This is a genomic window from Mycobacterium sp. SA01, assembly GCF_041287105.1.
GTDB lineage: Bacteria > Actinomycetota > Actinomycetes > Mycobacteriales > Mycobacteriaceae > Mycobacterium.
In genome coordinates this window covers 1-55,752 of sequence record NZ_JBGGNO010000018.1, presented here as the reverse complement: position 1 = coordinate 55,752, position 55,752 = coordinate 1, and the positions used below count along the sequence as shown (strand labels likewise).

General features: G+C 67.3%; 56 protein-coding genes and 1 pseudogene (1 of these 57 only partly in view). 29 read left to right on the top strand and 28 right to left on the bottom strand.

All coding sequences use genetic code 11. The annotated features are described in order from the left end of the window. Window positions 1-595, bottom strand: partial view of a thiolase family protein gene (locus tag AB4879_RS13255; protein WP_102806768.1) — the start only. 611 nt of this gene lie to the left of the window's left edge; 595 of the gene's 1,206 nt are visible here — the first part of the coding sequence; its start codon is at window positions 593-595; its stop codon lies off the left edge, out of view. A gap of 93 nt (window positions 596-688) precedes the next feature. On the opposite strand from AB4879_RS13255, the gene AB4879_RS13250 reads away from it, so the two are divergent. The 4 genes from AB4879_RS13250 to AB4879_RS13235 all read left to right on the top strand — a co-directional run bounded on the left by AB4879_RS13250 (window position 689) and on the right by AB4879_RS13235 (window position 4,818). Next, entirely contained in the window at window positions 689-1,555 is an 867-nt protein-coding gene (locus AB4879_RS13250; RefSeq protein ID WP_370507941.1) for an SDR family NAD(P)-dependent oxidoreductase, read from the top strand. Then, window positions 1,552-2,619: a dihydrodipicolinate reductase gene (locus tag AB4879_RS13245; protein WP_370507940.1), complete on the top strand. Its 1,068-nt coding sequence runs from the start codon at window positions 1,552-1,554 to the stop codon at window positions 2,617-2,619. The genes AB4879_RS13250 and AB4879_RS13245 overlap by 4 nt, the downstream gene beginning before the upstream one ends. A 2-nt stretch (window positions 2,620-2,621) precedes the next feature. Next, window positions 2,622-3,251, top strand: coding sequence for a TetR/AcrR family transcriptional regulator (locus AB4879_RS13240; protein ID WP_370507939.1), 630 nt, complete (start codon window positions 2,622-2,624; stop codon window positions 3,249-3,251). 91 nt (window positions 3,252-3,342) lie between these two features. Then, window positions 3,343-4,818 (top strand): hypothetical protein, encoded by a 1,476-nt coding sequence (locus AB4879_RS13235; protein ID WP_370507938.1) that lies wholly within the window; start codon window positions 3,343-3,345, stop codon window positions 4,816-4,818. 6 nt (window positions 4,819-4,824) lie between these two features. Here the strand turns inward: AB4879_RS13235 and AB4879_RS13230 are convergent, their stop codons facing one another. From AB4879_RS13230 to AB4879_RS13205, 6 genes are read right to left on the bottom strand one after another with little or no spacing between them, the layout of a single operon-like run. Beyond that, entirely contained in the window at window positions 4,825-5,457 is a 633-nt protein-coding gene (locus AB4879_RS13230) for an SAM-dependent methyltransferase (protein WP_370507937.1), read from the bottom strand. After that, a complete protein-coding gene (locus AB4879_RS13225) occupies window positions 5,454-6,218 on the bottom strand; it encodes a PIG-L deacetylase family protein (RefSeq protein WP_370507936.1) in 765 nt (254 codons plus the stop codon). Before AB4879_RS13225 ends, AB4879_RS13230 begins: the two co-directional genes overlap by 4 nt. Continuing rightward, window positions 6,215-7,144: an acyl-CoA dehydrogenase gene (locus AB4879_RS13220; RefSeq protein WP_370507935.1), complete on the bottom strand. Its 930-nt coding sequence runs from the start codon at window positions 7,142-7,144 to the stop codon at window positions 6,215-6,217. Before AB4879_RS13220 ends, AB4879_RS13225 begins: the two co-directional genes overlap by 4 nt. Beyond that, window positions 7,141-7,857, bottom strand: coding sequence for a glycosyltransferase family 2 protein (locus AB4879_RS13215; protein ID WP_233209237.1), 717 nt, complete (start codon window positions 7,855-7,857; stop codon window positions 7,141-7,143). The genes AB4879_RS13220 and AB4879_RS13215 overlap by 4 nt, the downstream gene beginning before the upstream one ends. Before the next feature lie 52 nt (window positions 7,858-7,909). Beyond that, window positions 7,910-8,656: an SDR family NAD(P)-dependent oxidoreductase gene (locus AB4879_RS13210; protein ID WP_370507934.1), complete on the bottom strand. Its 747-nt coding sequence runs from the start codon at window positions 8,654-8,656 to the stop codon at window positions 7,910-7,912. Between the two features lie 30 nt (window positions 8,657-8,686). Next, window positions 8,687-9,406 carry an SDR family NAD(P)-dependent oxidoreductase gene (locus AB4879_RS13205; RefSeq protein ID WP_370507933.1) on the bottom strand — a complete coding sequence of 240 codons (720 nt, stop codon included), beginning with the start codon at window positions 9,404-9,406 and terminating at the stop codon, window positions 8,687-8,689. Between the two features lie 160 nt (window positions 9,407-9,566). Here AB4879_RS13205 and AB4879_RS13200 point away from each other — a divergent pair, with 160 nt between their 5' ends. Further along, a complete protein-coding gene (locus AB4879_RS13200) occupies window positions 9,567-10,562 on the top strand; it encodes a sigma-70 family RNA polymerase sigma factor (RefSeq protein ID WP_370507932.1) in 996 nt (331 codons plus the stop codon). A 6-nt stretch (window positions 10,563-10,568) separates the two neighbouring features. On the opposite strand, the gene AB4879_RS13195 is transcribed toward AB4879_RS13200, so the two are convergent. After that, window positions 10,569-11,291: a GAF and ANTAR domain-containing protein gene (locus AB4879_RS13195; RefSeq protein ID WP_370507931.1), complete on the bottom strand. Its 723-nt coding sequence runs from the start codon at window positions 11,289-11,291 to the stop codon at window positions 10,569-10,571. Window positions 11,292-11,335: 44 nt separating this feature from the next. Between AB4879_RS13195 and AB4879_RS13190 the strand changes: the two genes are divergently transcribed. Then, window positions 11,336-12,412, top strand: coding sequence for a hypothetical protein (locus AB4879_RS13190; RefSeq protein ID WP_370507930.1), 1,077 nt, complete (start codon window positions 11,336-11,338; stop codon window positions 12,410-12,412). Here AB4879_RS13190 and AB4879_RS13185 read toward each other — a convergent pair. Then, on the bottom strand, window positions 12,384-12,881 hold the full coding sequence (locus AB4879_RS13185; protein ID WP_370507929.1) for a DUF1990 domain-containing protein: 498 nt from the start codon (window positions 12,879-12,881) through the stop codon (window positions 12,384-12,386). The genes AB4879_RS13190 and AB4879_RS13185 overlap by 29 nt on opposite strands. Window positions 12,882-12,963: 82 nt before the next feature. On the opposite strand from AB4879_RS13185, the gene AB4879_RS13180 reads away from it, so the two are divergent. The 11 genes from AB4879_RS13180 to pdxT all read left to right on the top strand — a co-directional run bounded on the left by AB4879_RS13180 (window position 12,964) and on the right by pdxT (window position 22,978). Continuing rightward, window positions 12,964-13,581 (top strand): PaaI family thioesterase, encoded by a 618-nt coding sequence (locus AB4879_RS13180; RefSeq protein ID WP_370508311.1) that lies wholly within the window; start codon window positions 12,964-12,966, stop codon window positions 13,579-13,581. Next, complete coding sequence (locus AB4879_RS13175) at window positions 13,578-13,991, top strand: TIGR02611 family protein (protein ID WP_102806699.1); 414 nt, start codon at window positions 13,578-13,580, stop codon at window positions 13,989-13,991. Before AB4879_RS13180 ends, AB4879_RS13175 begins: the two co-directional genes overlap by 4 nt. Window positions 13,992-14,076: 85 nt before the next feature. Beyond that, window positions 14,077-16,128, top strand: coding sequence for a threonine--tRNA ligase (thrS, locus tag AB4879_RS13170; RefSeq protein ID WP_370507928.1), 2,052 nt, complete (start codon window positions 14,077-14,079; stop codon window positions 16,126-16,128). Then, window positions 16,121-16,702, top strand: a complete 582-nt coding sequence (locus tag AB4879_RS13165) for an HIT domain-containing protein (protein ID WP_233209239.1) — start codon at window positions 16,121-16,123, stop codon at window positions 16,700-16,702. The genes thrS and AB4879_RS13165 overlap by 8 nt, the downstream gene beginning before the upstream one ends. After that, window positions 16,699-17,379 carry a phosphatidylinositol phosphate synthase gene (pgsA, locus tag AB4879_RS13160; RefSeq protein WP_370507927.1) on the top strand — a complete coding sequence of 227 codons (681 nt, stop codon included), beginning with the start codon at window positions 16,699-16,701 and terminating at the stop codon, window positions 17,377-17,379. The genes AB4879_RS13165 and pgsA overlap by 4 nt, the downstream gene beginning before the upstream one ends. A gap of 41 nt (window positions 17,380-17,420) precedes the next feature. Continuing rightward, a complete protein-coding gene (locus AB4879_RS13155; RefSeq protein WP_370508310.1) occupies window positions 17,421-18,350 on the top strand; it encodes a phosphatidylinositol mannoside acyltransferase in 930 nt (309 codons plus the stop codon). Then, window positions 18,350-19,510 (top strand): glycosyltransferase family 4 protein, encoded by a 1,161-nt coding sequence (locus AB4879_RS13150; RefSeq protein ID WP_370507926.1) that lies wholly within the window; start codon window positions 18,350-18,352, stop codon window positions 19,508-19,510. Before AB4879_RS13155 ends, AB4879_RS13150 begins: the two co-directional genes overlap by 1 nt. A gap of 63 nt (window positions 19,511-19,573) precedes the next feature. Continuing rightward, the gene (locus AB4879_RS13145; RefSeq protein WP_199189838.1) at window positions 19,574-20,548 is read left to right on the top strand and encodes an NUDIX domain-containing protein; all 975 of its coding nucleotides are present in this window, start codon (window positions 19,574-19,576) and stop codon (window positions 20,546-20,548) included. A gap of 65 nt (window positions 20,549-20,613) precedes the next feature. After that, a complete protein-coding gene (pdxS, locus tag AB4879_RS13140; RefSeq protein ID WP_036338325.1) occupies window positions 20,614-21,540 on the top strand; it encodes a pyridoxal 5'-phosphate synthase lyase subunit PdxS in 927 nt (308 codons plus the stop codon). A gap of 5 nt (window positions 21,541-21,545) precedes the next feature. After that, complete coding sequence (gene tesB / locus AB4879_RS13135; RefSeq protein ID WP_036338322.1) at window positions 21,546-22,388, top strand: acyl-CoA thioesterase II; 843 nt, start codon at window positions 21,546-21,548, stop codon at window positions 22,386-22,388. Further along, on the top strand, window positions 22,385-22,978 hold the full coding sequence (gene pdxT, locus AB4879_RS13130) for a pyridoxal 5'-phosphate synthase glutaminase subunit PdxT (protein ID WP_370507925.1): 594 nt from the start codon (window positions 22,385-22,387) through the stop codon (window positions 22,976-22,978). The genes tesB and pdxT overlap by 4 nt, the downstream gene beginning before the upstream one ends. A gap of 272 nt (window positions 22,979-23,250) precedes the next feature. On the opposite strand, the gene AB4879_RS13125 is transcribed toward pdxT, so the two are convergent. Genes AB4879_RS13125 through AB4879_RS13115 form a run of 3 tightly spaced genes read right to left on the bottom strand, consistent with a single transcriptional unit; the run spans window position 23,251 to window position 26,312 of the window. Continuing rightward, window positions 23,251-24,147 carry an NAD(P)-dependent oxidoreductase gene (locus AB4879_RS13125; protein WP_370508309.1) on the bottom strand — a complete coding sequence of 299 codons (897 nt, stop codon included), beginning with the start codon at window positions 24,145-24,147 and terminating at the stop codon, window positions 23,251-23,253. Window positions 24,148-24,155: 8 nt separating this feature from the next. After that, entirely contained in the window at window positions 24,156-24,536 is a 381-nt protein-coding gene (locus tag AB4879_RS13120; protein ID WP_036345540.1) for a carboxymuconolactone decarboxylase family protein, read from the bottom strand. 21 nt (window positions 24,537-24,557) lie between these two features. Next, window positions 24,558-26,312, bottom strand: coding sequence for a CocE/NonD family hydrolase (locus AB4879_RS13115; protein WP_370507924.1), 1,755 nt, complete (start codon window positions 26,310-26,312; stop codon window positions 24,558-24,560). An 88-nt stretch (window positions 26,313-26,400) separates the two neighbouring features. On the opposite strand from AB4879_RS13115, the gene AB4879_RS13110 reads away from it, so the two are divergent. Continuing rightward, a complete protein-coding gene (locus tag AB4879_RS13110) occupies window positions 26,401-27,003 on the top strand; it encodes a TetR family transcriptional regulator (RefSeq protein WP_370507923.1) in 603 nt (200 codons plus the stop codon). A 55-nt stretch (window positions 27,004-27,058) separates the two neighbouring features. On the opposite strand, the gene AB4879_RS13105 is transcribed toward AB4879_RS13110, so the two are convergent. From AB4879_RS13105 to AB4879_RS13065, 9 genes are all read right to left on the bottom strand, one after another. Next, window positions 27,059-28,810 carry a dihydroxy-acid dehydratase gene (locus AB4879_RS13105; protein WP_370507922.1) on the bottom strand — a complete coding sequence of 584 codons (1,752 nt, stop codon included), beginning with the start codon at window positions 28,808-28,810 and terminating at the stop codon, window positions 27,059-27,061. Window positions 28,811-28,818: 8 nt separating this feature from the next. Then, window positions 28,819-30,540: a phytoene desaturase family protein gene (locus tag AB4879_RS13100; protein ID WP_370507921.1), complete on the bottom strand. Its 1,722-nt coding sequence runs from the start codon at window positions 30,538-30,540 to the stop codon at window positions 28,819-28,821. A 1-nt stretch (window position 30,541) separates the two neighbouring features. Next, a complete protein-coding gene (locus AB4879_RS13095; protein ID WP_370507920.1) occupies window positions 30,542-30,868 on the bottom strand; it encodes a hypothetical protein in 327 nt (108 codons plus the stop codon). A 1-nt stretch (window position 30,869) separates the two neighbouring features. Beyond that, the gene (locus tag AB4879_RS13090) at window positions 30,870-32,306 is read right to left on the bottom strand and encodes an aminobutyraldehyde dehydrogenase (RefSeq protein WP_370507919.1); all 1,437 of its coding nucleotides are present in this window, start codon (window positions 32,304-32,306) and stop codon (window positions 30,870-30,872) included. Continuing rightward, the gene (locus tag AB4879_RS13085) at window positions 32,303-32,950 is read right to left on the bottom strand and encodes a TetR/AcrR family transcriptional regulator (protein WP_370507918.1); all 648 of its coding nucleotides are present in this window, start codon (window positions 32,948-32,950) and stop codon (window positions 32,303-32,305) included. The genes AB4879_RS13090 and AB4879_RS13085 overlap by 4 nt, the downstream gene beginning before the upstream one ends. Window positions 32,951-33,030: 80 nt before the next feature. Further along, a complete protein-coding gene (locus AB4879_RS13080) occupies window positions 33,031-34,575 on the bottom strand; it encodes an APC family permease (RefSeq protein WP_370507917.1) in 1,545 nt (514 codons plus the stop codon). Window positions 34,576-34,676: 101 nt separating this feature from the next. Continuing rightward, window positions 34,677-35,681: a 4-hydroxy-2-oxovalerate aldolase gene (gene dmpG / locus AB4879_RS13075; protein WP_370507916.1), complete on the bottom strand. Its 1,005-nt coding sequence runs from the start codon at window positions 35,679-35,681 to the stop codon at window positions 34,677-34,679. After that, entirely contained in the window at window positions 35,678-36,625 is a 948-nt protein-coding gene (locus AB4879_RS13070; RefSeq protein WP_370507915.1) for an acetaldehyde dehydrogenase (acetylating), read from the bottom strand. Before AB4879_RS13070 ends, dmpG begins: the two co-directional genes overlap by 4 nt. Window positions 36,626-36,633: 8 nt before the next feature. Continuing rightward, window positions 36,634-37,593, bottom strand: a complete 960-nt coding sequence (locus AB4879_RS13065) for a hypothetical protein (protein ID WP_370507914.1) — start codon at window positions 37,591-37,593, stop codon at window positions 36,634-36,636. A gap of 164 nt (window positions 37,594-37,757) precedes the next feature. On the opposite strand from AB4879_RS13065, the gene AB4879_RS13060 reads away from it, so the two are divergent. Together AB4879_RS13060 and AB4879_RS13055 are read left to right on the top strand one after the other, a co-directional pair. Beyond that, window positions 37,758-38,531 carry an IclR family transcriptional regulator gene (locus AB4879_RS13060; RefSeq protein ID WP_370507913.1) on the top strand — a complete coding sequence of 258 codons (774 nt, stop codon included), beginning with the start codon at window positions 37,758-37,760 and terminating at the stop codon, window positions 38,529-38,531. A 97-nt stretch (window positions 38,532-38,628) separates the two neighbouring features. Beyond that, window positions 38,629-39,384 carry a YebC/PmpR family DNA-binding transcriptional regulator gene (locus AB4879_RS13055; protein ID WP_102806707.1) on the top strand — a complete coding sequence of 252 codons (756 nt, stop codon included), beginning with the start codon at window positions 38,629-38,631 and terminating at the stop codon, window positions 39,382-39,384. A gap of 1 nt (window position 39,385) precedes the next feature. Here the strand turns inward: AB4879_RS13055 and AB4879_RS13050 are convergent, their stop codons facing one another. Further along, window positions 39,386-41,374, bottom strand: a complete 1,989-nt coding sequence (locus tag AB4879_RS13050) for a molybdopterin-dependent oxidoreductase (RefSeq protein ID WP_370507912.1) — start codon at window positions 41,372-41,374, stop codon at window positions 39,386-39,388. Window positions 41,375-41,415: 41 nt separating this feature from the next. Here AB4879_RS13050 and AB4879_RS13045 point away from each other — a divergent pair, with 41 nt between their 5' ends. After that, window positions 41,416-41,754 (top strand): hypothetical protein, encoded by a 339-nt coding sequence (locus AB4879_RS13045; protein ID WP_370507911.1) that lies wholly within the window; start codon window positions 41,416-41,418, stop codon window positions 41,752-41,754. On the opposite strand, the gene AB4879_RS13040 is transcribed toward AB4879_RS13045, so the two are convergent. Then, entirely contained in the window at window positions 41,723-42,175 is a 453-nt protein-coding gene (locus AB4879_RS13040) for a cupin domain-containing protein (protein WP_370507910.1), read from the bottom strand. The two genes, AB4879_RS13045 and AB4879_RS13040, sit on opposite strands and share 32 nt — an antisense overlap. 103 nt (window positions 42,176-42,278) lie before the next feature. Between AB4879_RS13040 and ruvC the strand changes: the two genes are divergently transcribed. The 4 genes from ruvC to AB4879_RS13020 are packed head-to-tail and all read left to right on the top strand — an operon-like array spanning window position 42,279 to window position 44,900. Next, window positions 42,279-42,851 (top strand): crossover junction endodeoxyribonuclease RuvC, encoded by a 573-nt coding sequence (gene ruvC, locus AB4879_RS13035; protein ID WP_102806777.1) that lies wholly within the window; start codon window positions 42,279-42,281, stop codon window positions 42,849-42,851. Next, window positions 42,848-43,441 (top strand): Holliday junction branch migration protein RuvA, encoded by a 594-nt coding sequence (gene ruvA / locus AB4879_RS13030; RefSeq protein WP_102806710.1) that lies wholly within the window; start codon window positions 42,848-42,850, stop codon window positions 43,439-43,441. The genes ruvC and ruvA overlap by 4 nt, the downstream gene beginning before the upstream one ends. Continuing rightward, window positions 43,438-44,505, top strand: coding sequence for a Holliday junction branch migration DNA helicase RuvB (gene ruvB / locus AB4879_RS13025; protein WP_036338304.1), 1,068 nt, complete (start codon window positions 43,438-43,440; stop codon window positions 44,503-44,505). Before ruvA ends, ruvB begins: the two co-directional genes overlap by 4 nt. An 11-nt stretch (window positions 44,506-44,516) precedes the next feature. After that, window positions 44,517-44,900: a DUF1304 domain-containing protein gene (locus AB4879_RS13020; RefSeq protein ID WP_370507909.1), complete on the top strand. Its 384-nt coding sequence runs from the start codon at window positions 44,517-44,519 to the stop codon at window positions 44,898-44,900. Between the two features lie 25 nt (window positions 44,901-44,925). Here the strand turns inward: AB4879_RS13020 and AB4879_RS13015 are convergent, their stop codons facing one another. Beyond that, the gene (locus AB4879_RS13015) at window positions 44,926-46,008 is read right to left on the bottom strand and encodes a diguanylate cyclase domain-containing protein (protein ID WP_370507908.1); all 1,083 of its coding nucleotides are present in this window, start codon (window positions 46,006-46,008) and stop codon (window positions 44,926-44,928) included. A 179-nt stretch (window positions 46,009-46,187) separates the two neighbouring features. Next, window positions 46,188-49,682, bottom strand: coding sequence for a carboxylic acid reductase (gene car / locus AB4879_RS13010; RefSeq protein WP_370507907.1), 3,495 nt, complete (start codon window positions 49,680-49,682; stop codon window positions 46,188-46,190). Between the two features lie 227 nt (window positions 49,683-49,909). Here car and AB4879_RS13005 point away from each other — a divergent pair, with 227 nt between their 5' ends. Both AB4879_RS13005 and AB4879_RS13000 read left to right on the top strand, forming a co-directional pair. After that, the gene (locus tag AB4879_RS13005) at window positions 49,910-50,587 is read left to right on the top strand and encodes a hypothetical protein (RefSeq protein WP_370507906.1); all 678 of its coding nucleotides are present in this window, start codon (window positions 49,910-49,912) and stop codon (window positions 50,585-50,587) included. Window positions 50,588-50,724: 137 nt separating this feature from the next. After that, window positions 50,725-51,036 (top strand): hypothetical protein, encoded by a 312-nt coding sequence (locus tag AB4879_RS13000; RefSeq protein ID WP_102806716.1) that lies wholly within the window; start codon window positions 50,725-50,727, stop codon window positions 51,034-51,036. Here AB4879_RS13000 and AB4879_RS12995 read toward each other — a convergent pair. The 3 genes from AB4879_RS12995 to AB4879_RS12985 all read right to left on the bottom strand — a co-directional run bounded on the left by AB4879_RS12995 (window position 51,008) and on the right by AB4879_RS12985 (window position 54,611). Next, window positions 51,008-52,435, bottom strand: a complete 1,428-nt coding sequence (locus tag AB4879_RS12995; RefSeq protein ID WP_370507905.1) for a gamma-aminobutyraldehyde dehydrogenase — start codon at window positions 52,433-52,435, stop codon at window positions 51,008-51,010. The two genes, AB4879_RS13000 and AB4879_RS12995, sit on opposite strands and share 29 nt — an antisense overlap. Further along, window positions 52,432-53,775, bottom strand: a complete 1,344-nt coding sequence (gene gabT, locus AB4879_RS12990; protein ID WP_370507904.1) for a 4-aminobutyrate--2-oxoglutarate transaminase — start codon at window positions 53,773-53,775, stop codon at window positions 52,432-52,434. Before gabT ends, AB4879_RS12995 begins: the two co-directional genes overlap by 4 nt. Window positions 53,776-53,915: 140 nt before the next feature. Then, a complete protein-coding gene (locus AB4879_RS12985) occupies window positions 53,916-54,611 on the bottom strand; it encodes a nitroreductase family protein (protein ID WP_370507903.1) in 696 nt (231 codons plus the stop codon). Window positions 54,612-54,743: 132 nt separating this feature from the next. On the opposite strand from AB4879_RS12985, the gene yajC reads away from it, so the two are divergent. Continuing rightward, the gene (gene yajC, locus AB4879_RS12980; RefSeq protein ID WP_102806720.1) at window positions 54,744-55,079 is read left to right on the top strand and encodes a preprotein translocase subunit YajC; all 336 of its coding nucleotides are present in this window, start codon (window positions 54,744-54,746) and stop codon (window positions 55,077-55,079) included. Window positions 55,080-55,199: 120 nt separating this feature from the next. Next, a pseudogene (locus AB4879_RS12975) lies at window positions 55,200-55,752 on the top strand (hypothetical protein); the annotation flags it as partial.

The window sequence follows — 55,752 nt, the reverse complement described above, 5'->3', positions numbered from 1 at the left end:
AGATCGCGCCCGGCGTGTGGTTGGCGTTGACCCGTTGGTCGACGCTGATCTTGGCCATCACCCGTTCGTCATAGCCGTAGGTGGCGCCGTAGAGCGTCGCGACCTGACCATAGGGACCGTTCTGGCCGAGATTGCCGTAGGGGATCTCGAATTCGGCTTGCGGCGAGCCGTACCTGTTGCTCGACGCCCCGAAGTACATCAGCTCACTGACGTCGAGCGGCTTCTGCGCACTGACCGGTGTCATCGGTGTCGCGGGGATCACGCACAGCACCGCGTTGCACAGGCCCAGCTCGATGGCCGCCGCCGCCCGCCACACCATCGCCGCCGCGCTGGCCCCGCCGAGGTCGACCATCTCGGCGAAATTGGCTTTGATGCCCAAATATTCGATGACCGTCGACGGTACGAAGATCTGGGACTCCTGCAGATGCGTGGTGCAGATCCCGTCCACGTCGGAGGCCGACAAGCCGGCGTCGTCGAGGGCGGCCTTCGCCAGCCGTGCCCACTGCTCGAGGGTGAACTCGAGCGGGCCGGTCGGTCGCTTCGTGGAGGGAAGTTCGGTGTAGCCGACGATCGCGGCCTCTCCGCGCAGACCCATGCCGTCGTCCTCCAAGTCATTGCCCAATAACATTGAGCATGTAATCATATTGAGCGCTTAATGAGAATTGGATCCGGCGAGAGGTAGCTCACAGTGGCATCACCCCTGGACGGCAAGGTCGCTGTCGTCACCGGCACCAGCCGCGGCGTGGGCCTGGGCATCGCGCACGAATTACTGCGCGCCGGAGCCACTGTCATCGGCTGCTCACGCCGACCCCTCGATGCCATGCCCGGGGTGGCCGACAATCCGGCGTGGCTGGACCGTTCCTCGCAGCGGGTGTGCGACCAGGGCGACTACCGGGCCATCGACGAATTCGTCGACCAGGTGGTGGCCGACTACGGCCGCATCGACATCTTGGTCAACAACGCCGGGGGCACCGTGCCCGCGCCGAATGTCGAGAGCATCCCGAGCCTCGTCTCCCACATCCAGGGCGCGCCGACCTCCGACGACGAGTACGAACGCACAGTCTTGTTCCACGCCTTCGCGATCCAGATGAACCTGATCAGCCCGATGTGGTTCGCCATCCGGGTGTTCCGGCAGATGCGCGAACAGGACGGGGTCGGTTCGATCGTCAACATCTCCAGCGGCGCAGGACATCCCGCCGGCTCGCCGACGCTGGTGTCCTACGGTGCGGCGAAATCCGGCCTCAACCATCTGACCCGATCGCTGGCCGAGGAATGGGGACCGAAAGTGCGGGTGAACTGTTTGGCGCTGGGGCCGACGATGACCGACAACTTCAAGTCGTTCGTATTGCCCAAGGACGACCCGAACGGCGAGAAGTACTTCCACGCCGTGCCCATGCATCGCGCCGGAGAGCCTGATGAGGTGGGCCGCGCCGTGGTGTTCCTGTGCGGTGGCACAGCCGATTTCATCAACGGCACCACCATTGAGATCGACGGCGGCATGATGCCCGGTGTGCTCTACGAAGCCGGCCTCAAGACGATCACGGATCTGCTGTGAAGCGCGTCATCCAATTCGCCACCGGCAACGTCGGCAAGCATGCGCTGCCGCTGATCATCGAGCGGCCCGACCTCGAGTTGATCGGGCTGCACGCCCACGGCCCCGACAAGGTCGGCCGCGACGCCGCCGACATCTGCGGCCGCTCCGAACCCACCGGGGTCATCGCCACCAATGACATCGATGCGCTGGTGGGTCTCGGCGCCGACTGCGTCGTCTATACCTCCCAGGCCGAAATGCGCCCACAGCAGGCGATCGAGGAGATCTGCCGATTTCTGCGGGCCGGCACCAACGTGGTCGGCACATCGATGGTGTGGCTGGTCGCCCCCCATCATGCTGACGCCTGGATCAGTGAACCGCTGGCCGCGGCGTGTGCCGAGGGCGGCACCTCGCTGTACATCAATGGCGTCGACCCCGGCTACTCCGGGGACAGTCTGGTCTACACCGCGCTGACGCTGGCCGGGCGTGCCACCGGCATCACGGTCTCGGAGATCTGTGACTACGGCAGTTATGACGACGCCGAATTCACCGGTGTCAGTTTCGGTTTCGGCACCACACCAGACCACACGCCGATCATGTTCACCCCGGGTGTGCTGTCCTCGCTGTGGGGCGGCCAGGTCCGCTCACTGGCTGATGTCCTGGGGGTCACGCTCGACGAGGTGCGGGAGTCGCACGAAAGCTGGGTGACACCCGAACCGATCGACTGCACGATGATGAGCGTTGCACCCGGTCACGTCGCCGCCGTCCGGTTCGCGGTGCAGGGGATCCGTGACGGGCAGCCGGTGATCACCATGGAACACGTCAACCGGCTCACCCCGATCACCGCGCCGGACTGGCCCTATCCGCCGGACGGGCGCCTCGGCGTGCACCGCGTGGTCGTGCACGGCAACCCCGGGGTGGAGATCAACACCCACCTGGGCCTGGACGGCGTCGACCACAACGACGGCGGTGTCATCTCGACCGCGGCGCGCGCCGTCAACGCGATCGACGCGGTATGCGCCGCACCCGTGGGCCTGGTGTCGGTCAAGGACCTACCTGCCGCGCATGCCGACCGCGTGATGTGGTGACGATGACACCCAAGATCGCGCCACGGCGCCCGCCCGGCGGGAGTCAGGAACGTGCCGAACGCACCCGTGAGTCGGTGCTCGACGAGACGGTGCGCTGCGTCGTCGAAGAGGGGTTCGCCGCCGCCAGCGCCAAGCACATCGCCGAACGCGCCGGCGTCACCTGGGGCGTGGTGCAGTACCACTTCGGCGACCGCGACGGCCTGCTGATGGCTGTTGTCGACCGGGGTTTCACCGAACTGCTGGAACTGCTGCGCAGCCTGCCGCCGCCGTCGCCCACGCAGAGCCGCCGCAAGCGGGTTGAACTGGTGGTTCACGCCGCGTGGGCGGCGTTCTCCAGCCCCACCTCACGCGCCTCGCTGGAGATCCTCATCGGCACCCGGGCCATGCGCGACAAACGGGGGACCCGTCACCTCGTCGAATTGCAGAAGGCCATCTCAGATTTGAGCCGTGACATCGCCGAGGGGCTGGACAATCCACACGCGGCGGCCATCGGCGACCTGATCTGGGCCACCATGCGCGGGCTGGTGATCACCGAGTTGGTCATGGCCGGCGCTGCGCGCAGCAATCGGGAGCTGACTGCGCTGGTCGACGTGATCTGTTCCTACCTCGATTGCCACGGGCAAAGGCAATGAGCACCAAGCAAAGTCACAGTTAGGTCATAGGGGCGTGCCGAATCGGCGCGCCTGAGTGACTTTCGCACCGAGCCTTGGTGATCATGGCCGGATGACCGAACCGCTGGGTATCTCCGTGGGCACAGCCAGCCTGGTCGCCGCGCGGGCCGGGGCGGCGCCGGTGATCTGTCCCGCCGCGGTCACCCTCGGCGACCAGCTGTGGACCGATTTCGTCGACCGCGTCGGTGATCCGATCCCGCTGACGGGTGACGACGGCTTCGCCTATCGCGCCGAGCAGCTGCTGGCCGCGGCACTGTCCGGGCTGGCCGACACCGAGGGCTCGGGTTTGGCGGCGGTCTCGGGGATCGCGGTCCCGGCGCACTGGGGACCCGGCCGCCGTGACGCGCTGCGTGATGCGCTCTGGAATCTGCCGGCGCTGGCGTCGGCGGCCGCACCGCCGGTGCTGGTTTCCGACGCGACCGCGGCGCTGCGCTCACTGCAGAGCGATCCCGGGCTGCCCCGACATGGGGTGATCGTGGTGTGCGACTTCGGTGGCGGCGGCACATCCGTCACCCTGGCCGACGCGGCTGCCGACTACCGCCAGATCGGCGAGACGACCCGGTTCGCTGAACTGTCCGGCGAGGACACCGAATTCCTGCGCGCGTTGGACGGCACGTTGGAGCGCGCCAGGATCGGCCGAGCCGATGTCAGTGCCGTTGCCGTCATCGGCGAATCGGCGACACCGGTGGCCACGCGCCAGCTCTCCGAGCACCTGCAGATGCCGGCCACGGTCTCAGCCCATCCCCACCTTGATGCGGCGCTGGGGGCGGGCCTGGCCGCGGCCCGACAGCTGGCCGCCGACGCGCCGACCGGCATGGCGCCCGCGCCGCTGATTGCCGACCCCGGTCCGCAGTCGGCAACGATGGCAGCTCCGCTTGCCTGGTCCAACGACGACGCGCCGGATGACACCGGCGGGTACGAGCCGTCCTACGGCTACAGCGACGCCGACTACCGCGGTTACAGCGACACCGAGGACGACGACCTGTCGATCCTCGGTGGGGAACCGCCTCAGAAGCGCGGATCCAGCCTGACCCGCAGTGTGCCGCTGCTGCTCGGCGGGGCGGCCGCCGTCGCTGCGGTCGCCGTCGGCGGCTTCGCCTACACCCTCACCGGGACCAGCACGCCGAGCACCCCATCGGTCAAACCCCTTCCGGCGACCGCGGTTTCGTCGATCGTGAGCCCACCGCAAGCGCCGCCGCCTGCGGAGACCGTCACGATGACCAACCCGCCGGTCCAGACCGTCACGGAGCAGGCGCCCGCCCAGCAGGCCCCGACCACCATCGTGACCGTGGAGACCACGACCACGACGCCGCCGACCACCACGACCACGACGACAACCACCACCACCACGACAACAACGACGACGACAACGCCGACCACCACGACCACGACACCGACCACCACGACGACCACCACCGACTGGGACACCACGACCACCTCGACGCGCCGGCCGTTGATCCCCGGATTGCCGCCGCCACCACGGATTCCCGGCCTGCCGCCGGCACCGAACCTCAACGTGATGCCCTGACGGTGCTCAGCGGGGCTGGGCTCCCGGCACGCTCGTACGCGCGGCGACCGATTGCGCCGAGCCGGTATCGAACACCTCGATGGTGACGTCGTCGTCGCGGTATCCGCCGATCCGGTGCAGTCCGGGTGTGGCGGCGATGATCGCGGTCACGGCGTCACCGGACAGCGGATAATCGGACACCGGGTGACGCCAATGGGCGCTGAGGATCGTGGCGTGCGGCTGAAGGCGCGGGATTTCCCGGGCCAGGGTTTCCTGCAGTGTCGCAGCGTCGAAGTAGTAGCCGACCTCGGAGATCACGACCAGATCGAAATCGGTTGCCGGCCATTCGGTATCGAATGAGCGATTCAACAGTGTGACAGAGTCGCGCGATCCGCGGGCGCGCAGCCTGGCGTCGGCGTGCGCCAGCGCGGCGTCGGCGACGTCGACGGCTGTCACGTGATCGCATCGGGTGCTCAGCTGTTCGGTGAGCACCCCGATCGAGCATCCCGGCTCGAAGGCGTGCCGATACCGCTCGCGGGGGAGTAGCGCCATCGTGATCGCATACTTGCGCCGTTCGTACCACCGTGAGGCGAGCTCCCACGGATCGGCGGACTCGGCGTAGAGGGCGTCGAAGTAGCTGTGAGGCAGACCGGACGTCACCGGAACACCACCTCTCCGACACGATCCAACCGCTCCAACACATACGGCGGAAGAATCGGCTCGCGGCCGGCGGCGTCGCTCGCGAGCTGACTTCGAAACGACGCAACCGCCTGTCGTTTACGCTGCACCGCAACCGGATCCGTGACGATCCGTACGGCGTGCCGCCACGGCACGGCGTCATCGCCGGGACGGGCCCAATGCCACATCCAGATCGGATACTCCAGCAGCACAGCCCCGGTGCGGGACGTGGCGACAGCAGCGGCCCGGCCGACCGCTTCGTGATCGGGATGACCGTCGCCGCGCCACGTCGCCGCGCACCAGGTGCCCGCAGGGCGAGCCGTCAGAATGGCGGTCAGGATATCGGCGAGCCGGGATTCGTTCTCGGCGAGCTTGCCGTCGGGAAGGCCGAGGAAATCCGGCATCGGAAGATCGAGAGCCGCTGCCGCGGTGCGTGATTCACTGCGCCTGGACTCTTCGAGTCGAGCCTGCTCGGCGACCGACAGTCCCGGCCAGGCCGCACCGCCGTCGCTGGCGATGACGGTGCACACCTCGACGCCGCGGGCCGCGACCGCGCAGGCCGCTGCCCCGAAGCCGAGTATCTCGTCGTCCGGATGGGGTGCCACCACGACCAGGCTCGGGCACTGGTCCAGTAATAACGGCGCAAGCGGGTCCAGGTGCCGAAGCCATTCCTCGGCGGGTGTTCCACCGCCGGAGATCGGCACGGCCGCGAACCGTGCCGCGTTGCCGGGCGGCGCGCTCATCGGGCCACCAGCAGGCCCAGCGCCGCGAGATCCTTCTCGGCGTGACTCTGCCTGACGTACATGGTCAGATCGGCGACGCGGCGGGCATGGGCCTCATCCATGGCCAGCGGTGTGGGGCCCAGTGCCCGTGCGGTTCGGCCGATGGCCTCGTCGACCGCGGTTTCGACGGCGGCCCGTAGGCGCCGGGCCGCGACCTGTCCTGTGCTGCGCGGCGCCGCGTCCACCTGTTCAGCGGTACTCACCATCAGGGCGTCCGCCGCGGCCAGAGCGGCATCGACGGCGCCGAGATGCGCTGCGGCGTAGGGTTTGTCGCTCTGATGCTCGGCGACCGCGCGATACAGCGGTGCTGCCACCGCGCGGGCCGCACCCAGCCAGCAGGCCGCCACGCCGGCTGCGCCGTGCCAGAAGCCCGGCCGGGTCAGGTACTCGTCGGGACCGCCGACCGGGGTGGCCGGCGCGGCGCTGAATCGCACGGAGCGGGTGTCCGAGTCGGCCATGCCCGCGTTACGCCACGTGCTCGCCAGCGGCTGTACGCCCGGGCCGTGCAGGTCGACGGCGTAGAGGCCGCGGGCACCTGTCTGGGAGTGGGCTGTCACCAGCGCGTCGGCGCACAGCCCGGCGCCCGAGCACCATGCCTTGATGCCACTCACCGTCACACCGTCATCGTCGTGATGCGCGGTGACGGTCGTGCCGGGCGCCTCGGCTGCCCACACGCCCCACAACCGGCCCGGCTGTGCCCGCGGCCCGTGCAGCTCGGCGAGGATCGCAATCGCGTCGGTGTGCGCCTCCGCCAGCCGGCCGGCCACCACATCGCGTTCGCACAGCGCGGCCAGTGTCTGCCAGCGGGTGAGGGTGGCACCCGAGCCGGGTAGCGGCAGGTTCAGCTCGCCAGCGTCGAGCCAGTGCTGCACCGTCGTGATGGTCATGCCGAGTCGCGTTGCGGATCGGCCATCATCCCACGCAAATGGGCGGCGAATCCGGCTGGGGCGCGACCGATCTGGCGTGCGGACGTGGTCACCGAGAGTCGGGTGTCGCGCCGGATTCGGAATCCGGCCACCTCGAATCGATGGACCAGATCGACGTCCTCGCCGCTCGCGAGTGGGCCGAATCCACCGACGTGCCAGTAGGCGTCAGCTGCGAAACCCATGTTCGCGCCGTGGACGTGGTCGTGCGCGACTCGGCCTGGCTGGATCTTGGCGTGATACGCGCGAAGGTATCGGCGAACGGCATTGACCGGGATCTGGCGCCAGCTGGCGATTCGCACGACGCCGAGCACCATGTCGGCACCTGCGCCGAGTTGGCGGACCAGCCAGTTCGCGTCCACCCGGCTGTCCGCGTCGGTGGTTGCATACCAGGTGGTCGGGCCACTCAGACCCTGGTCGCGGGCGAACGAGAAGCCGGCGGCCCGCGCCTCGCCCACGTTGTGTGCGTCGATCTCGAGGAAGTGCACATCGGTGCCAAAACGCTCCGCCAGTGCGCTGCTGCCGTCGTCACAGCTGTCCAGCACGATCACCACGGTGACCGCGACATCGGCCCGCGCGGCCGCAGCCGCAATCGCCGTCAGGCATTCCGGCAATGCCGACGCTTCGTTGTGGGCGGGGACAACGATCACCGCGCGGTCGAAATCAGCAGCAGTCACGGCAGCGGATAGCCGGTCTGAGGTGTTTTCACACTTCGTCGGCTTGCGCGGGTCAGCTCAGCGGGGCGAGGCCGGCACCGGTCAGCATGTAGCCGGCGGCGGAGTCGGCCCGATCGACCGTCACCAGGTCGATCAGCGCTTGCCCCGCGAGCTCCGGCGTGATTACCGGTCCGAGCTGCTGGATGAAGGCGTCCTCGGTCAGTCCGGCCTGGTGGGCGTAAGCCCGGATGCCGGCCCGTCCGACGTCGCCGGCCGGAGTCATCCTCGGCATCACGGTGGTGAAGGTGACGCCCAGGCCGGCGCGCTCGGATTCCATGTGCGCGTACTGAGCGATGAATCGTTGAGTGGCTTTGGCCCCGGCATAGCCGCCGCTGAGCGGCGATCCGTTCAGTGCCGCGCCGCTGCTGACGATGACCACCCTGCTGCCTGGCGGCAGTGGCTTCAGAAGAGCTGCCTGCGCCCAGGCGAAGGCGATCTTCACATCGGCGTCCCAGTTGACCGAGAACGTCTCCCAGGAGTGCTGCACCAGCTCGCGCATCACGGGGGTGGCTCCCGCGACGATGATCACGGTGTTCGGCTCCTGCTCATCGAGTACGCACCGCGCTGCGGCCGCATCACTGGCATCGGCGACCCGCGTGCGGACGGTGGGATGAGTGTCGGTCAGTGCGGCCAACGCTGCGCCGTCGCGGGCGAGCGCGACTACGTCGGCACCGGATTCGGCGAAGGCGGCGGCGATGCCATGCCCCAACCCGCGACTGGCACCCACCACGAGCACCTTCAGTTCATGCAGTTCGGTCATGTCACTCCCTTTCGTTTGGTGGTTCGCCTGCTACGTGGCCGGTGTGCCGAGGAGCGCGGCGTATTGGTTCTCGGGTGCTTTGGCGGCTCCATCTCGCCACCGCTGCTCGAGTGACTGCGCCATGGGGTCGGGAAAGATGTCGTCGTGCCCACTCTCGATTGCGTCAAAGACCGCCGCCGCAACGAATTCCGGTGTGGCCTTGGGGATATCGACCCCGCGACTCATATCGGTGTCGACCGGACCGGTGAGAATGGCGTGGACGCGAACCCCTCGGGGAGCGAGTAGCGCCCGCAGCGACTGGGTGAGATTGAATGTGGCGGCTTTGGAGATGGAGTACGCCGGGATCAGCGGTAGCGGCGCAAGCGCGTTCAGCGACGAGTTGTTCACGATGGCGCCGCGTGATTCGAGGAGCTTCGGCAGGAACGCCGCAACGACGTCGTAGGTTCCGAAGAAGTTGACGGCGAGGTGACGTTCGATCACGACTCGATCGGACAAATCGTCGTAGTCGGCGACGCCGGCATTGTTGATCAGGATGTCCAACGAGCCCACCTGCTCGGTGGCGCGTCGAATCTGCTCCCGGTCGGTGACATCCATCGTCACCGACCGGATCCGGTCGTCCGAGTCGGCGAACGGTCGACGTGTGGCGGCGTAGACGCACCTGGCGTCTCTGCGCAGCGCTTCGTGCACCAGTGCCCGACCGATTCCCCGATTGGCACCGGTCACGAGCACCGTTTTATCCGCGATGGGCATAGTTCCTCCTTGGCAACAAACAACCTGTCGAAGAGATAGATGCGTGGCCCCGTCCTAAATGAGCGGTGAGTTCGCGATCACTTTTGCGCCCGCCGAACGTCAGTACAGGTGGGCGTCGCGCAGCGCGGCCGATACGTGCGAGGTGAAGCGGTGACATGGCATGACAGCCAATCTGATCGACAAGGCGCGGGCAGGCGACAGCGACGCGTTCCGCGCGCTGACCGAACCACACCGTCGCGAACTCGAGGTGCACTGTTATCGGATGCTCGGCTCGCTGCACGACGCCGAAGACATGGTCCAGAACACGATGCTGGCGGCCTGGCGGGCGCTGGACGGATTCGAGGAGCGGGCATCGGTACGCACGTGGCTGTACCGCATCGCCACCAATCAGTGTCTGGGCGTGTTGCGTTCGGGACGGCGAAAGCGGGAGGCTGTGGAGATCGGCATCGCTGAGAATGGCCTGCCCGAGCCGACGCACTACGGCGACATCGTCTGGCTGGAGCCCATCCCCGATCATCTACTGGACGTCGCGGATGTGTCTGCCCTCGGACCGGAGGCCGCATACGAGCAGCAGGAAGCCATTTCGCTGGCGTTCGTGACCGCGTTGCAGATGCTCCCGGCGCGTCAGCGCGCCGTGCTCATCCTGCGCGATGTGCTGGGTTACCGTACCGCCGAGGTGTCCGAGATGCTCGGCGCCACAGTCGCATCGGTGAACAGCGCACTGAAGCGGGCGCGCGAGACGGTCGGCAGGAGCGGCCGGGATGCCGAACCGCCCGAACCGAATTCGTCGGCGGAGCAGGCGCTGGTCGCGGACTTCGTGCACGCCTACCAAACCGGTGACGTCGAGGCATTGGTGAGTCTGTTGACCGCCGACGTACGGGTGTCCATGCCGCCGATCCCGTTGGAGTATCACGGCCTCGACGCCGTCGCGGGCTTCTACGCCAAAGTCCTCCGCGAGCGGACCTACACGCTGGTGGCTACCCGCGCCAACGGTCAGCCGGCCTTCGGGGCCTACCTCAGAACGGGCGTCGACCCCACTCGTCACGCCGCCGGTCTGTTGGTCCTCGATCTGGCCGGCGAGCGGATCTGCGGGCTGACCCGATTCGACAACGACGTGATGCCGCGATTCGGGCTGCCGCGAACGCTGCACGACTGATACCGGTCAGCGCGGATGTGCTTGTGCCGCATCGACGATCTTGGCCGCGACTTCGGCCAACGGCACGTTCGTGTCGTGCGACAGCTGCCGCAGCATCTCGAACGCCTGGTTGGCGTCCGTGCTGTAGCGCTCCATGATCATTCCCTTGGCCTGCCCGATGATGTCGCGGCTGGCCAACGCCTTCTGAAACTGTGACTCGCGATGGCCCGCGTCCCACACCAGCGCCGAGTGCGCCGCGAACAGCGACCCGAGGTGGCGGGTGTGGTCGTCGAACGCATGCGGGCGATCGGCGAAGACGTTCAGCGCGCCTATCGACGTGCCCGTCATGAACAGCTGAAAACCCATGATGCTGCGCACGGCTGTGGTCTCCAGCGCCTCGGCGCAAAAGGCCGGCCAGCGCGTCTCCCGAGAAAGATCCTCGACGTGGACCACCCGGTGCTCCCACGCGGTTGACAGGCACGGCCCCTGTCCGGTGCGGCGTTGAATGTCGTCGATGCGGACCGCGGCCTGAGTCGTCGCCGCGGGGGTGTCGATCTCGAATTGTTCCGCCGTCACAGTGATGTTCGCGTACTCCGCACCGGGCAATTCCGCGGCGGCGTGCTCCACGAGTTCGGCGGCCACACCGCCATCGAGACTTCGCCGTTCGTACAGGCGCCGGGTGACGTCGGCAATGCGGGCAGCGGCGTCCGCAACGGGGAATCCTCGGTCGACCGACATGACAGATGCCATACCCGCCACGATGGTTGGTGCAACATCGGCGCAAAGGAGATGCGATGACCGAGCAGACCCGCGTTCGGCGCGGACCGATCACGCGTAACGCCACCGGTCTGACGTCGGCCGAGGCTTTTGTCATCATCGCGATCGCGACGATCCTTCTGACCCGGCTCTATCTTCAGCTCACCGGCTACCCGCAGGTCGGTGGCGGCGACCTGCACATCGCACACGCGCTGTGGGGCGGTGCGCTGATGATGATCGCCCTCCTGATCGGGTGGATGGTCCTGGGCTCGGGTCCGCGGTCGCTGACCGTGGTGCTGGGCGGGATCGGCTTCGGCTTGTTCCTCGACGAGGTGGGCAAATTCGTCACCAAGAACAACGACTACTTCTACGGGCCGGCCGCCGAGATCATGTACATCCTGGTCTGCCTGATCCTGGCCGGCGCCCGCCTGGTGCGGGCCATTCGGCCACTCAGTGCGCGTGAATGCCTGGCGTCCTCGGCGGCGATCGCTGCCGACGGGGTGGCCCGTGGCCTGCCGGACCACCGCCGCGAGATCGGTTTGCGACTCGTCGAATACGCCCGAGCCAGGGGAGCGTCGACCGACGACGTCGAGCACGTCCGCGCGCTGTTGGTCTCGGCTGCGCACGCCACCGACCGCGGCTATCGGGCGCGGTTATGGGCAGAACGATTGATTCCCAACGTATTTCGAAGCCCGAAGTGGGTGCCCTGGGTGGGCTGGCTGTTGGTGGCCGGTGCGGTGCTCGGCCTGCTCTTCCACGCGCTGGGCATCGCGTTGGGCGGCTACTTCTATCAAGACAGTCATGTCTCGATTCATCTGGCCGGCAAGACCCCGGCCACCATCATCCTGATGATCGGCGCCGCGCTGACCCTGGCGATGGCGCTGCCCGCGATGATCGCGCTACCGCGCACGACGAAGTTGTGGCCGCTGCGGCTGCTCCGTACCGGCGCTCTGGTGTTCACTCTCCTCAGCGCGCTGGTGCACTTCGCGACCGAAGGATTCGCCGCTCTGATCACCCTGTCCATCGGCCTGTTCGGCTTGGCGATCCTGTCCTACCAAGTCGACGTCGCGGCGCAGCGGGCCGCGCCTACACCACCGACAGGTAGCGCCGGGTGATCACCCGCTGAACCAGGGACGCGACCGGCGCCCCGATCTGACTCCACCAGGTTGCCGGCGTGGAGAAGGCCACCACCTCGGCGTGGACCGATTCATCGCTGGGCTCGAAGCGCACGCCGAACATCTCCTCGCCCGAGACCGCGTGCCCGGGCAGACTGCCGTAGGCGAAGCCACGGCGATTGGGCTCGTCGAGCACGTACACCACCCGACACGGTGCGACGAACGGTCCGAGCCGGCCGAGCACATCGGTGCCCACCTCGGCCACCTCCGTGGTGGCGGCGACTCGCAGACCGGCACCGCGCAGCATCCCGTAGCGCATCACCGAGTCCGCCGCGCGCTCGAAGCGCGCCCGCCCACTGCCGATGCGCGACGACAACCGCACATGGTGGTACCCCGCCGGCAGACCCGCCGCCGTCGCGCCCACCTCGGCGTAGGTCAACGGACGGTCGGCCAGGTCGCTGAGCTTCACCGCTACAGCCTGCCACCGCTTACGTACTCTCGACGTGAGCAGCCCGCATCCGGCGGCATACGGTAACCAGGTGGTAGAGGACATGACGGCGGCGCTCCATCCCGGTGGCGGATTCAACCCGCCGGTGCCGACGGGCAGGGGCGGTCCCGATTACGGCCGGTTCATCGATGCGGTGCGTGATCTGCAGGACCATGCCCGCGCCGTCGACGCGCCCGACGACGTGATCACCGAAGTCGCCGACCTCCTCGAGCGGGCGTCGGCCCTGCTGGAGCCGTACGACGCCGACGAATGGACCACACCATCGGGCCGGCGTACCGACCTGCCGATGCGGGGCAACATCCTGTCGATTCCCAACGAGACGGAGATCGGCGAGGACGGGCGGCTGCGCGGCTGGGCCCGGTTCCGGCGCTACCACCTGGGCCGCAACGGGGCCGTGCACGGCGGCCTGATCGCCCACCTCTTCGACTCGGTGCTCGGCAAGACGTCGTTCGTGCTGACCGGCGGTCCGTATCAGCGCACCGCCTACCTGCACGTCAACTACCGCAAGATCGTGCCCATCGAAACGGAACTCCAGGTCGATGCCGGTGTGGTGCGCACCGAGGGCCGAAAGATCTTCGTCGACATCCGGCTGTCCGACGGTGACGACCTGCTGGCCGACGGCGAAGGGCTGTTCGTACTGCTGAAACCGGGTCAGCCGTGAAGCGATTTCTGCACCACTGGAAGCAGCGGCGGGAGCGGCTGCGGCACCGCCGGGTCGCCGACTTCGTCTATCGGGCGGTCGTCGGCGTCGTCGGGCTCGCCGTTCTTGCCGTCGGGATCGTCGCCATTCCCTACCCGGGCCCCGGCTGGGCGATCGTGTTCGTCGGGCTCGCGATCTTGGCCAGCGAGTTCTATTGGGCGCATCGCACCCTGTCGTTCACCCGGGACCGCTACGACAGTGTCATGGCATGGTTCCGCAGGCAGGGCAGGTGGGTGCAGGCGCTGGGTGCGGTGTTCACCGCCGCGGTCGTGGTGGCCACGCTGTGGCTGTTGGGCGCGGTGGGCTGGTCGGCGGGACTGCTCGGCATCGACCATCCGGCCTTGGACAGCCCCATCGGCCTCGGTGCCTGACCAGCACCCCGATAGCATGGTCGGCGATTCCTGCCGCCCCCGGCGAGAATCGGATCGAGCCCCACTACGCCGAAAGAGGCCCGCAATGACCGCCCCCGCACACCCCGCCCCAGCAGCACCGATCCGGGTGCCTGCCGGGACCACCGCGGGCGCTGCGGTGCGCGAGGCGGGACTGCCGAGCCGCGGCGAACCCGGCGCGATCGTCGTGGTGCGTGACGCCGAGGACAAGCTGCGTGACCTGAGCTGGACCCCGGACGCCGACGCCGACGTCATCCCGGTGGCCGCCGACACCGAGGACGGCCGCAGTGTGATCCGGCACTCGGCCGCCCACGTCCTGGCCCAGGCCGTGCAGGAACTCTTCCCGCAGGCCAAACTCGGCATCGGCCCGCCGATCACCGACGGCTTCTACTACGACTTCGACGTGCCCGAGGCGTTCACTCCCGAGGACTTGGCGAAGCTCGAGAAGCGGATGGCCAAGATCGTCAAGGACGGTCAATTGTTCGCGCGGCGGGTGTACGAGTCCAAGGACCAAGCCCGCGCCGAACTCGCAAACGAGCCTTACAAGCTCGAACTGGTTGACGACAAGTCGGGTGACGCCGACATCATGGAGGTCGGTGGCGACGAGCTGACTGCCTACGACAACCTCAATCCCCGTACGCGTGAACGGGTTTGGGGTGATCTGTGCCGCGGTCCGCACATTCCGACCACCAGGTACATTCCCGCGTTCAAGCTCACCCGAAGCTCGGCGGCCTACTGGCGCGGCGACCAGAACAACGCCAGCCTGCAGCGCATCTACGGCACGGCGTGGGAATCGCAGGAGGCGCTGGACCGCCACCTCGAGCTGATCGAGGAGGCGCAGCGCCGCGACCACCGCAAGCTCGGCGTCGAGCTGGACCTGTTCAGCTTCCCCGACGAATTGGGCTCCGGCCTACCGGTTTTCCACCCCAAGGGCGGCATCATCCGACGTGAGCTCGAAGACTATTCGCGTCGCAAGCACGAGCAGGCCGGCTACGAGTTCGTCAACACCCCGCATATCACCAAAGAACAGCTCTACATCACGTCCGGCCACCTGGAGTGGTACGCCGACGGCATGTTCCCCCCGATGCACATCGACGCCGAGTTCGCCGAGGACGGCACGCTGCGCAAGCCGGGGCAGGATTACTACCTCAAGCCGATGAACTGCCCGATGCACCACCTGATCTACCGGTCGCGGGGGCGGTCGTATCGGGAACTTCCGTTGCGGCTCTTCGAATTCGGCTCGGTGTACCGCTACGAGAAGTCCGGCGTGGTGCACGGGTTGACCCGGGTGCGCGGCATGACCCAGGACGACGCCCACATCTACACCACCCGCGAGCAGATGCGCGACGAGCTGGCATCGCTGCTGCGGTTCGTGCTCGACCTGCTCGCCGACTACGGCCTCGACGACTTCTATCTGGAGCTGTCCACCCGGAACCCGGACAAGTCCGTCGGCTCCGACGAGATGTGGGACGAGGCCACCGAGACCCTGCGTCAGGTCGCCGAGGAATCCGGTCTGCAGCTGGTGCCCGACCCCGGTGGCGCCGCGTTCTACGGGCCGAAGATCTCCGTCCAGGTCAAGGATGCGCTGGGCCGCAGCTGGCAGATGTCGACCATCCAGCTCGACTTCAATATGCCGGACCGTTTCGAGCTGGAGTACACCGCAGCCGACGGCTCCCGGCAGCGGCCGGTGCTGATCCACCGCGCACTGTTCGGTTCGATTGAGCGGTTCTTCGGGGTGCTCACCGAGCACTACGCCGGTGCCTTCCCGATGTGGCTGGCGCCGGTGCAGGTGGTCGGCATACCGGTGGCCGACGCGCACCTGCCGTATCTGGAAGATGTTGCCGCTGAGCTCAAATCGCGTGGGGTGCGGGTCGCCGTCGATTCCAGCGACGATCGGATGGCCAAGAAGATCGTCAACCACACCAACCAGAAGGTGCCGTTCATGCTGCTCGCGGGCGACCGCGACGTCGAGGCAGGCGCGGTGAGCTTCCGGTTCGGAGACCGCACCCAGATCAACGGAGTGCCGCGCGGGCAGGCGGTCGAGACGATTGTGAAGTGGATCGCCGACCGCGAGAATGCCGCCCCCACAGCCGAACTGGTGAAGGTCGACGGTGGCTGACAACGCAGAGGCGTTCATCGACCGAGGCGCGGGTGAGCCCGACCGCCTGCAGCGGCTGTGGACACCGCACCGGATGAACTACATCCTCGACGTGCCCGCGAACAAGGCCGAAAAGGGATCCGCCGGATCGGCGGGATCTGCTGGATCCTCCGAGCCGTTCAGCTTGATACCCACCCTGCCCGACGAGGACGGTCTGGTGGTGGCCCGCGGCGAACAGGTCTACGTCGTGCTCAATCTCTACCCGTACAACCCGGGCCATCTGATGGTGGTGCCGTATCGGCGGGTGTCGGAACTGGAGGATTTGTCCATCGGCGAGAGTGCTGAGCTGATGGCGTTCACCCAGAAGGCGATTCGCGTCATCAAGTCGGTGTCGAGCCCGGACGGTTTCAACGTCGGGCTGAACCTCGGCAGGTCCGCCGGGGGTTCGCTGGCCGAGCACTTGCACATGCATGTGGTGCCCCGCTGGGCCGGCGACGCCAATTTCATCACCGTCGTCGGTGAGACAAAGGTGATCCCGCAGCTGCTGCGCGACACCCGCAAGCTGCTGGCCGACGAGTGGTCGGCGCAGCCGTGAGCGACTTCTACCTGATGACGCGGGCGGCGTACGCCAAGCTCAGCACGCCGGTGGCGAAGGCCGCGCTCAAGATCGGGTTGACCCCCGACATGGTGACGATCATCGGCACCGCTGGTTCGGTTCTGGCCGCGCTCATCATGTTCCCGATCGGGCAGCTCTGGTGGGGCTCGGTGGCCGTGTTCGTCTTCGTTCTGGCCGACATGCTCGACGGCGCGATGGCGCGCCAGCGCGGCGGCGGTACCCGCTTCGGCGCGGTCCTCGATGCCACCTGTGACCGGATCAGCGACGGCGCGATCTTCTGCGGGCTGCTGTGGTGGGTGGCCTTCAGCATGCACAGCTCGTCGCTGGCGGTGGCCACGATGATCTGCCTGGTGACCTCCCAGGTGATCTCCTACGTCAAGGCCCGCGCGGAGGCCAGCGGTCTCGAGGGTGGCGGCGGTCTGATCGAGCGTCCCGAACGGCTGATCATCGTGCTGGTCGGTGCCGGTTTCTCCGACCTGCCGTTGTTCCCGATGCCGGTGGTGTTGCCCATCGCGATGTGGCTGCTGGCGGTGACCAGCCTGGTGACGGTCGGCCAGCGGGTGCACTCGGTGCGTTCCAGCCCGGGCGCCATGGACAAGATCGCGCCGGCCGCCCCGCAGCCGATCGGCGACGACGCCGAGGGCACCGAGCCGTGATCAGCACTCCGGGGCAACTCTGGACGGCCGGACGCAATCGTCTGCCGCGCACCGACCTGCTCAGCGACCTCGGCTACGCCGCGGGGTGGCGGGTGGTGCGTGCGATGCCGGAATTCGTGGCGCGCAACGCTTTCGACGCCGGGGCTTGGTATGCGGCCCAAGGCGGCGGCCCCGAGCAGCTGCGCAAGAATCTGGCCCGGGTCATCGGCGCCACCCCCGCCGAGGTGCCGGACTCGCTGGTTCGTGCTTCGCTGGCCTCCTACGCCCGATACTGGCGGGAGGCATTCCGGTTGCCGACGATGGATCACAAAGCGCTGGGCGCCCAGATCGACAAGGCGGTGACGGGCAAGCAGCACCTGGAGGCGGCCCTGGCCGCCGGGCGGGGCGCCGTGCTCGCGCTGCCGCACAGCGGCAACTGGGATATGGCCGGGGTCTGGCTGGTCCAGGCCAACGGCACCTTCACCACGGTCGCCGAGCGTCTCAAGCCCGAGTCGCTCTACAAGCGCTTCCTCGACTACCGCGAGAGTCTCGGTTTCGAGGTGTTGCCGCTGACCGGCGGCGAACGACCCGCTTACGAGGTCCTCGTCGAACGGCTCAATGCCAACCGCGTGGTGTGCCTGATGGCCGAACGCGACCTGAGCCGCTCGGGCGTGCCGGTCGATCTGTTGGGGGAGGCCACCCGGATGCCGGCCGGCTCGGCCAAACTTGCGGTGGAAACCGGCGCGGCCCTGCTGCCGGTGCACTCCTGGTTCACCGACGACGGCTGGGCCGTCGACTTCTACCCGGAACTGGACTGCTCCAGCGGCGACGTCGGCGTGATCACTCAAGCGCTGGCCGACCGGTTCGGCACCAATATCGCCGCGCACCCCGAGGACTGGCACATGATGCAGCCGCAGTGGCTGGCCGACCTGTCCGATGAGCGGCAGGCCCGGCTGAGGGAGGATCGGCGGGCTGGAGAAGGCCCGAGCTGATGCGGATCGGGATGGTCTGCCCGTACTCGTTCGACGTGCCCGGTGGGGTGCAGTCGCACATTCTGCAGCTGGCCGAGGTGATGCGCGGGCGCGGACACGAGGTCAGCGTGCTCGCCCCGTCGTCCCCGCATGTCGAGTTGCCCGAATACGTCGTCTCCGGCGGCAAGGCGGTCCCGATTCCCTACAACGGGTCGGTGGCCCGGCTGAGGTTCGGGCCGGCCACCCATCGCAAGGTCAAGAAGTGGCTCATCGGCGGTGACTTCGACGTACTGCACCTGCACGAGCCCAACGCACCCAGCTTGTCGATGCTGGCACTGCAGGCGGCCGAAGGCCCGATCGTCGCCACCTTTCACACCTCGACCACAAAGTCGTTGACGCTCAGCGTGTTTCAGGGAATCCTGCGGCCATATCACGAGAAGATCGTCGGCCGGATCGCGGTGTCCGACCTGGCGCGGCGCTGGCAGATGGAAGCGCTGGGTTCCGACGCCGTCGAAATCCCCAACGGCGTCGACGTCGCCGCCCTGGCGTCGGCGCCGCGTCTGGACGGCTACCCGCGTCCCGGCAAGACGGTGCTGTTCCTGGGGCGGTTTGACGAACCGCGTAAGGGGATGGCGGTCCTGGTCGGGGCGCTGCCCCGGTTGGTCGAGCGGTTCGCCGATGTCGAGATCTTGATCGTCGGGCGAGGTGACGAGGACAAGCTGCGGGAGGAGTGCGGGGAGCTGGCCGGCCACCTGCGGTTCCTCGGTCAGGTCGACGACGCCGAGAAAGCGGCCGCACTGCGCAGCGCCGACGTCTACTGTGCGCCGCACACCGGCGGTGAGAGCTTCGGCATCGTGCTGGTCGAGGCGATGGCCGCAGGCACTCCGGTGGTGGCCAGCGATCTCGACGCGTTCCGTCGGGTGCTGCTCGACGGCAAGGCCGGCCGGCTGGTTCCCGTCGACGACGCCGCTGCCATGGCCGACGCGCTGATCGAGCTGCTCGACGACGAAGGTCTGCGCGCGCGGTACGTGAAAGCCGCCGACGTCGCGGTGCGCCGCTACGACTGGCCGGTGGTGGCCGACCAGATCATGCGGGTCTACGAGACGGTTGCGGGGGCCGGGATCAAAGTCACGGTGGCGGGTTCGGCGGGCCGGAGCGAAGCGACCCGGGGGTTGAGCTGAGTGCCTGCCCCGCTGTACTGGTCGCTGACCGGGATCCTGATCATCGTGCTGGTGGTCAGCGCCATGCTGGCCCTGCAGACCGCCAGCCGGCTGGACCGCCTCCACATCCGCTACGACCTGTCCTGGCAGGCGCTCGACGGGGCGCTGGCCCGGCGCGCGGTGGTGGCCCGCGCGGTGGCCGCCGACACCTATCGCGGACGACCCGAAGGCAAGCGGCTCGCGGCGCTGGCCGATGCCGCCGAGCGGGCTCCCCGAAGCGGTCGCGAAGCCGCCGAGAACGAGCTGTCGGCCGCGTTGGCGATGGTCGATCCGACGTCGATGCCGGCGTCGCTGGTCGCCGAACTCGCCGACGCGGAGGCCCGGGTTCTGCTGGCCCGCCGATTCCACAACGACGCCGTGCGCGACACCCTGGCGTTGCGCGAACGGCGTCCGGTCCGGTGGTTGCGGCTGGCCGGTACCGCACCGCTGCCGACGTACTTCGAGATCGCCGAGCGCGTTCCCGAAGCCACCCCGGATGGTGCCGGTCAGGTGGATCGCCGCACCTCGGCACGGGTGGTCCTGCTCGACGATCAGGGTGCGGTGCTGTTGTTCTGCGGATCCGACCCGGCCTTCACCGGCGGGGAGGCGCCTCGGTGGTGGTTCACCGTCGGCGGGCAGGCACTGCCCGGCGAACGGCTGGTCGATGCCGCGGTCCGGGAGATCCTCGAGGAGACCGGGCTGCGCGTCGACCCGGACGCGATGGTGGGGCCGGTGTGGCGGCGGGAGTCGCTCATCGATTTCAACGGCACCGTCATCGCCAGCCAGGAGTTCTACTTCGTGCACCGCACCGTCCGCTTCGAACCGACCGCGGCGGGGCGGACCCCGCTGGAGCTGCGGTACATTCACGGCCACAGATGGTGTGACTCCAGCACGATCGATCAGCTGGCCGCGAGCGGGCAGCGGGTGTATCCGCTGCAGCTCGGGGAACTGCTGGAGGAGGCAAACTCGCTGGCAGACGGCCGTGGTGGTCCGCACAGAGAGTTGCACCCGATCCACTGAGGTGCGAAAAATTCAGTTTGGAATCGCCCTTTAGACTGGATCCGTATCAAACGAAGGGACTAACAGTGGAAACCGGAGCCAACGCGGCTGGATCCAACGGCTCGGCCAGCGCGCAGACGGGTACCGCTCGGGTCAAGCGGGGCATGGCGGAGATGCTCAAGGGCGGCGTCATCATGGACGTCGTCACGCCCGAGCAGGCCCGCATCGCCGAGGGCGCAGGCGCCGTGGCGGTCATGGCGCTGGAGCGCGTGCCCGCCGACATCCGCGCTCAGGGCGGGGTGTCGCGGATGAGCGACCCCGACATGATCGAGGGCATCATCTCCGCGGTCACGATTCCGGTGATGGCCAAGGCGCGCATCGGGCACTTCGTGGAGGCGCAGATCCTGCAGAGCCTCGGCGTGGACTACGTCGACGAGTCCGAGGTGCTGACCCCGGCCGACTATACGAACCACATCGACAAGTGGAAGTTCACCGTGCCGTTCGTGTGCGGTGCCACCAATCTGGGCGAGGCGCTGCGCCGGCTCACCGAGGGTGCGGCGATGATTCGCTCCAAGGGTGAGGCCGGCACCGGTGACGTCTCCAACGCCACGACGCACATGCGCAAGATCGGCGGCGAGATCCGTCGACTGACTTCGCTGTCGGAGGACGAATTGTTCGTCGCGGCAAAGGAATTGCAGGCGCCCTACGAGCTGGTGGCCGAGGTGGCGCGAGCGGGCAAGTTGCCGGTCACCCTGTTCACCGCAGGCGGCATCGCCACCCCCGCGGACGCGGCGATGATGATGCAGCTCGGCGCCGAGGGCGTGTTCGTGGGCTCGGGCATCTTCAAATCCGGCGACCCAGCCGCTCGGGCGGCGGCCATCGTCAAGGCCACCACCTTCTACGACGATCCCGACGTGTTGGCCAAGGTGTCGCGCGGGCTGGGTGAGGCGATGGTCGGCATCAACGTGGAGGACATCGCACAGCCGCACCGGCTCGCCGAACGCGGCTGGTAAACCACGTGGCAATCGAAGAGATCCTCGATCTGGAGCAGCTCGAGGTCAACATCTATCGCGGCCGGGTGTTCAGTCCCGAATCCGGTTTCCTCCAGCGCACATTCGGCGGTCACGTGGCCGGTCAGTCGCTGGTGTCGGCGGTGCGCACCGTCGACCCCAAGTTCCAGGTGCACTCGCTGCACGGGTACTTCCTGCGGCCGGGCGACGCCACCGCGCCAGCGGTGTATCTGGTCGAGGCGCTGCGCGACGGCGGCTCGTTCGTCACCCGCCGGGTCAACGCCGTCCAGCACGGCGAGACGATCTTCTCGATGTCGGCGTCGTTCCAGACCGACCAGAGCGGCATCGAGCATCAGGACGAGATGCCCGCCGCGCCGCCGCCTGACGACCTGCCCGGCTTCATCTCCAAGGGCGGTGTGTTCGACGAGGCGGGATTCGCCCAGTTCGAGGAGTGGGACGTCCGCATGGTCCCGCGCGATCAGGTGACCCGGCTGCCCGGCAAGGCATCTCAGCAGCAGGTGTGGTTCAAGCACAAGGACCCGCTGCCTGACGATTCGGTGTTGCACATCTGCGCGCTGGCCTACATGAGCGATCTCACGCTGCTCGGCTCGGCGCAGGTCAACCACGTCGAGGAACGCAAACACCTGATGGTCGCGTCGCTGGACCACGCGATGTGGTTCATGCGGCCGTTCCGGGCCGACGAGTGGCTGCTCTACGACCAGTCGTCGCCGTCGTCGTGCGGTGGCCGGTCGCTGACCCAGGGCAAGATCTTCAACCAGTACGGCGAGATGGTCGCGGCGGTCATGCAGGAGGGGCTGACCCGCTACAAGCGCGGGTACGCCGGGCCATGAGTCTCCGCGTCGGCGTGCTGGCCTTGCAAGGCGACACCCGCGAACACCTGGCTGCCCTGCGCGAGGCCGGTGCCGAAGCCTCCACCGTGCGCCGCGCGAGCGAGCTCGACGTCGTCGACGCCCTGGTCATCCCGGGCGGTGAGTCGACCACGATGAGTCACCTGCTGCGCGAATTCGAACTGCTGGAGCCGCTGCGCACGCGGCTGGCCGACGGGATGCCGGCCTACGGTTCGTGTGCGGGGATGATCCTGCTGGCCACCGAGATCCTCGACGCCGGCGCCGAGGGGCGTGCGGCCGTTCCTCTGGGCGGCATCGATATGACGGTGCGGCGCAACGCTTTCGGCCGCCAGGTCGATTCTTTCGAGGGTGACATCGACTTTGACGGTCTCGACGGCCCCGCCCATGCGGTGTTCATCCGGGCGCCGTGGGTGGAACGGGTGGGGCCCGACGTCCAGGTCCTGGCGCGTGCCGGCGACCACATAGTGGCGGTCCGGCAGGGCCGGGTGCTCGCCACCGCTTTCCACCCTGAAATGACCGGTGACAGGCGGGTGCACAAGCTGTTTGTGGACATGGTCGCCCACCGCGCCTGACGGCATGACCACTCTGTCTACAGCCAATTCGTCGCGCGACGTTTAGACGACGTCAACCTGGGAAGTCCCGCTGTGCCGGGCGAGATGCCCATACTCAGTGTCTCGGCGCGCGGCGGTAGGAGGTGGTGATGATGTCACGCACTTGGGTGATTCGGCGGATTCATCAAGTACTCGAACAGCATGGCCCGAAATCGACGGCGGGTCTGTGGCGCCCGGCGTGGCAGAGTAACCCGGCTGCGGAACGGCCGATCAGCTGGTGGCGTGCGCTGTAGCTAGCCGCTGGGTCGTCCGTCCACAATCACGCCCGCAGCCGCCTCGATGGGCTTGATCGCTGCGGTGAAGTCGGACTCGGGCCCCTCTTCGCGCATGACCAGTTCCCACAATCGGCCGACGGCCGCGGCCACCTCGGTGGGTAGGCCCAACGCCTCGGCCTCCTCCAGATAGAGCCGGACGTCCTTCACCATCAGGCCGGTGGCGAACCCGTAGTCGAAGCTGCGCGGCAGAATCGACTTCGGGAACTTGTCACGGCTGGCGTTGGTGGCTCCCGATCCGGCGTTGATCACCTCGATCATCACCGACGGGTCCAGCCCGGCCTTGACGCCCATCACCACCACCTCCGAGGTGGCGGCCAGCGCGGTGGCGGCCAGCAGGTTGTTCACCAGCTTCATCGTCTGGCCCGCACCGGGTTTGGTGTCGACGAAAAACGGCGTGCCGAGCCGGGCCAGTATCGGCTCGACGATCTCGAACTGGTCGCGCGGGCCCGAAACCATCAGCGTCAGTGTCCCTTTGGCGGCGCCGCCGACACCGCCACTGACCGGACTGTCGAGCATCGCGATACCGCGTTGGGCCAGCTGCGTCTGGATCTGTTGAGCGGCAGTGCTGCCCACGGTCGACAGGTCGATGAACCGTTCGACGCGGCGTCCTTCGATCACGCCGTCCGTGCCGACCGCGACCTCACGGGAGGCAAGCACCGACGGCAGGCTCGCCAGTACGGTCTCGGCGCGGTCGGCGACGTCACGGGGGGAGGAGGCGGCCTGGGCGCCCAGATCGACCGCCCGGGCGACGATGTCCGGGCGGGTGTCGAAGACCACCAGCGGGTGGCCGGCCTCGATCAGGCGGGTCGCGATCGGCAGGCCCATGTTGCCCAAGCCGATGAAGCCGAGGTCCATGAGATGGCTCACTGAGCGTCGAGTTCGGCGAAGGCCTCTCGGGCGACCCGGAAGCCGTCGACGGCTGCGGGCGCGCCTGCGTAGATCGCCACCTGAAGCAGGATCTCGCGAATCTCCTCGCGGGTGACCCCGTTGGTGAGTGCCCCGCGCACATGGGTTTTCAGCTCGTGGGGGCGGTTCAGCACCGAGATCATCGCCAGGTTGAGCATGCTGCGGGTCTTGAGCGGGAGTTCCTCTCGGCCCCACACCGCACCCCAGCAGTACTCGGTGAGCAGATCCTGCAGCGGTTTGCTGAAGTCGTCGGCCTGCCGCTCGGCGTTGGCGACGTACTCCTCGCCGAGCACCGCGGCGCGGATCTGTCGTCCCTTGTCGTATGTTGCCTGGTCCATGGCGTCCATGATCGCACCGGGTCAGGTGAGGATGGGCAGCACCAACCGCGATGACGACCGCACGATGTTGAGGCTGCTGGTGCCGACGCTGGCATGCCGGAAGTTCATGATCGCCGGGGTGTCCGGATCCTGGTCGTCACTGGTGATCGTGATCTGGATGCGGTGACCCGTGCCGAAGCGGCGGGCGTTGGGCACCAGGGGGATCCGGTACTCGACGTCGTCACCGACGGGTACTGCCTGCGGACGGCGGCACGGCAGCATCGGTGCACCCGGCCGGCTGCCGGCCTCGTCCACCTCGCGCAGGCTCGCCCGCAGCCAGCCTGCGGTCACCGGTTCCGTCTCGCCGTCGGGGGAGACGTCGGAGAGCGTGACGATCCACGCGGTGTCGGCGGCGGTGGCGCTGGCGGTCAACCGCAACTCGATGTCGCCGACGACCTCGACGGGCGCGGTCAGTGGCCGGCTGATCCAGGTCAGCGCCGACGGGGGATCGATCGGACTGGGCTTGGCCCGGCCGAGCCCCCCGCCGAGCGCCATGAACTCACACGCGCCGGGGCTGCCTTCGTCATCGTCGAGGATGCCGTCGGCGCGCAGCGCCAGTTCGCGGACGGTGCTTGCCGGCGGCCAGGATTCGCACGTGCGCCACTCGTCGGCGCCCGGCAGGACATAACGAACGGCCGGACCGTCGAGGATGCCGGTGTCGCGGCCCTTGAGCCAATGGTCGTACCAGGCCAGCGCTTCGATGTGCAGGCTTTCCCACGGCCAGGTCAGTCCGTACTCGCCGAGCATCCCGATGCGCACGCACGGGCTGTTCGTCAGCCCGGCGTAACTGGTGAACGTCGACGGCAGGTGTAGCGGGACGTTCTGCCAGTCGCAGCCCAAATAAACTGGGATATCTACCTTTTCGAGCAGTGGCAACAGGTTGCGTTCGTCCCACCAGGCGTCGCGGGTGGGATGCTTGACCGCAGCGTCGAGCCACAGCTCGTCCCACGGGTGCGGGTCGTGCGGCAGTTTGAGCAGCCCGCGCATCATCGTCACGGCCGCCTCGCCGTTCATCGTCGCGAACTTGTGGTGCAGCCGCGGGGTGTTGAGCACCCAGCGTGCCGCTCCCATCGGTCGGCTGCGCCAGAACGTGTCGCTGCGGGCCGCGGTGAGTCCGAGCATCGACAGGAACGGCGTGATGAACGAGGCGCTCAGCAGCCCGTGATGCACCGCGCCTTCGTAGAGGTCCGCGGTGACGGCCACCGGGAAGATCGCCTTGAGGTGCGGCGGGCGCTCGACCGCGGCCTCCAGCTGGGTCATCGCGAAATAGCTGATACCGATCATCCCGACGTTCCCGTCGCACCAGGGTTGTGCCGCCACCCATTCCACGAGGTCGTACAGGTCGCGGCGCTCCTGGCCGTCGAAGAATCCGAAGGTTCCGCCGGATCCGCCGGTGCCGCGCAGGTTGGCGATGACGTGGGTGTAGCCGCGCGGCACCCAGAAGTCGGTGGCGCCGGCTTCGATGAAACCGGCTGGGGCACCGAGGTCCTGGATCTGGCGCGGATAGGGCGACACGGCGATCAGCGCGGGGAAGCGCGCCCCCTGAGCGGATGGGCCGTCGGGGCGGTGCACGTCGGCGAGCAGGGTGACACCGTCGCGCATCGGGACCGCGATGTTGGTGTCGGTGGTGATGTGGTGGTCCGGCCTGCTCAGGTTGCGGTAGTCCCGGCCGGTGGTCTGCGGCCCGTTGAGCGTGCGCTGGCCCGGTTCGATGCCGGAAACACTGGTGGAAGTCATCCGAATCCTTTTCACGTCCTGTTGAGACTAGTTTCACGCTACGATGAAACTAGTCTCAACGCAATATGAAACATTCGAGGTGATGCGGATGGCGAAGAAAGCCACGGCACCGGGACCCCGAGACGAGAAGGGGGTGCTGGCCGGCCGGATTGTCGACGCCGCGCGCGCCGAGTTCGCTCAGCACGGATCGGCGGGCACGACGATCCGGGCGGTCGCCCGGGCGGCCGACGTCGACCCGGCGCTGGTCTACCACTATTTCGGGTCCAAGGAAGGTCTGCTGGATGCGGCCACGAATCCGCCGCAGCGCTGGCTGGAGAGCGTGGCGCGGACCTGGACAACGCCGGTGCCACAGCTCGGGACCGCGCTGCTGCGGCTGATGCTGGGCGCGTGGGCCGACGACGAGATCGGCCCGGTGTTGCGGGCGGTGCTGCAGACCGCCGCGCACGAGCCGAGCACCCGCGAGAAGCTGCGCAGGGTGGTCGAAGGTCAGCTGATGGGGGTGTCTCAACTCGGTGCCGACGAGGCGGACCGGCGCAAACGCAGCGGTTTGATCTCGTCGCAGATCATGGGCTTGGCGATGATGCGCTACGTGTGGCAGATCGAACCGCTGGCCTCGATGAGCGACGACGAGATCGTCGCCGCCGTTGCACCGAACCTGCAGCGCTACGTCGACGCAGACCTGGGGACGTAGCGCGCCGAGCGTCGGCAGGTGCGTCGCGATGACGCTGAGCCCCGCCGTGAGCCGTTCACCAGCCGCCCACCCATCCGTCGAAGATGGCATCCGGTTCGTTGGCGGGATTCTCAGACCGGCCGACCAGGAAGTCGAAGTCGCATCCCCGGTCGGCCTGAAGCACCCGCTCGATGTAGAGGGCTGTATAGCCACGGCGTTGCGGTGCAGGTGAATCGGGGAGTTCCCGACGTCGCTGGGTCAGTTGGGCATCGGTGAGCAGGACGTCGAGCCGGCCGGCGGGTGCGTCGAGCGTGATCAGGTCGCCGTCCCGTACCAGGGCCAGCGGGCCGCCCGCCACCGATTCCGGGCTCACATGCAGAACGCAAGTGCCGTAGGCGGTTCCGCTCATCCGGGCATCGGAGATCCGGACCATGTCGGTGACTCCCTGCGCCAGCAGCTTGCTGGGGATGGGCAGCTGCCCCCATTCCGGCATTCCGGGTGCTCCCTGGGGGCCGGCGCCGCGCAGCACCAGAACCGACTCCGCGGTCACTTCTAGGTCGGGATCGTCAAAGCGGCGCATCATGTCGGCCATGTTGTCGAACACGACCGCCGGACCGCTGTGCACCAACAGATCCGGGGTCGCGGCACTGGACTTGATCACGGCCCCGTTCGGTGCGAGATTTCCCCGGACCACTGCGAGTCCTTGGGGCGGTTGGAACGGCGTGCTCAGATCGGCGATCACGGTCGAATCCGTGCCGGGCTGCTCGGGCAGGTTGTCGGCGACGGTCTTGCCGGTGACCGTCAACGCCCCGGTGTGCAGCAGCGGCTCGATTGCCTTCATGACGGCGGGAATTCCGCCGGCATGGAAGACCTGTTCGACCAGGTGCTGGCCGGCGGGGCGCACGTTGACCACCAGCGGGGTGCGGGCGGACAACTCGTGAAATCGGTCAAGCGACAGTTCGACACCGGCCCGCCCCGCCAGCGCAAGCAGATGCACGACCGCGTTCGTCGACCCGCCGACCGCCAGCATCAGCGTTATGGCGTTGTCGAAGGCTTCGCGGGTGAGTACCTGCGATGGCCGTAACCCTTCGGTGGCCAGCTCCACCGCTCGGGCACCGACCATTTCGGCGACCTGGAGCCGCCGGGAATCCATGGCCGGTACGGCCGCCGCGCCCGGCAGCGTCATTCCCAGTCCCTCGACCAGGGTGGCCATCGTCGACGCGGTGCCCATCTCCGGACAATGTCCTCGCGAGGGTCCGGCCGCCGACTCCAGCCGGTCGTATTCCGACATGGACATCCGACCGGCCCGGACCTCGTCGATGTACCTCCACAGATCGGTGCCCACCCCGAGTTGCTTCCCGTTGAACACTGCCGGGGACGCCGGCCCACCGGTGAGCACGATCGCCGGGACGTCGGCGCTTGTCGCTCCCATCAACTGGGCGGGCACCGTTTTGTCACAACCGCCCAGCAGCACAACCGCGTCGAACGGATATGCCCGGATGGACTCCTCGACATCCATCGCCATCAGGTTGCGGAACAGCATCGTCGTCGGCTTCATCAACTGCTCACCGAGCGAGATGGTCGGGAACTCGAGCGGATAGCCGCCCGCCGCCAACACGCCACGCCGAACCGAATCCGCCATCCCCCGAAAGTGCATGTTGCAGTTGACGACTTCCGACCACGAGTTACAGATGCCGACGATCGGGCGGCCGTCGATCGCCATTCGGGAGAACCCTGATGCCCGCATGGCCGAGCGGTGCACGAACCCCGGAACATTCTGGCCCGCGAACCATTTGGCGCTCTTGAGCCGGCGCGGTGAACTGGTCATCGGTCAGCTCAACGGACCCGCGCGGCGTAGGCGGTGATCTTGCGCATCGCCGGTTGCCGGGCAGCCTGGTAGCTGAGCCAGCGTCCCGACTTGGTGGACATCAATCCGCCGATCAGCCGTTGCTGCCACGGGGTGCGATGCCCGTTGGTCAGGACCCGGGACGACGGCGTCACACCGTCGGCGTCGTCGAGAGCGACCTTGGCGGCGTTGTGTCCGCTGGCGCCCATCACCCCGCCGCCGGGATGGGTACCGACACCACACAAGTAGTAGTTGCGCACCGGCGTGCGGTAATCGGCCAACTCCGGCAACGGGCGCGCTCCGAAAAGTTGGTCGAGCATCATGCTTCCGTGAAAGATGTTGCCGTCGGTGATCAGGTACTCGTTGTCCAGGTCATCCGGAGTGATGATCACCCGATCGAGAATGTGATCCCGCAGGTTCGGCGCGTAGCTGAACAGATCCTCCAGCACCAGGTCGGCCCACCGCTCCTTCTCGGCCGCCCACGTGGTGCCGGTGAGCTCCGACGGCAGCTGCTGAATGCCCAGGGTCATGGTGTGCTGGCCCTTGGGTGCCAGCGAGTCGTCGGTGACCGACTGGATGACGGCCTCGATCACGAAGGTGCTCGGGAAGGTGCCGCGACGCTGTGCCTCGAACGCCACCTCAAACGCTTCGCGGCTGGCGCCGAGCAGCTGATGGCCGTGGTGCTGCGGGCCTTCGCTGGCGTCGGGGAACGGAAGATATTGCGGCAGTTCGTCGATCAGCAGGTGGATGCGGGCCATCGAACCGCGGGTGTCGATGTTCTCTACCTGGCGCAGCAGCTTCGGTGACAGCACCCCGGGCTCGAGCAAGCGCAGTAGCGAACGCTTGGGGTCGGCGTTGGAGAAGATCTGGGACCCGGTGATCACCGAACCGTCCCGCAGCCGAACACCGGTCGCCGCTCCCTTCTCGACGATTACCTTCGCTACCGGAGCTGACGTCCGGATCGTCGCGCCGTAGTGCCGCGCGCCGGCGGCCAGCGCCTCGCTGATCGCCCCCATACCGCCGCGGGCCATCCCGAATTGACCGAAATTGCCGTTGAATTCGCCCCAGGAATGGTGGCCGTAGGTGTACGCGGTACCCGGTGATGACGGACCGCCGTAAATCGAGACCATGCCGAAGAACGTCAGCATGCTCTTGAGTCGCTCGTCCTCGAAGTGTCGGTCGAGGAGGTCGCGCACCGAGATCAGGGTGAACTCGTCGAACAGCTTCTGCTCGCCGGCGGCCTCGAAGGCGGCCAGCACCTCGGAGCGTTCCGGTGGCGACTTCAACAGCCAGGGCGTCACCAGCCCCGCGAACTTCTGCAGCTGCAGACCGAAGTCGATAAATGCCTGCGCATCACGCTTATTGAGCTTCTCGATCTCGCGCAGCGTGCGGTCGGTCTCCTTCCACATGGTGATCGAGCTCCCGTCGCGAAACAGGCTGAACGACAGGGCATCACCCTGATAGAGCTCGAGGCCGAACCGGCTCAGTTCGAGTTCGGTGATGATCTCGGGGCGCAACAGCCCTGCGATGAACGCACACGACGACCATTTCGAACCGGGTATGAGTTCTTCGGTCACGCACGCCCCGCCCACCACGTCGCGGGCTTCGAGCACCAGTACACGTTTGCCCGCTCTGGCGAGATAGTTGGCGGTGACGAGACCGTTGTGGCCGGCGCCGATCACGATGACGTCGTAGTCGGGGGATGTCGGCATCTCAGTTCTCCTCGTTGGGGGGTACGTGACGGGTGAACAGCGTTGTGACGCTGTCCAGTTCGACCAGTTCTGCAAATCGCCGGAGCACGGGCTCGAATTCGGGTGCGTTGTCGCGTAACGACTCCCATTCAGGCCACGACCGCACGGTCATGACTTCGACGACGTCGACCTGGTGTCCCTGCCCTTCGACCAGATAGACCTGGAAGCTTTCGACGACGTCGAAAGACAGGCAGGTGGGCTGGTCCAGTTCGGTGGAGAACGCCTCGAATTGGGCCGCGGTGACACCGGGCCGCAGCGAGAACATGTTGACGGCGCTGACCGCCCCCATGTCAGGCACCCGCCCGGCTGATCATCACATGCTTGATCTCGGTGTACTCCTCGAGGGCGTAGATCGACATGTCCTTGCCGTTGCCGGATTGCTTGAAGCCACCGTGGGGCATCTCCGGGGTGACGGGCAGGTGGTCGTTGACCCAGACCGTGCCGAACTGCAGATCAGCGGTGACATCCATCGCTCGACCGAGATCGTTGGTGAACACCGATGCCGCCAAACCATATTCGGTGTCGTTGGCCCATGCGACGACGTCGTCGTCATCGCCGAAGGTCGTCACCGACGTCACGGGACCGAAGACCTCTTTGGCGATGATCTCGTCTCCCTGCCGTGCTCCGACCACCACGGTCGGTGCGGTGTAGAACCCGACACCCGGATTGGCGCCCTGGATGAGCTCGGTGTGGCCGGTGGCTTTCGCACGTTCGACGAAGCCCTCGACCCGGTCCCGGTGTGCGGCCGTGATTACCGGACCCATCGCCGTGTTCTCGTCGGCGAGGTCGCCGAGATCCAATGTGGTGACTGCCTTCTCCAGACCGGCGACCAACTCGTCGTGCAGGGACTCGTGGACGTAGACCCGGGAGGCCGCCATACAGTCCTGCCCGGAGTTGCAGAACGCGCCTTCCATGATCTTGTCCACAGCCAGCGCGACGTCGGCGTCGGCGAAGACCAACACGGGCGCCTTGCCACCGAGTTCGAGGTGCAGACGCTTGAGGTTGGAGTCGGCAGATGCGTGCATCAGTGCGCGGCCGGTCGCCACCGAGCCGGTCAACGAGGACATCCGTACTCGCGGGTGGGCGACCAGGCTGGCTCCGACGTCACCGCCGTGCCCGGTCACGATGTTGAGCACGCCGGCCGGGAAGAGATCTTGGGCCAACTCGGCCAATCGCAGAACCGAGAATGGGGTGTGCTCGGAGGGCTTGAGTACCAGGGTGTTTCCGGTCATCAGCGCGGGTGAAATCTTCCAGATCGCCATCAGAAGCGGATAGTTCCACGGTGCGACCGATCCGACGACGCCGAGCGGGTCGCGACGGATGATGCTGGTCTTGCCGCGGACGTACTCGGTGGCGGCCCGGCCTTCCACGGACCGGGCGGCGCCCGCGAAGAACCGAAGATGATCGGCGATCATCCCCATTTCTTCCAGTGCCAGCCCGATCGGCTTGCCGACGTTGCGTGACTCGATCTCAGCCAGGGTGGACAGGTCGGCCTCGACGCGATCGGCCAATGTCAGGAACGCCCGGGCTCGTTCGCCCACCGGTGTGCGTGCCCAACCTGGGAAGGCCGCTTCGGCGGCGGCGACGGCACGGTCGACGTCAGCGACTGTGCCATGCGCGGTTTCAGCGAAGGCCTCTCCGGTCGCGGGGGCGGGTACGGTGTCGACCGCGCCGTCCGAGGCGTCGGTCCAGGTGCCGTCGATGAACATCTGGCGGTGGAATGTCATTTCTTCTCCTGCGGTGTGGGTTTGACGAATCGGTGATCGGCATCCACCTCGACGCCGAGGTCGGTGCCGGACTCGTAGGCGGTCTGGCCCGCGTGCGCGGCAACGGTGAGCAGTGCGCGGACTTCGGCTTTCGAGATCTGTTGTTGGGCAATGGACATGTGAACCATCAAGCCTTCGACGACGACGTCGAGAAGCCGTGCGGTTGGCTGCGGAAAGTGCTGTGCCAGTGCTTCTTCGGCCAGCGTCATCCAGTGCTGGGTCACTTGTTTGGTGCGGGCCCGGCGAACGGCGTCTCCGTAGAGTTCGTAGGTGATCGCCAGTTCGTTGGGGTGGGCCGCCAAGTCGTCGGTGACCGCCACGACGATGCATTCGATGACATCGCCGGGGGAATCACACGACGCCAACCTGTCCGCGAACCGGTCTGCGAGCCTCGCCACGTGAGTCTCGAAGGCCACGTCGATGATGTCGGCGAGATTGGCGAAGTGGTAGGTGATCGAGCCGAGTGGCACATCGGCCGCGGTGCCGATCGCCCGGTGAGTGATGCCGGCGACGCCGTCGGTGGCCAGCACCTGGAGTGCGGCATCGACGATGCGTTGTCGACGGTCGGGGTCGTGACGACGCGTGCGCCGGGGGGTCTGAGTCATGCTTCCTCGCTTATAAGAACATTTGTACTTATCTGCGGGTACAAATGTAGCGCTGGATCTTTGAGTCGGCATGGTTGTGGCTAGAGTGCTTCGGGCGCGGGGTCGGCCAGTTCACGCTCGTTGAGAGCGCGCCCGAGCCCGGCGTAGCGTTCGGGAGCCGCGAGTCGCAGGTATAACCCGTACAGCATGCCTGCGCCGAGCGCCACAAAGACCAGAGAGAGCATGAGCGCCGCCATGCCACCCTGGGCGCCGAGGAGGATGTCCAGACTGTCCAGGGTGAGGGCGAAGAATCCGCCGAGTCCGATGATCGCCAGTATCGGTGCGACGAAGGTGTTCCACCTGCGCTTGTCGACATCAGACTTTCGGAAGAACACGAAGATCGCGACGGCCGCCACGAGCTGCGACAAGATGACGCCGATCGTGCCGATGCCGGTCGCCCAAGTGAACAGCCCGGCGAACGGATCCTGATCGAAGATCGCGAACAACGCCACGACCACGCCGATGGTCAGGGTCTGCACGACCGAGGCAACCCAGGGGGTCTGCCGGTTCGGAAGGGTCCAGCCCAGCGGCTTCCAGATCAGCCCCTGCCGGCCTAGCGAGAACGTGTAGCGCGCCACGTTGTTGTGGAAGGTGACGATCGCGGCGAACAACGCTGTGATGATCAGGATCTGGAACACCAGCGAGATGTTGTGACCGATGATCGTGTCGCTGGCCACGAAGATGAAGTCGCCACCGGACTGCTGGGCGATGCCCACGACGTTATCGAGGCCGAGCGCGTTCATGATGAGCCACCCGGACACGGCGTAGAGCGTGCCCATGAATGCGATCGACAGATACGTTGCCCGGGGAATCGTGCGCGCCGGATCGCGTGCCTCCTCACCGTAGATCGCCGATCCCTCGAATCCGATGAATGACGCGTGCGCGAACATCAGTGCCACGCCGAGGGAACCGGCGAGCACCACCGACGGGCTGAACGGCTCGAAGGAAAAGTGCGATACCTGTACGGTCCCGCCGAAAAGGCTGCACACGCTGAGCACGGTGATCATCGTGACCTCGAGGCTCATGAAGACACCGAGAACCCTGGCGCCGGAGTGCACTCCCTGGATGCCGAGGCCCAGGCACAGCACCAGGGCGATCCCGGCGAATAGCCACCACGGCAGATGTGTGCCGAACTTGGCGTTGAACAATTCGCCTGCGTAGTAACCGAACCCGCCGTAGAGGCCGGCCTGGATGGCGTTGTAGGCGAAGATCGCCAGGAACGCCGAACCCAGTCCGGGGATGCGCCCCAAACCCAGGGTCACATAGGCGTAGAACGCGCCTGCGTTGGTCACATGTTTGCTCATCGCCACGTAACCGACGGCGAAGATCATCAGCACCACCGCGGCGATGACGAACGCGCCCGGCATGCCGATCCCGTTGCCGGACCCAATGATGATGGGATACAACGCCACGACCACCGTCAACGGTGATGCGGCGGCGATGATGTAGAAGAATATGCTGGGAACGCCGAGGGTGTCCTTCTTCAGGCCGTGATTGCGCCCCCGCTCCGGCGGCGCGGAATCCGGCTGACGCGGATGGGGTATGCGACCTTCGGGCGGTTCCAATGATTGGGTTATGTTGGTCATGACTATCCCTTGTGCAAAGTGGGTTGATGGTACGGGTGTGGTGACCTTCCGTTCAGCTGCTCTGCGGGAACGGTGTTCGAGCCGGTACGCGGCTGTCCTGCTTACCTCCTCATCTCCAGAGCGAGATCGATGAGCAGGTCTTCTTGGCCGCCGACCATCGCCCGGCGTCCCGCCTCCACCAGGAGGGCGCGTGGCTCGACGTCGAGTTCGGCACCGATTCGCTCGGCGTGCAACAGGAAGCTCGAGTACACGCCCGCGTAACCGAGTGTGAGGGTTTCACGGTCGATCCGCAGCGGTCGCCGGTGCAGCGGACGGACGATGTCGTCGGCGGCGTCCATCAGCGCGAACACATCGCACCCGTGATCCCATCCGTTCAGCTCGGCGACGGCGACGAAGACTTCCAGCGGGCAGTTCCCTGCGCCGGCACCGAGGCCGGTGAGTGACGCGTCGACACGCCGCCCCCCTTCTTCGACGGCGACGAGCGAGTTCGCCACGCCCAGAGCCAGGTTGTGGTGGGCGTGGATGCCGATTTCGGTGGTGTCGCTGAGCACGTCGCGGTATGCGCGCACGCGCTCGGCGACGCCTGACATGGTCAGTCGCCCGCCCGAGTCGGTCACGTACACGCATGTCGCGCCCGAGTCCTGCATGATCTTCGCTTGGGCCGCAAGACCTTCGGCGCTGATCATGTGTGACATCATCAGAAATCCGGCCACATCGATGCCGAGATCGCGCGCCGTCGCGATGTGCTGGATGCCGATGTCGGCCTCGGTGCAGTGGGTGGCGATCCGTACCGAAGTGACACCGAGGTCCACGGCGGCGCGAAGGTCGTCCAGCGTTCCGATGCCCGGCAGCAACAAGGTGGTCAGTCGTGCGGAGTTGACGACATCGGCTGCGGCGGAGATCCATTCGGCATCGGTGTGCGACCCGGCGCCGTAGGTCAGGCTGCCGCCTGCGAGCCCGTCTCCGTGCGCCACCTCGATGGCGTCGACCCCGGCCGCGTCGAGTGCGCGGGCGATCCGCCGAACATCGGCCGTGTCGAGTTCATGACTCAGCGCGTGCATGCCGTCGCGCAGCGTGACGTCCTGGACATAAATCGGTGATGTCATCGACCGGACCCCTGCAGCACGGGCGAATGGAGCGCGAGGCCTTCGCCGACCCGGACGGCGGTCGAGGTCATGATGTCGAGGTTGCCCGCGTAGGCAGGCAGGTAGTCGGCGGCGCCCTCGACCTCAAGGAACACCGTGACGTGCAGAAGCTCACCGGCGGCGGTGCCGGCCAAGCGCCTTCGAGAATCCCCACGCGGCACCGGCGCCACCCGGACCTCTTGCTTCAGCCGGTAACCGGGGACGTACTCCCTTACGGCGTCGACCATGGCGATCACCGCATCTCCGATCACCCGGGCATCGGCGGGGGATACCAGCGCGGCGACGGTGTCGCGCATGATCATCGGTGGCTCGGCGGGATTGAGAACGATGATCGCCTTGCCGCGGCCCGCGCCGCCCACCGCTTCGATGGCACGCGCGGTCGTGACGGTGAACTCGTCGATGTTGGCCCGGGTACCGGGGCCCGCCGAGCGGGACGCGATCGACGCGACGATCTCGGCGTAGTGCACCTCGGTGACTCCGGACAGAGCCGCGACGATCGGGATCGTCGCCTGCCCGCCGCACGTCACCATGTTCACGTTGCGCCGCCCGGTGAGCTCGGACAGGTTCACCGCGGGCACCACGAACGGCCCGACCGCGGCGGGGGTGAGATCGACGATCGGTACGCCGGTCGGCTCGAGTTTGATGTCGTTGGCCCGGTGAGCCCCGGCGCTGGTGGCATCGAAGATCACCGCCAGGTCGTCGAACACATCCATGGCGAGCAATCCGTCCACCCCGTCCGCCGTCACCGCGACACCGCGTGCCGTTGCCCGCGCCAATCCGTCACTGCCCGCATCGATTCCGGCCATCGCCACCACGTCGAGCAGTCCAGATCGCCGCTGCACCTTGATCATCAGATCGGTGCCGATGTTGCCGGACCCGATGATCGCGGCCTTGCGCCGTGCCATGCGCGGGCTCAATTCGCCAGGACGGGGGACAGTGCGGGCTGGGGTGACACCGTTACGTCCGGCGCCGTGGAGGCGACCAGTTCGTTGATGATCGCCGCGTGCCGGACCTTGTGGCGGACCAGACGCTCGTGGTATTCGGGCTCGATCCAGCCGTTGTACATCACCGCTTCGGATTCGCCGGGCTCGATCTTGAAGTACACCGGGGCGGCCACCTGTGCGATAGCGCCGGTCTCCCACAGTCGGTTCATCCCACCGAAGGACTCGAAGGTCTCGGCCCACACATCCAGCGGGATGTCGACGTTGCCCCGGATCGCGGCAAGCATCGGGCGGGTCAGGTCGCCCACCGGATTCACACTGTCGGCGCCCAGGTCCTGGAGGATCCGGATCGACGCCGGGTTCGCGTGTCCGGCGTAGACAGAGATCTTGAACTTGGCGTCGGCCGGAATGTGTCCCGCGTCGCGCGCCTTGTTGAGGATGTCGAGAACGCCTTCGTCCCACACCAGCACACCGCGGATGCCGGCGGCGAACATCCGCAGGTAGTCGTCGAGCAGGTAGCGCACGTTGTCGAGCCCGCGGACTCGCCGGCCGCCGGCCTGCCCCTCGGTGGTCAACGCCTGGCGTCCGAGGTCCCATCCGGTGCGCGGACCGGGCACGGCGATCAGCTCGATGCCGTTCTCAGCGGAAAGTGTTGCCACATCATGCAATTCACCGGTGCTCAGCAGTGTCGAGCCGCCACCGAAGGCGACGATGCGATTGATGAAGACGTTCTGCTTCTCCGACTCGTCGAGCAGCGCCTCCAACGTCGTGAGGCGCTCGACGCCGGATACCTCGAGGCGGTAGCTGCCGCCGTCGTCGAACCTCTTGGGTGACGGCGTCAGGGCGTAGTCGTCGGCCGGCAGGAGTCCCTGCGCCGCCAGGATGGCGGCCCCGTCGACCTTCGAACCGTTGCCTGCTGCTGCGGTGGACATCACGTCTCCTTCGGGTGGCCGCCCGAGGGCGACAAAATTTCACTCAGTGAATAACTGGTTTCGACAAATGAAAAATTATCCCGGCGATGGTTCGCTGTCAACCGCTGGCGGCAGAATTGGGTTGTTGGAGTTCACCTTCACTGGGCACTGGTAACATTCACTGAGTGAAATCTCAGGGGGCTTCCGACAAAGGTTCGAATCTGATCGGCGTCGAACGGACGGTCAGGATTCTCGAAGCCGTGGCCGACGCCGAATCGGCGAATCTCACCGAAATCGCAAAGGGCACAGGGCTTAACGAAGCGACCGTCCTGCGCTACCTAAACACGTTGACGGCGCTGGGCTACATCGAGCGGTTCGATGCGACCCAATACCGGCTCGGCTGGCAGATCTTCCGACTGGGCCGTCGCGCCTATTCCGGACAGGTGCCGTCAGAGGCCATCCTGCCGACCATGGAGCGGTTGCTGCTGGAGTTCAACGAGACCGTGAACTTCGCCGTCCGCAAGGACCGCTCCGTGGTCGTCATCGAGGCCGTCGAGGGGCGGCGTGCGCTGAAGAAGGTCACCGAAGTCGGACAGGTCGACCCGTGGCATGCCTCGGCGCTGGGCAAGGCCCTGCTGGCGTCGATGCCCGACAGCGAGTGGCGCGACATCGTGTCGGCCGCAGGCCTGACGGCGTTCACCGCGCACACCATCACGTCGATGAAACAGATGGCCGCCGAGATCAAAGACATCCGCGCGCGGGGCTTCGCGATCGATCGTGAAGAGGCTGAAGACGAACTCACCTGCGTGGCGGCAGCGATCCCGACGGCATCGGGTAAGCCCTCCCAGTACGCGCTCAGTGTCAGCTTCCTGACCCACCGGCTGACACCGGAGAGCCTCGACCACGCCGGCAGGCAAGTCGTGGCCGCCGCCGCCGAGATCGCGGCCAAGATCCCGTGACACAACCCGGCGATGTGCCGACGACCGAACTGGCGATCGGCCCCGGCCAGTAGACTCGTCGGGTTACGGCAGAACGGACAGTACGGAGAAGAACCCGATGAGCGGCCATTCCAAGTGGGCAACCACCAAGCACAAGAAGGCCGTCATCGACGCCAAGCGCGGCAAGATGTTCGCCAAGCTCATCAAGAACATCGAGGTCGCGGCGCGCGTCGGCGGCGGCGACCCGGCTGGTAACCCCACCCTGTACGACGCGATCCAGAAGGCCAAGAAGTCGTCGGTTCCCAACGACAACATCGAGCGCGCCCGCAAGCGTGGCGGTGGTGAGGAAGCCGGCGGCGCCGACTGGCAGAACATCACCTACGAGGGCTACGGGCCCAATGGCGTCGCCGTGCTGATCGAGTGCCTGACCGACAACCGCAACCGCGCGGCCGGCGAGGTCCGGGTCGCGATGACCCGCAACGGCGGCAACATGGCCGACCCCGGCTCGGTGGCCTACCTGTTCTCCCGCAAGGGCGTGGTCACGCTGGAGAAGAACGGCCTGTCCGAAGACGACGTGCTGCTCGCCGTCCTCGATGCCGGCGCCGAAGAGGTCAACGACCTCGGCGACAGCTTCGAGGTGATCTCCGAGCCGACCGATCTGGTCGCGGTGCGCACCGCGCTGGTGGACGCCGGTATCGACTACGACTCCGCCGACGCCGGATTCCAGGCGTCGGTGACCGTACCGCTGGACGCCGACGGCGCCCGCAAGATCATGAAGCTCGTCGATGCGCTGGAGGACAGCGACGACGTGCAGGACGTCTACACCAACGCCGACATTTCCGACGAGGTTCTGGCTCAGCTCGAGGACGACTGACTCAGGCCGGGTGCAGGCTGACCGGCACCCCCGAATAGCGGGTCATTCCGGTCGCCGGGTCCAGGTCGTCTTTACTCGTCAGCAGATTGACGTTGGCGCCGACGTGCGCGTGCGGCACCGACACCACGCCGCTGCGCACCGACGGGTCCAGTTTCGCGATCCCGGTGACTTCACCGTATTCGGTGCGCACCACCATTTTCTGGTTGTCCGCGATGCCGGCCGCCGCGGCGTCCTGCGGGCTCAGCAGAATCTCGGGCTGCTCCCCGAGATACTCCAATTGCGCGTTGACTCTTCGTAATTGGCGACGTGGCACCAACACCGGTCCCGTCGTGTGACGCAGCCCCTGTAGTTGGTCGATCAGGAGTTGCGGGGCCAGGCGCCAGCCGCCGAGACGCTCGACGTGGCGTTGCATCCACGCGGCGGGCAACTCGCGCTCGGCCTGCGCCCAACCGGTGGCGACCAGGTCGTCGTAGCTGCAGCGGCCGCCGCCGTTGAGCGCGGCCAACATCTGTTCGTCGGTCATGGTGGTGTCGGCGATGTCGTGCCCGAGCCGGGCACCGATCTCGGCGAGCACCCACCACATCGAGCGGCGCTCGCCGATCGGGGCGATCATCGCCGGGGTGTGCTGAGCGGAGATCCGCGGACTCATGAAATCCCACAGCGTGACGTCCGGCCGCTCGAGTTGGCCCGTGGTCGGTAGCACGTGGGTGGACAGCTCGGTCGTCTCGGTGGGCAGGATCTCGGTGGTCGCCAACACCTCGAGCTTGGCCAGCGCCGGGCGCAGGGTGTCGGTGGCGGGGAAACCGGTGAGCAGGCTGCCGCCGAGGTTGAGCAGCGCGCGAATGTTGCCGGCCTCGATCTCGTCGGGCAGTGTGGCGCAGGGCCATTCCCGCATGAACGCTTTCGTGTCCGGGCGGCTGGGCGGTCCCGGACGCGATTTACCCTCCGGCGGCGCGATCGGCAACTCGAACATCTCCAGCTGATAGCCGAAGCCGGGATGGAACCACTCACCGCCCGGGGTGTTCATCGATCCGGTCAGGATCAGCAGCGCCCACGAAAACCATTGCGTCACATTGGCGCTGGCCGACATGGTGACACCGGTGCCGGTGTCGATCGCGATGTGCCCGGCCCTGCGGACAGCGGCCAGCAGATCGTCGAGATCGGTGGGGTCGACGTCGGCGAGTTCGGCGGCATGCTCGCGGGTGAACGGTTCGACGGCGGAGGCCAGCAGGTCGAGATCCTGGACGGCGACGTCCGGATCGGCGCCGTCGCGCAGGATTTCGCGCACCAGGAAGGCCAGCACGGCGTAATCGGTGCCCGGACGCGGGGCCAGGTGGCGGGTCGCCAACCGGGCGGTCTCGGTACGGCGGGGATCGACGACCCAGAGCTGAGCCCGCGCGGCCAGGTCGCGGAACACCCCGCGAGGATTGGGCATGCCGACGGTATGGCCATGGGAGACAACAGGATTGCTGCCGATCAGGATGACGAGTTCGGCATACTCGTAGTCGGGACGCCCGGTGAGGCCGGCGGAGCCGCCCATCAGCTCCGCGACCAGGACCTTGGCGGTGCCGTCGATCGTCAGTGGACTGAATTTCGCGGGAGTGCCGATAGCGCGGTGCAGCGCCTCGGCGGTGCGATAGCCGGCGGCGTCCATCCCGATGCCGGTGCCGAAGTTGACGGCGACCGCTGCCGGACCGTGCTCGGCGATGATGTCTCGCAACCGGGCGCCGAGGTCGTCGAGGCAAGCCTCCCAGCTGGTTTCGGCCAGCTGTCCGCCGCCGCGCATCATCGGCCGCTCGAGCCGGTCCGGATGGTGGTGGATCAGCGGCAGCGCGCGGCCCTTCAGGCAGGTGTAGCCGCCGGAGAAGGGATTGTCCCGGTCGCCGTGGACGGCCACCACCTGATCGTCCTCGATCTCGACGAGGATGCCGCACACCGACGGGCACACCCGGCAGAAACTTCGTACTGTGCGGGAGCCGCCCGTCGCCATGTTCAGAACCGTACGCTGCGGGCAATGAATCGGAGGTGACGATGTCTCAGCTGACGGAGACCGACCCTGACGGATCCACCTGGTCGGTACGTCGCTGGTGGTGGAAGACGATCCCGTGGGAGACCGGCTTCGCCACCCTCGACGCGCTGATCTTCCTGGTCGTGCTGCCGTTCATGGTGATGTGGCCGTTCTGGCTGCTGGCCAAGTTCGTCGGCGTGCCGTGGACGATCATCATCACGCGCGACGGGACCGAGGTCGGCCGTGAGCGGGTGAAGGGCTGGAAGCGTTCCCGCGCACGGGTGGCGGAGATCGCCCGGTCGGCGCGGGAGGGGACGCTGACCGAGTTCGTCACTGCAGCGGATACAGCCGCTCCAGATTGACCACGATCGCCTCCTGTGTGCTGCGCGAGATCACGACGACGGCCGGCTCGTCCGGGTCCGGGTTCTCCTCGCGGTGCGGCAGATGTGGCGGCACGAAGATGTAGTCGCCCGGCTCGGTACTGATCCGCACCTCGTCGACACCGTCGTGGAAGACGAACTGCGGGTGCCCGCTGCGCACGAAGATCGCGGTTTCCGACTCGCCATGGTGATGGTTGGCCGACGCGACGCCGGGCCCGACGTGGGTCTCGCCCATCCACAGCTTCTCCGACCCGACCGACGCTCCGCTGATCGCGGCGAAGCGCTGCATGCCGTCGGTCTGACCGGTGCCGCCGTCGAGGTCGCCGGCCCGGACGTGGCGCACCCGGTTGCGCACCGGCTCGGTTCCGGACAGGTCGGGATGGAATGCGTCGGGGCCGCCCATGGACCGACCATAACCACGCGCGGGAGACCGCGTGTCCTGACCGGTGCTGTCCGCCCGGCCCGCTACTGTGATCGAACAGCTGTTCGTAGTCGGAAGGCGATCCGTGCGGGTGATGGGAGTCGACCCTGGGTTGACGCGCTGCGGGCTCTCGGTGATCGAGAGTCGGGGTGGCCGCCAGGTCATCGCGCTGGACGTCGACGTGGTGCGTACGCCGTCCGACGAGCCGTTGCAGCGTCGGCTGCTGACCATCAGCGACACCGTCGACCATTGGATGGACACCCATCAGCCCGACGTGGTGGCGATCGAGCGGGTGTTCGCCAACCAGAACGCCAACACCGCGATGGGCACCGCGCAGGCCGGCGGTGTGATCGCGCTGGCCGCCGCCCGCCGCGGCATCGACGTGCATTTCCACACCCCCAGTGAGGTCAAGGCGGCCGTCACCGGGAATGGCCGCGCCGACAAGGCCCAGGTCACCACGATGGTCACCCGCATCCTGCAGTTGCAGCAGAAACCGACCCCGGCCGACGCCGCCGACGCACTGGCCCTGGCGATCTGCCACTGCTGGCGCGCCCCGATGATCGCCCGCATGGCGCAGGCCGAGGCGATGGCCGCCGAACAGAAGCGGGCCTACCAGGCCCGGCTGAAGTCGGCCCGCGCGCTCAAGGCAGCGACATGATCGCCTCGGTGCGCGGCGAAGTCCTCGACATCGCGCTCGATCACGTCGTGATCGAGGCCGGCGGTGTCGGCTACAAGGTGATGGCCACCCCGTCGACGCTCGCGACGCTGCGCCGCGGCAGCGAGGCCAGGCTGATCACCGCGATGATCGTCCGTGAGGACTCCCAGACCCTGTACGGCTTCGCCGACTCCGATGCCCGCGACCTGTTCTCGACCCTGCTCGGGGTGTCCGGCGTCGGCCCCAAGATCGCGTTGGCGACACTGGCGGTCTATGACGCGACCGCGCTTCGTCAGGCGCTGGCCGACGGCGACGTGACGGCCTTGACCCGGGTGCCCGGCATCGGCAAGCGTGGCGCCGAACGGATGGTGCTGGAACTGCGGGACAAGATCGGCGCGGTCGCCGGCGGTGCGGGCATCGCCGCGGCCACCGGGCACGCGGTGCGCACTCCGGTCGTGGAAGCCCTTGTCGGACTTGGCTTTGCGCTCAAGCAGGCCGAGGAGGCCACCGACAAGGTGCTGGCGGCCGACAGTGAAGCCAACACCTCCACGGCATTGCGTGCGGCGTTGTCGCTACTGGGGAAGACCAAGTGAGCAGGTTCGACGAAGACGAGGACGGCGAGGCAGTCGACCGCGACGTGTCGCCGGCGCTGACCGTCGGCGAAGGAGATGTCGACGCCAGCCTGCGGCCCCGGTCGCTGGGGGAGTTCATCGGCCAGCCGCGGGTACGCGAGCAGCTGCAGCTGGTGCTCGAGGGCGCCAAGAACCGGGGCGGCACACCGGATCACATTCTGTTGTCCGGGCCGCCGGGGCTGGGCAAGACGTCGCTGGCGATGATCATCGCCGCCGAGCTGGGCTCCGCGTTGCGGGTGACGTCCGGTCCGGCTCTGGAACGCGCCGGTGACCTCGCCGCGATGCTGTCCAACCTGGTCGAGGGCGACGTGCTGTTCATCGACGAGATCCATCGCATCGCCCGGCCCGCCGAGGAGATGCTGTACCTGGCGATGGAGGATTTCCGGGTCGACGTCGTCGTCGGGAAAGGCCCTGGGGCGACGTCGATTCCGTTGGAGGTGGCGCCGTTCACCCTGGTCGGCGCGACCACCCGCTCCGGTGCGCTGACCGGCCCGCTGCGCGATCGCTTCGGGTTCACCGCGCACATGGACTTCTACGAACCGCCGGAACTGGAACGGGTGTTGGCCCGCTCGGCCGGGATCCTCGGCATCGAACTGGGCTCCGAGGCCGGCTCCGAGATCGCCCGCCGCTCGCGGGGCACGCCCCGCATCGCCAACCGCCTGCTGCGCCGGGTGCGCGACTACGCCGAGGTGCGCGCCGACGGGGTGATCACCCGCGATATCGCCAAAGCCGCGCTGGCCGTTTATGACGTCGACGAACTCGGCTTGGACCGGCTGGATCGCGCGGTGCTCTCGGCGCTCACCCGGAGCTTCGGCGGCGGCCCGGTCGGGGTGTCCACCCTGGCCGTCGCGGTGGGGGAGGAAGCCACCACGGTCGAAGAGGTGTGCGAGCCCTTCCTGGTCCGCGCCGGGATGATCGCGCGGACTCCCCGCGGGCGGGTGGCGACGCCACTGGCGTGGACCCACCTCGGTATGGTTGCACCACCGCGAGCCAGCGGGCTCGGTCAGTCCGGCCTGTTCGAGTGATGGGAGCGCCGATGATCATCGCCGCCTTGGTTTTCGCCGGTCTTGCCGCGCTGCTGCACGTCTACATCTTCACGATGGAGTCGCTGACCTGGACGTCGCCGCGCACCCGTAAGACGTTCGGCACCACCGCCGAAGAAGCCGAGACCACCAAATTGATGGCGCTCAACCAGGGCTTCTACAACCTGTTCCTGGCGATCGTCAGCATCGTGGGTATCGTCGCAATCACGTTGGGGCACACCGGGATCGGCGCTGCTCTGGTGTTCGCTGGTGTCGGTTCGATGCTCGCCGCGGCGGCAGTGCTGCTGGCTTCCGCGCCGGACAAGGCGCGGGCTGCGGTCACTCAGGGGGCGTTCCCGTTGATCGCGGTCGTGCTGTTGGTGATCGCGCTCGTCTGACGTCCGCGGGCACTGGTCCCAACGACTACGTGGTGCTCGTCGTGACCCGGTGCCGGGTCTGATTTCCGCCTGCCCGCTTGGCGTCGTACATCGCGGCATCGGCTGCATGCACCAGTTCGGTGAGCGCCGAGCCGGCGGCAGTGCCGATCTCGGTCAGCGGCATTGATGCAACTCCGACGCTGGCGGTCACCCCGCCGGCGGTCGCGACCGCCGCGCGGAGTCGTTCGGCGGTGTCCGCGGCGTCGTCGGGCTCGATCAGTTCGGCGATGAGGAACTCCTCGCCGCCCAGACGGGCCACCACCGAATTCATGGCGCTGGACCGGCGGAGGTTGTCGGCCACCGCGACCAGGACCGTGTCGCCGTAACCGTGGCCGTGGGCGTCGTTGATCCGCTTGAACCCGTCCAGATCGACCAGAATCACGGCCAGCCACTGTGATTGTGGCCGGTCCGCCGCGGCGATCAGCTTCAGTGCCGACTCCTCGTAGCCGCGACGGTTGCGCAGCCCGGTGAGCGGATCGGTGCTCGACATCCTCGCGTCGAGGCTCAGCAGATGCAGGAGCAACTGACTTCCGAACGGCACGGCGAGCACGGCGATCAGCACGCCCAGCACATGCCCGATAGCCATCGCGGTGTCGCCGGCGGCAGCGATCCGCACCCCGGCAAGCACGGTGGTGAGGATCGCGTTCACCAACGTCGCCGCCAACAGCCGGCCGGAGTGGTACAGGCCGACATAGCCGGCGATGGGAGCAAAGGTGGCGCACGCCAACAAGCCGGTCGCCGGCGTCCCGGCGATCAGGCATGCCAGGGTCACGCCGGCATTGGCGCCGACGGCCATCAGCGCGGATTGACGGCGGCTCGGCCAGCCGACGAGCCAAACGCACGCCCCACCGAACGACAGGGCCGACATGACGATCGCGGCGGTCCGGTGGACCTCACCCTGCGGGCCCGACGGGCTGAACAACATCACCAGGGGCACCACCCCAAGGATGATGACGACGGAGGCGATCAGGATCCTGCTGAAGCGCTGCAGGTGGCGCGCCGCGAGATAGTCGGACAACCAGTCGTACTGGCCGGGTTGGTGCCACCACCGCCGCACCCACGAGGCCATGCCCACGTCTTTGTACATACGCTCCCGAACCGGCCGCAGCCTGCCCCCCGAAGACTGGAAGCCTGAGCGGATAGTACTCGCGGGCGCGGGCGTCCGCCGGGTTAAGGTCTTTGCCGCCGAAACGACACCCGGGTCGGCGATCGTCGTCGATCGCGACCCGGGTGACGATGCGGCTCGGCTTACAGCAGGCCCAGCAACTGCAAATCGGTGATGTACTTGACGATGACCTCCGCCGACACGTGCGGAATGTCCTTGTCCGGACCGATCTTCGCGTCCTGCACCGCGGCGCGGAACCGCTCGGTCGGCGCGATCGATCCGCGCACCGGCCGTTCCGGGTGCTGGTAGTTGTGCAGCAACGGCAGCAGCGAGTACTGACGCTGCCGGTCCGGCAGTGCCCGCATCGCGGTTTCGAACCGCTGCAGCCAGCTGTCGTACTCCGCGATCCGCTGGATCGGGTAGCCGGCGTCGATCAGCCAGTCGATGAACTCGTCGAGCCCGAGGCCGTCGTCGTAGGGATTCATCACGTGATAGGTCTCGAACCCCTGGGTCACGTGCGCACCCAAGGTGGAGATCGCCTCGGCGATGAACTCCACCGGCAGGCCGTCGTAGTGCGCACGCTGACGGTTGCCGTCGGCGTCGAGTTCGTAGAACGACGCCGGTGCGATGCCGGTGGCCACCAGGCTGAGCATCATCCGGGTGAACATGTCGGGCAGGTTGAGCTGACCACCGTAGGTGGTGTCGGCAAGGATCATGTCGCAGCGGAACACCGACACCGGAAGGCCGCACAGGTCGTTGGCCTCACGCAGCAGTACTTCGCCGGCCCACTTGCTGTTGCCGTACCCGTTGGCGTACGAGTCGTCGACCGCGCGGGTCGCGCTGATCTCGCGGATGTCGCCGTCCTCGACGAAGCGCCCCGGCGCGATCCCCGCACCGACACCGATCGTCGAGACGTAGACGAACGGCTTGAGCCGGGTGGTCAGCGCGATCCGGATGAGCTCAGCGGTACCAACGGCGTTGGGCCCGAACAACTCCCGGTAGGGCAGCACATGGTTGACCAGCGCGGCCGGGTCGACGATCAGGTCGACGGTGTCGGCCAATCGCTGCCACGTGGCCCCGTCGAGGCCGAGGTTCTCCTCACCTTTGTCGCCGGCGATGACCTCGAGGTGCTCGGCGGCCAGCTTCCGATAGTGCGCCAGAAGTTTGGGGTCGCCGCTGTCGAACGTGGCATCCAGCCGGGCGCGCGCGGCCTCGTCATCCTTGGCGCGGACCAGGCAGATCACCTTGCCGTCCACCAGGTCCATCCGCTCGAGCCAATCCAGTGCCAGGTAGCGACCCAGGAATCCGGTTGCGCCGGTGAGCAATACGGTGCGGATCTCGCTGGCCGGACCGGGCAGCTGCGGTGCGGCGGCCAGGGTGGCGGCATCGATGAAGCGATCCAGCGTCAGATCACGGGCATGTGCTTCAGTGGCGCCGGCGCCGTGAACCGAGGCGAACGTCGGGCGCTTACTGCCGGAGTTGCGCTCACTGTCGATGTAGGCGGCGATGGCCTGCAGGTCGTTGGCCGGGCTGACGATCACACCCACCGGCACCTCGATATCGAAGATCTCGTTGAGCAGATTGGCGAATGTCAACGCCGACAGCGAGTCTCCGCCGAGGTCGGTGAAGTGGGCATCGGGCTGCAGGTCGGCCGCCGCGGCTCCCAGCAGCGCGCCGGCGGCGCGGGTGATGGTCGCCAGCGCGGGGGCGTCGGCACCGCTCTGCCGCAGCTCCCGCAGCTCGTCGGCCTGACCTTCGGCGAGATCGACATAGAGCTGCTCGAGGGCGGAGCCGTAGCGTTCCTTCAGGCGCGGCCAGGCCAGCTTGCGGATACCGGTCAGCAGTCCGTTCTCTACGGTGAAAGGCGTTGTCTCGACCAGGAAGTCACGCGGGATCTCGTAGGACTGCAACCGCGCGTTCCGCGCGGCGTCCTGCAGCGAGTCGGCGATCAGGGCCTTGAGCTCAGCCGCGTCGTGATCGGCCACCGCTTCGGCGGTCGGCACCACGACGGCCAGCAGGTAGGGCCGGGCGCTGTTGCCGTACAAGTAGATCTGGTGCACCAGCGGGCTGCGCCCGAACGCGGCCTCCAGTTTGGAGACCGTGACGAACTCGCCCTGCGACAACTTGAGAACATTGTTGCGCCGGTCCACATACTGCAGATGGTCGGGCGCGGTCTCGGCGACGATGTCGCCGGTGCGGTAGAAGCCGTCCTCGTCGAACATCGCTGCGGTGACCTCGGGCCGCTTGTAATAGCCCGGGAACAGTTGCGTCGACTTCACCAACAGCTCGCCGCGCGGATGTGGCAGATCGGTACCGAAGTACCCCAGCTCCGGGACATCGACCAGCTTGTAGTCGGTCACCGGCGGGCGGCGCACCATCCCGTCGACGAACACGGCGCCGGCCTCGGTGGAACCGTAGCCCTCGACCAGGTGCATGTCGAGGAACTTCTCGACCCACTCTTTGAGTTCCGGTGCGATCGGCGCCGAGCCGGTGAGCGCGGAGACGAACCGGTCACCCAGCAGGCTGGCGCGCTTCTCTGCCAGCACCTCGGCCTCGGCGGCCTCGCCTGCGCGGCGGTCGACATCGCTTTGCACTTCTTGATGGATCATGTCCCATACCCGGGGAACCAGGTTCAGCTGCGTCGGGCGGGTCAAAGCCAAGTCCTCGAGGAACGTCGACAGGTCGGGCCGTGCGGCGAAATAGACTGTGCCACCGGTGCTCAACGCTCCATACAGTGCGCCGCGGCCCATCACGTGGCTCATCGGCATGAAGCTCAGCACGATCGACGGGTAAGCGCCCTGCTTGTCGTCCCAATGCGCCGCGGCGGCAAGCCACATGTCGGCGACCTTGGACGCCGGATACATCGCACCCTTCGGGGCGCCGGTGCTTCCGGAGGTGTAGATCAGCAGAGCCAGCGGGTCGTCCCCGGCATTGTCCGCATCGACAACCGAACTGTCTGCGCCACGGGTGATCTCGTCGGCCAGGGTGGTCACGGTAATGCTGGTGCCGGTCAGGCGGTCACGGGCGGCGGCCAACGCGTCGCGCTGGTCGTCGACCTCTGGCCGAAAGTCGAAGACCACGAGGCTTTTCGGTGCCGGGCCGGTGAGGACGAGCTCGACGGCGTCATCGAGGTTGTCGATGCTCGAGGCGACAAGTACAGGTTCGGTCTCGGCGATGATCGGTGTCAGCGCGGCCGCACCGGCACTGGTCTGCAGCGGCACCGACACCGCGCCGAGCTGCGTCAGCGCGAGGTCGATGGTCGTGTAGTCGACACTGGTGAATCCGAGGATCGCGACGCGGTCGCCCACGGCGACGGGGTCGGCTGACCACGCTCCGGCGACCGCCCGCACCCGATCCCATAGTTGCCGATAGGTGATGGTGTCGAACGCCTGCATCAGCTCGGCGGTGGTGCGTCGGGTCTGCGGATCCGCCACGAACCTCACCGCCCGCTGGCCCACGGCGGGGCGGTCGGCGTAGCCGTCGAAAATGGTCGCGATGACGGCGGAAAGAGGCAGGCCGGGGGTGGCGGCGGCCGCGGTCACCTGCGGGTCGGGTGCGGCCGCGGCGAACTGGGGGTCGGAGGTGTACAGATCGGCAACGCGCTGCTCAAACCGGGCTTCGCGAGTATCAGTCGGCATGACGAGACTCCATCAACGAACTAGAGAAAGAAAGATTGGCGGGCGCCTCGTTGCGCCCAAATTAAACTACGTTAGCAAAACTAACGTTATTCCTCGGTCACGGTCGATGCTAGGAACCAGTCCTGTGAACTTGCTCTCTGTCCGGCCGCACCAGCGCCGTTAGAGCTGCGCGACGCCCGGGTACCCGATCCTCATCTCGGGACACACCCTTGAGTCAAGGAGGCGTCATGAAAGACGTAGACACCCGCCTGGATCCGCGTGCGGGCCGGATGGAGATCGCGCGCAGCCGCGGCGCGGCCAGTGGATTTCTGCTTGTACTGCTGGGGCTCTGGGGAGCGCTGATTCCGTTCGTCGGGCCGTACTTCGACTTCGCCTATGCTCCGGACTCGCCATGGGCCTGGACCGCGGCCCGCGGCTGGCTCGAGGTCCTGCCCGGCGCGGTCGCGGTCCTTGGCGGAGTGCTGTTGCTGATGTCGCGCAACCGGGCGACCGCTCTGCTCGGCGGCTGGCTGGCTGTTGTCGCCGGCGCCTGGTTCGTGGTGGGCCGGCTCTTCGCCGGCCCCTGGGGCCTCGGCGGCGTCGGCGCACCGGTGGCCAGTAGCACGGCCGGCCAGGTTGCGATCGAGCTGGCGTTCTGGAGCGGGCTCGGCGCACTGATCATCTTCTTCGGCGCGGTGGCGTTGGGCCGGGTGTCGGTGCACAGCGTGCGTGACGTGCGCTACGCGACGCGGCCGGTGGTCGCGGAAACCGTTGCCGGTGAGCCGGTTGACGCGGCTACCACGAGCGAGCCCGTGGTCGAGGCGCACCATCGCCGGGCCCCCGACGTGGACGACGAAGAGCCACGCCGCCGTCGCGGCTTGCGTGACATGTTCGGCGGTTCGCGCCGGACCCCGGTCGCGCACTAGGAATCCGGTTGAGCGCCGCCCGCGGCCCATCAGAGTCGGCGGGCGGCGCGTAACCGATGGCCCGTAACCGATGTCACTGTGCGATGTGCACCACATCGGTGATGGGATCCGGTCGGATTCGGGACACAGTGGTAGCCATGGCCGCACCGTTCGTTCCCGACGAAGACTTCATCCGGATATCCGATATCTGTACCGCTTTGGGTGTGCCGGACGACGATCGGGTGCTGTTCTGGCGGTGGGCCGACGAACTGCCCAGCGGCCGGGCGGTCGACGAATTGAATTGCTACGTCGACGTTCTCATTGCCGAGCGGTGCCGGCGACCAGCGGATGACGAACTGGGCCGGCTCGTCATGGCGGACCTGACCGACGACGAGATCCGCCGCCGGATTGCCGACGTGGTGGCCAAGCCCGAGGCGCGACTCAGCCGGTGTAGGCCATCACGTGCTTGATGCGCGTGTAGTCCTCAAGTGAGTACATCGACAGATCTTTGCCGTGGCCTGACGACTTGAAACCGCCATGCGGCATTTCGGCGACCAGTGGAATGTGCGTGTTGATCCATACGCATCCGAAATCCAGCGCATTGGACACCCGAAGGGCGCGCGACACGTTCGAGGTCCACACCGACGAGGCCAGGCCGTACTCCACGCCATTCGCCCAGCGGAGCGCCTCGTCCTCGTCGGCGAACGACTGCACGGTGATCACCGGCCCGAAGATCTCCTCCTGGACGTGCCGGTCGTCCTGGCGCAGGCCGCCGATCACCGTTGGTTCAATGTAGAAACCCTTGTCGCCCTGGCGTTTTCCGCCGGCTGCGACCGTCGCATGAGCCGGGACGTCGGACAGGAACCCCAGCACCCGGTCGAGCTGATCGGCGTTGTTGACCGGCGGCACCCAGGCATCCTCGTCGTCGGCGGCGCGCCCGAACGTCGTGGCCGCGGCCGCGGCCTGTTCGGCCAGCGCGGCGGTGAGGTCCTCGGCCACCCCCGCGCGGGCCAGCACCCGGGTGGCCGCGGTGCAGTCCTGGCCGGCGTTGAAGTATCCGGCCGTCGCGATTCCCTCTGCGGCGGCGGCGATGTCGGCGTCGTCGAACACGATCACCGGCGCTTTGCCGCCGAGTTCGAGGTGGGTGCGTTTGAGGTGGCCGCCGGCGCTGACCGCGACCGCACGCCCTGCGGCGACCGATCCGGTGATCGACACCATCTGGGGGGTCGGGTGCGCGACGACGCCTGCGCCCGTCACCCGGTCACCGCACACGACGTTGAGCACACCGGGCCCGAAGTGCCTCGCGGCGATCTCGGCCAGCATCACCGTGGTGACGGGGGTGGTGTCACTGGGTTTGAGCACGACGGTGTTGCCTGCGGCGATCGCGGGGCAGAACTTCCAGATCGCCATCATCATCGGATAGTTCCAGGGCGCGACCTGCCCGATCACCCCAACCGGCTCACGACGGATCCACGAGGTGTGGTCGGCCAGGTATTCGCCCGCCGATTTGCCCTCCAGAATCCTTGCCGCACCGGCGAAGAACCGGATCTGGTCGAGCATCGGGGGGATCTCTTCGGCCAGCGTGACGTGATTGGGCTTGCCGGTGTTGCGCCCCTCGGCGGCAACCAGGCTGTCCGCCTGCTTTTCGACGTCGTCGGCGAAATCCAGCAGCGCCTTCTGCCGCTGCGAGGGTGTGGTGCGCTTCCAGTCGGTGAACGCCCGGCTCGCCGCGGCGTACGCGTTGTCGATGTCCTGTTCCGTGGAAATCGGCGCGGTGCCGTACTTTTCGCCGGTGGACGGGTCGACGATCGGCATCGTCGCCCCGCTCACCGAGTCGACGAGCTCGCCGTTGATGAAGTTCTGGGTCATCGAAGGCCGGCGAGAATCTCGGCCAGCACGTCGAGTCCCTCGGTCAGCAGCTCGTCGCTGATCGCCAGCGGCGGCAGGAACCGCAGCACATTGCCGTATGTCCCACACGTCAGCACCACCACGCCCTGGGCGTGCGCGGTGGCCGCCAGCGTCTTGGCGAGTTCCGGATCCGGTTCGGCGGTACCGGATTTCACCAACTCGACGGCGATCATCGCGCCCCGACCGCGCACATCGCCGATGCGGTCGTCGTCGGCCTGCATCCGGCCGAGCTTGTCCTTCATCACCGCTTCGATCTGCTTGGCCCGATCCACCAGGCCGTCGAGTTCGATGGTCTCGATGGTGGCCAGCGCGGCCGCACAGGCCAGGGGATTACCGCCGTAGGTGCCACCGAGACCGCTGACGTGCGGGGCGTCCAGGATCTCCGCGCGCCCGGTCACCGCCGACAGCGGCAGACCGTCGGCGATGCCCTTGGCCGTCACGATCAGATCCGGCTCGATGCCCTCGTCCTCGCAGGCGAACATCGTGCCGGTGCGGGCGAACCCGGTCTGGACCTCGTCGGCGATGAACACCACGTTGTTCTCCGAACACCACGCCCGCAGTGTCGGCAGGAACCCGGGTGCGGGAACGATGAAGCCGCCCTCGCCCTGGATCGGCTCGATGATCACCGCGGCCAGATTGGCCGCGCCGATCTGCTTGTCGATGACGTTCAGCGCCCGCTCGGCGGCAAGTTCACCGTCGGTGGCCCATTCCTTGTCGATCAGCCCGTCGCGGAAGGGGTAGGAGAGTGGGGCACGGTAGATCTCGGGGGCGAATGGGCCGAACCCGCTCTTGTAGGGCATCGACTTCGCGGTCAGCGCCATCGTCAGGTTGGTGCGCCCGTGATAGGCGTGGTCGAAGGCCACCACCGCGGTCTTGCGGGTGTAGGAGCGGGCGATCTTGACCGCGTTCTCCACGGCTTCGGATCCGGAGTTGAACAACGCGGAGCGCTTCTCGTAGGAGCCCGGGGTGAGCCGGTTGAGGTGCTCGGCGACGGCGACGTACTCCTCGTACGGCGTCACCATGAAGCAGGTGTGGGTGAAGTCGGCGACCTGCGCCTGTACGGCTTCGACCACCCGCGGCGACGCGTTGCCGATCGTCGTGACCGCGATGCCCGAGCCGAGGTCGATCAAACGGTTGCCGTCGACGTCTTCGATGATTCCGCCACCGGCACGCGCGGTGAAGACCGGCATCGTGACGCCGACGCCGTGCGATACCGCGGCGACCCTGCGCTTGCTCAGTTCGATGGACCCGGGGCCGGGAATCTCGGTGACGAGTTTGCGGCTCTGCTCGAGGGTGGTCACTTTCGGTCTCCTAGGCGAGTGGCTGGCGCGACGAGGGCATGTCGAGCCTAGTCGCGTGACAGCGCGATGCAACTGAAAACTTAGCCCCACGGGCTATTGAACAATGGATTGCGTCGCCTGAGGCCACTCAATCAACGCAATCAGTCGGACCCGGCCGCGGGAAAGGGTGTGCCGTCGACCCGGTCGACGGTGGCGAACGATTCCACCGGCTGGCGGGTCAGTCGTCTAACCTGGCGAACCGGGTGACCCAGCGCGATCACCGCCGCCAGCGCCAACGGTCCCTCGGCGCCGAGCAGGCGCTTGACCTCGTCTTCTTCCCTGATGAGCATCGTGGTCAGCACGCCGCCGATCCCTTCTGCGCGGGCGGCCAGCAGGATGCTCCAGGCGAAGGGGTAGACCGAGGCGCCGCCGGCCAGTGAATAGCGGTCGAGATCTCGGTCGACGGCCGCCAGCTGCGACAGGTCCGCGAACAACGCCAGCAGAACGGGCACCTCGTCGAGGTGGGCGGCCAAGCCGCTTGCCGCCGCCTGCTCGGCCTGCCCGGTGCCGGCGGCCAGAGCGGACGTCTCGGCGGCGGGGTCGTTGACCGGTGCCCACGGCCGCAGCCCGGCCGCGGTGAGTGCCAGGTACTCGACCCACGGCTGTCGATACAGCTCACGCAGACGTCCGCGGACCGCGCGATCCTTCACCACGACCAGGCGCCAGGCCTGCGCGTTGGCGCCGCTGGGCGCGAAGCGCGCGGTGTCGAGGATGCGTGCCAGCACCGCGTCGTCGACCGGCTCGTCGGTGAACTCGCGCACCGACCCGGTGCTGCGCAGGGCATCAATCAGGTCCATCCGACCATCTTCCACCGGCGGTGCCGGTCCAAGCCGGACCGGCGCAATGGCAGACTGGTCAGCTATGAAGCCCGCGACCTGATGGTCGCGGCGCGCTGAACCCGGCATCCGAAACGAAAGAATTGTTCCGCCATGGACCTGCTCGTCTTCCTGCCCCTGATCATCATCATGGGCGCATTCATGTATTTCGCCTCCCGGCGCCAGCGCAAGGCCATGCAGGCCACCATCGACCTGCATGAGTCCTTGACTGTCGGCGACCGGGTGCACACCACCTCCGGCCTTCAGGCCACGATCACCGGGATCACCGACGACACCGTCGACCTCGAGATCGCCCCCGGCGTCGTGACCACCTGGATGAAACTGGCCATCCGCGACCGCATCGAGGACGAGGCCGACGACACCGACGACGAGACGAGTGGGGCCACCGAGCTCACCGAGTCCGACGCGGACCGCCTGACCAAAGACTGATCGCCAGGCTCGCCACGTACCCTCTAGCGGGAGTTGAAGAGGACCGCATCCGCGGGACGGGGCACTGAGATCTGTAGCGGGACCCAGCGGGTCGCGGCACAACCTAGGAGAGACAACAACGTGGCATCGTCTTCGGCGCCGGTGCATCCCTACCGATGGCTGGCGCTGTTCCTGGTCTTGCTCATCGGGGTGTACCTGCTGGTCTTCCTCACCGGAGACAAACGCTCGAGCCCCAAGCTGGGCATCGACCTGCAGGGCGGGACCCGCGTCACCCTGACCGCACGCACCCCGGACGGCTCCCGTCCCACGCGCGACGCGTTGAATCAGGCTCAGCAGATCATCGGCGCCCGCGTCAACGGTCTTGGCGTGTCGGGCTCGGAAGTCGTGATCGACGGCGACAACCTCGTCATCACCGTTCCCGGTAACGACGGCAACGAGGCCCGCAATCTGGGTCAGACCGCCCGGCTGTTCATCCGCCCGGTGATCGGTCAGCCGATCCCGGTCGAGGCCATCAAGCAGCAGATGCAGGCGGCGGGCGTGCCCGGCGCCGGCGGGCCCGGCGGACGCCTGCCGCCGGTTGTGGCAGATGTCGGAGAGCCTCACCGGAGTCACCTATCCCGCTGTGGAGCCCGCGTGTTGACCCGGTACCGCATGGACGTCGTGTGCGCCACCA

What these genes read in the sequence shown, in the direction of transcription:
- AB4879_RS13240 (WP_370507939.1), top strand. Translation starts at nt 2,622, where the DNA reads ATGACACCCAAGATCGCGCCACGGCGCCCGCCCGGCGGGAGTCAGGAA.
- AB4879_RS13235 (WP_370507938.1), top strand. Translation starts at nt 3,343, where the DNA reads ATGACCGAACCGCTGGGTATCTCCGTGGGCACAGCCAGCCTGGTCGCC.
- AB4879_RS13225 (WP_370507936.1), bottom strand. Translation starts at nt 6,218, where the DNA reads ATGAGCGCGCCGCCCGGCAACGCGGCACGGTTCGCGGCCGTGCCGATC.
- AB4879_RS13220 (WP_370507935.1), bottom strand. Translation starts at nt 7,144, where the DNA reads ATGACCATCACGACGGTGCAGCACTGGCTCGACGCTGGCGAGCTGAAC.
- AB4879_RS13210 (WP_370507934.1), bottom strand. Translation starts at nt 8,656, where the DNA reads ATGACCGAACTGCATGAACTGAAGGTGCTCGTGGTGGGTGCCAGTCGC.
- AB4879_RS13205 (WP_370507933.1), bottom strand. Translation starts at nt 9,406, where the DNA reads ATGCCCATCGCGGATAAAACGGTGCTCGTGACCGGTGCCAATCGGGGA.
- AB4879_RS13200 (WP_370507932.1), top strand. Translation starts at nt 9,567, where the DNA reads ATGACAGCCAATCTGATCGACAAGGCGCGGGCAGGCGACAGCGACGCG.
- AB4879_RS13195 (WP_370507931.1), bottom strand. Translation starts at nt 11,291, where the DNA reads ATGGCATCTGTCATGTCGGTCGACCGAGGATTCCCCGTTGCGGACGCC.
- AB4879_RS13190 (WP_370507930.1), top strand. Translation starts at nt 11,336, where the DNA reads ATGACCGAGCAGACCCGCGTTCGGCGCGGACCGATCACGCGTAACGCC.
- AB4879_RS13180 (WP_370508311.1), top strand. Translation starts at nt 12,964, where the DNA reads ATGACGGCGGCGCTCCATCCCGGTGGCGGATTCAACCCGCCGGTGCCG.
- thrS (WP_370507928.1), top strand. Translation starts at nt 14,077, where the DNA reads ATGACCGCCCCCGCACACCCCGCCCCAGCAGCACCGATCCGGGTGCCT.
- AB4879_RS13150 (WP_370507926.1), top strand. Translation starts at nt 18,350, where the DNA reads ATGCGGATCGGGATGGTCTGCCCGTACTCGTTCGACGTGCCCGGTGGG.
- AB4879_RS13145 (WP_199189838.1), top strand. Translation starts at nt 19,574, where the DNA reads ATGCTGGCCCTGCAGACCGCCAGCCGGCTGGACCGCCTCCACATCCGC.
- pdxT (WP_370507925.1), top strand. Translation starts at nt 22,385, where the DNA reads ATGAGTCTCCGCGTCGGCGTGCTGGCCTTGCAAGGCGACACCCGCGAA.
- AB4879_RS13125 (WP_370508309.1), bottom strand. Translation starts at nt 24,147, where the DNA reads ATGGACCTCGGCTTCATCGGCTTGGGCAACATGGGCCTGCCGATCGCG.
- AB4879_RS13120 (WP_036345540.1), bottom strand. Translation starts at nt 24,536, where the DNA reads ATGGACCAGGCAACATACGACAAGGGACGACAGATCCGCGCCGCGGTG.
- AB4879_RS13115 (WP_370507924.1), bottom strand. Translation starts at nt 26,312, where the DNA reads ATGACTTCCACCAGTGTTTCCGGCATCGAACCGGGCCAGCGCACGCTC.
- AB4879_RS13110 (WP_370507923.1), top strand. Translation starts at nt 26,401, where the DNA reads ATGGCGAAGAAAGCCACGGCACCGGGACCCCGAGACGAGAAGGGGGTG.
- AB4879_RS13105 (WP_370507922.1), bottom strand. Translation starts at nt 28,810, where the DNA reads ATGACCAGTTCACCGCGCCGGCTCAAGAGCGCCAAATGGTTCGCGGGC.
- AB4879_RS13100 (WP_370507921.1), bottom strand. Translation starts at nt 30,540, where the DNA reads ATGCCGACATCCCCCGACTACGACGTCATCGTGATCGGCGCCGGCCAC.
- AB4879_RS13095 (WP_370507920.1), bottom strand. Translation starts at nt 30,868, where the DNA reads ATGGGGGCGGTCAGCGCCGTCAACATGTTCTCGCTGCGGCCCGGTGTC.
- AB4879_RS13090 (WP_370507919.1), bottom strand. Translation starts at nt 32,306, where the DNA reads ATGACATTCCACCGCCAGATGTTCATCGACGGCACCTGGACCGACGCC.
- AB4879_RS13085 (WP_370507918.1), bottom strand. Translation starts at nt 32,950, where the DNA reads ATGACTCAGACCCCCCGGCGCACGCGTCGTCACGACCCCGACCGTCGA.
- AB4879_RS13080 (WP_370507917.1), bottom strand. Translation starts at nt 34,575, where the DNA reads ATGACCAACATAACCCAATCATTGGAACCGCCCGAAGGTCGCATACCC.
- dmpG (WP_370507916.1), bottom strand. Translation starts at nt 35,681, where the DNA reads ATGACATCACCGATTTATGTCCAGGACGTCACGCTGCGCGACGGCATG.
- AB4879_RS13070 (WP_370507915.1), bottom strand. Translation starts at nt 36,625, where the DNA reads ATGGCACGGCGCAAGGCCGCGATCATCGGGTCCGGCAACATCGGCACC.
- AB4879_RS13065 (WP_370507914.1), bottom strand. Translation starts at nt 37,593, where the DNA reads ATGTCCACCGCAGCAGCAGGCAACGGTTCGAAGGTCGACGGGGCCGCC.
- AB4879_RS13055 (WP_102806707.1), top strand. Translation starts at nt 38,629, where the DNA reads ATGAGCGGCCATTCCAAGTGGGCAACCACCAAGCACAAGAAGGCCGTC.
- AB4879_RS13050 (WP_370507912.1), bottom strand. Translation starts at nt 41,374, where the DNA reads ATGGCGACGGGCGGCTCCCGCACAGTACGAAGTTTCTGCCGGGTGTGC.
- AB4879_RS13045 (WP_370507911.1), top strand. Translation starts at nt 41,416, where the DNA reads ATGTCTCAGCTGACGGAGACCGACCCTGACGGATCCACCTGGTCGGTA.
- AB4879_RS13040 (WP_370507910.1), bottom strand. Translation starts at nt 42,175, where the DNA reads ATGGGCGGCCCCGACGCATTCCATCCCGACCTGTCCGGAACCGAGCCG.
- ruvA (WP_102806710.1), top strand. Translation starts at nt 42,848, where the DNA reads ATGATCGCCTCGGTGCGCGGCGAAGTCCTCGACATCGCGCTCGATCAC.
- AB4879_RS13020 (WP_370507909.1), top strand. Translation starts at nt 44,517, where the DNA reads ATGATCATCGCCGCCTTGGTTTTCGCCGGTCTTGCCGCGCTGCTGCAC.
- AB4879_RS13015 (WP_370507908.1), bottom strand. Translation starts at nt 46,008, where the DNA reads ATGGCCTCGTGGGTGCGGCGGTGGTGGCACCAACCCGGCCAGTACGAC.
- car (WP_370507907.1), bottom strand. Translation starts at nt 49,682, where the DNA reads ATGCCGACTGATACTCGCGAAGCCCGGTTTGAGCAGCGCGTTGCCGAT.
- AB4879_RS13005 (WP_370507906.1), top strand. Translation starts at nt 49,910, where the DNA reads ATGAAAGACGTAGACACCCGCCTGGATCCGCGTGCGGGCCGGATGGAG.
- AB4879_RS13000 (WP_102806716.1), top strand. Translation starts at nt 50,725, where the DNA reads ATGGCCGCACCGTTCGTTCCCGACGAAGACTTCATCCGGATATCCGAT.
- AB4879_RS12995 (WP_370507905.1), bottom strand. Translation starts at nt 52,435, where the DNA reads ATGACCCAGAACTTCATCAACGGCGAGCTCGTCGACTCGGTGAGCGGG.
- AB4879_RS12985 (WP_370507903.1), bottom strand. Translation starts at nt 54,611, where the DNA reads ATGGACCTGATTGATGCCCTGCGCAGCACCGGGTCGGTGCGCGAGTTC.
- yajC (WP_102806720.1), top strand. Translation starts at nt 54,744, where the DNA reads ATGGACCTGCTCGTCTTCCTGCCCCTGATCATCATCATGGGCGCATTC.